Origin of the sequence: Mesorhizobium sp. M4B.F.Ca.ET.214.01.1.1 (assembly GCF_004791545.1) — a bacterium.
GTDB classification, from domain to species: Bacteria; Pseudomonadota; Alphaproteobacteria; order Rhizobiales; family Rhizobiaceae; genus Mesorhizobium; species Mesorhizobium abyssinicae.
This window is the reverse complement of record NZ_SRUX01000025.1, coordinates 1-47,215: the sequence shown is the minus strand read 5'-3', so window position 1 is coordinate 47,215 and position 47,215 is coordinate 1. Positions and strand designations below refer to the sequence as shown.

General features: G+C 58.9%; 38 protein-coding genes and 1 pseudogene. 24 read left to right on the top strand and 15 right to left on the bottom strand.

The annotated features are described in order from the left end of the window. From EN857_RS31885 to EN857_RS31875, 3 genes and pseudogenes are all read left to right on the top strand, one after another. Window positions 1-230: pseudogene (locus EN857_RS31885) on the top strand (cobalamin-binding protein); the annotation flags it as partial. 89 nt (window positions 231-319) lie between these two features. Then, entirely contained in the window at window positions 320-1,354 is a 1,035-nt protein-coding gene (locus tag EN857_RS31880; RefSeq protein WP_135859609.1) for a GlxA family transcriptional regulator, read from the top strand. A gap of 61 nt (window positions 1,355-1,415) precedes the next feature. Next, window positions 1,416-2,843, top strand: coding sequence for an aldehyde dehydrogenase family protein (locus EN857_RS31875; protein WP_135859608.1), 1,428 nt, complete (start codon window positions 1,416-1,418; stop codon window positions 2,841-2,843). Window positions 2,844-3,558: 715 nt separating this feature from the next. Here EN857_RS31875 and EN857_RS31865 read toward each other — a convergent pair. The 5 genes from EN857_RS31865 to EN857_RS31845 form a co-directional block, all read right to left on the bottom strand. Next, entirely contained in the window at window positions 3,559-4,668 is a 1,110-nt protein-coding gene (locus tag EN857_RS31865) for a mandelate racemase/muconate lactonizing enzyme family protein (protein WP_135859607.1), read from the bottom strand. Continuing rightward, window positions 4,665-4,787 (bottom strand): hypothetical protein, encoded by a 123-nt coding sequence (locus tag EN857_RS36235; protein ID WP_281035934.1) that lies wholly within the window; start codon window positions 4,785-4,787, stop codon window positions 4,665-4,667. Before EN857_RS36235 ends, EN857_RS31865 begins: the two co-directional genes overlap by 4 nt. Window positions 4,788-5,239: 452 nt before the next feature. Next, the gene (locus EN857_RS31855) at window positions 5,240-5,800 is read right to left on the bottom strand and encodes a hypothetical protein (protein ID WP_245511366.1); all 561 of its coding nucleotides are present in this window, start codon (window positions 5,798-5,800) and stop codon (window positions 5,240-5,242) included. A 345-nt stretch (window positions 5,801-6,145) separates the two neighbouring features. Next, window positions 6,146-7,198 carry a hypothetical protein gene (locus tag EN857_RS31850; RefSeq protein ID WP_135859605.1) on the bottom strand — a complete coding sequence of 351 codons (1,053 nt, stop codon included), beginning with the start codon at window positions 7,196-7,198 and terminating at the stop codon, window positions 6,146-6,148. Continuing rightward, window positions 7,195-9,213, bottom strand: a complete 2,019-nt coding sequence (locus tag EN857_RS31845) for an AAA family ATPase (protein ID WP_135859604.1) — start codon at window positions 9,211-9,213, stop codon at window positions 7,195-7,197. The genes EN857_RS31850 and EN857_RS31845 overlap by 4 nt, the downstream gene beginning before the upstream one ends. A 426-nt stretch (window positions 9,214-9,639) precedes the next feature. Here EN857_RS31845 and EN857_RS31840 point away from each other — a divergent pair, with 426 nt between their 5' ends. Together EN857_RS31840 and EN857_RS31835 are read left to right on the top strand one after the other, a co-directional pair. Beyond that, window positions 9,640-11,151, top strand: a complete 1,512-nt coding sequence (locus EN857_RS31840; protein ID WP_210235152.1) for an AAA family ATPase — start codon at window positions 9,640-9,642, stop codon at window positions 11,149-11,151. Between the two features lie 92 nt (window positions 11,152-11,243). Next, entirely contained in the window at window positions 11,244-11,999 is a 756-nt protein-coding gene (locus EN857_RS31835) for an HNH endonuclease signature motif containing protein (RefSeq protein WP_135859602.1), read from the top strand. 372 nt (window positions 12,000-12,371) lie between these two features. Here the strand turns inward: EN857_RS31835 and EN857_RS31825 are convergent, their stop codons facing one another. Further along, window positions 12,372-14,210 carry a hypothetical protein gene (locus EN857_RS31825; protein ID WP_135859601.1) on the bottom strand — a complete coding sequence of 613 codons (1,839 nt, stop codon included), beginning with the start codon at window positions 14,208-14,210 and terminating at the stop codon, window positions 12,372-12,374. A 145-nt stretch (window positions 14,211-14,355) separates the two neighbouring features. On the opposite strand from EN857_RS31825, the gene EN857_RS31820 reads away from it, so the two are divergent. Then, complete coding sequence (locus EN857_RS31820) at window positions 14,356-14,592, top strand: hypothetical protein (protein ID WP_135859600.1); 237 nt, start codon at window positions 14,356-14,358, stop codon at window positions 14,590-14,592. A gap of 373 nt (window positions 14,593-14,965) precedes the next feature. Here the strand turns inward: EN857_RS31820 and EN857_RS31815 are convergent, their stop codons facing one another. From EN857_RS31815 to EN857_RS31780, 8 genes are all read right to left on the bottom strand, one after another. Next, window positions 14,966-15,760 (bottom strand): hypothetical protein, encoded by a 795-nt coding sequence (locus EN857_RS31815; protein ID WP_135859599.1) that lies wholly within the window; start codon window positions 15,758-15,760, stop codon window positions 14,966-14,968. Between the two features lie 2 nt (window positions 15,761-15,762). Further along, on the bottom strand, window positions 15,763-16,683 hold the full coding sequence (locus EN857_RS31810) for a beta-ketoacyl synthase N-terminal-like domain-containing protein (RefSeq protein WP_189521674.1): 921 nt from the start codon (window positions 16,681-16,683) through the stop codon (window positions 15,763-15,765). A 203-nt stretch (window positions 16,684-16,886) separates the two neighbouring features. Continuing rightward, entirely contained in the window at window positions 16,887-17,345 is a 459-nt protein-coding gene (locus EN857_RS31805) for a hypothetical protein (RefSeq protein ID WP_135859597.1), read from the bottom strand. Further along, entirely contained in the window at window positions 17,317-17,592 is a 276-nt protein-coding gene (locus EN857_RS31800; protein WP_135859596.1) for a phosphopantetheine-binding protein, read from the bottom strand. Before EN857_RS31800 ends, EN857_RS31805 begins: the two co-directional genes overlap by 29 nt. Then, the gene (locus EN857_RS31795) at window positions 17,592-22,151 is read right to left on the bottom strand and encodes a hypothetical protein (protein ID WP_135859595.1); all 4,560 of its coding nucleotides are present in this window, start codon (window positions 22,149-22,151) and stop codon (window positions 17,592-17,594) included. The genes EN857_RS31800 and EN857_RS31795 overlap by 1 nt, the downstream gene beginning before the upstream one ends. Before the next feature lie 12 nt (window positions 22,152-22,163). Beyond that, window positions 22,164-26,621: a hypothetical protein gene (locus EN857_RS31790; RefSeq protein ID WP_135859594.1), complete on the bottom strand. Its 4,458-nt coding sequence runs from the start codon at window positions 26,619-26,621 to the stop codon at window positions 22,164-22,166. 11 nt (window positions 26,622-26,632) lie between these two features. After that, entirely contained in the window at window positions 26,633-27,880 is a 1,248-nt protein-coding gene (locus EN857_RS31785) for a hypothetical protein (RefSeq protein ID WP_135859593.1), read from the bottom strand. Window positions 27,881-28,369: 489 nt separating this feature from the next. Then, a complete protein-coding gene (locus EN857_RS31780; RefSeq protein ID WP_135859592.1) occupies window positions 28,370-29,149 on the bottom strand; it encodes a hypothetical protein in 780 nt (259 codons plus the stop codon). Window positions 29,150-29,621: 472 nt separating this feature from the next. Here EN857_RS31780 and EN857_RS31775 point away from each other — a divergent pair, with 472 nt between their 5' ends. The 4 genes from EN857_RS31775 to EN857_RS31760 all read left to right on the top strand — a co-directional run bounded on the left by EN857_RS31775 (window position 29,622) and on the right by EN857_RS31760 (window position 32,584). After that, the gene (locus EN857_RS31775; RefSeq protein WP_135859591.1) at window positions 29,622-30,209 is read left to right on the top strand and encodes a TetR/AcrR family transcriptional regulator; all 588 of its coding nucleotides are present in this window, start codon (window positions 29,622-29,624) and stop codon (window positions 30,207-30,209) included. A gap of 103 nt (window positions 30,210-30,312) precedes the next feature. After that, the gene (locus tag EN857_RS31770) at window positions 30,313-31,371 is read left to right on the top strand and encodes a sugar ABC transporter substrate-binding protein (protein WP_245511365.1); all 1,059 of its coding nucleotides are present in this window, start codon (window positions 30,313-30,315) and stop codon (window positions 31,369-31,371) included. A gap of 128 nt (window positions 31,372-31,499) precedes the next feature. Then, complete coding sequence (locus EN857_RS31765; protein ID WP_135859590.1) at window positions 31,500-31,919, top strand: nuclear transport factor 2 family protein; 420 nt, start codon at window positions 31,500-31,502, stop codon at window positions 31,917-31,919. Window positions 31,920-31,993: 74 nt separating this feature from the next. Then, window positions 31,994-32,584, top strand: coding sequence for a CGNR zinc finger domain-containing protein (locus EN857_RS31760; RefSeq protein ID WP_189521673.1), 591 nt, complete (start codon window positions 31,994-31,996; stop codon window positions 32,582-32,584). A gap of 14 nt (window positions 32,585-32,598) precedes the next feature. Here the strand turns inward: EN857_RS31760 and EN857_RS31755 are convergent, their stop codons facing one another. Next, on the bottom strand, window positions 32,599-33,285 hold the full coding sequence (locus EN857_RS31755) for a GntR family transcriptional regulator (RefSeq protein ID WP_135859588.1): 687 nt from the start codon (window positions 33,283-33,285) through the stop codon (window positions 32,599-32,601). Window positions 33,286-33,381: 96 nt separating this feature from the next. On the opposite strand from EN857_RS31755, the gene EN857_RS31750 reads away from it, so the two are divergent. The 14 genes from EN857_RS31750 to EN857_RS31685 all read left to right on the top strand — a co-directional run bounded on the left by EN857_RS31750 (window position 33,382) and on the right by EN857_RS31685 (window position 47,172). Then, window positions 33,382-34,263 carry a fumarylacetoacetate hydrolase family protein gene (locus tag EN857_RS31750; RefSeq protein WP_135859587.1) on the top strand — a complete coding sequence of 294 codons (882 nt, stop codon included), beginning with the start codon at window positions 33,382-33,384 and terminating at the stop codon, window positions 34,261-34,263. A 29-nt stretch (window positions 34,264-34,292) separates the two neighbouring features. Continuing rightward, the gene (locus EN857_RS31745) at window positions 34,293-35,255 is read left to right on the top strand and encodes a VOC family protein (protein ID WP_135859586.1); all 963 of its coding nucleotides are present in this window, start codon (window positions 34,293-34,295) and stop codon (window positions 35,253-35,255) included. Window positions 35,256-35,257: 2 nt separating this feature from the next. Further along, window positions 35,258-36,019, top strand: a complete 762-nt coding sequence (locus EN857_RS31740; RefSeq protein ID WP_135859585.1) for an SDR family NAD(P)-dependent oxidoreductase — start codon at window positions 35,258-35,260, stop codon at window positions 36,017-36,019. Window positions 36,020-36,075: 56 nt separating this feature from the next. Further along, on the top strand, window positions 36,076-37,113 hold the full coding sequence (locus tag EN857_RS31735; protein ID WP_135859584.1) for a sugar ABC transporter substrate-binding protein: 1,038 nt from the start codon (window positions 36,076-36,078) through the stop codon (window positions 37,111-37,113). A 33-nt stretch (window positions 37,114-37,146) separates the two neighbouring features. After that, a complete protein-coding gene (locus EN857_RS31730; protein ID WP_135859583.1) occupies window positions 37,147-37,596 on the top strand; it encodes a nuclear transport factor 2 family protein in 450 nt (149 codons plus the stop codon). Then, on the top strand, window positions 37,586-38,383 hold the full coding sequence (locus tag EN857_RS31725) for an SDR family oxidoreductase (protein WP_135859582.1): 798 nt from the start codon (window positions 37,586-37,588) through the stop codon (window positions 38,381-38,383). The genes EN857_RS31730 and EN857_RS31725 overlap by 11 nt, the downstream gene beginning before the upstream one ends. Beyond that, window positions 38,380-39,141 carry an SDR family oxidoreductase gene (locus EN857_RS31720; RefSeq protein WP_135859581.1) on the top strand — a complete coding sequence of 254 codons (762 nt, stop codon included), beginning with the start codon at window positions 38,380-38,382 and terminating at the stop codon, window positions 39,139-39,141. Before EN857_RS31725 ends, EN857_RS31720 begins: the two co-directional genes overlap by 4 nt. A gap of 21 nt (window positions 39,142-39,162) precedes the next feature. Then, window positions 39,163-40,224 (top strand): sugar ABC transporter substrate-binding protein, encoded by a 1,062-nt coding sequence (locus EN857_RS31715; protein WP_245511364.1) that lies wholly within the window; start codon window positions 39,163-39,165, stop codon window positions 40,222-40,224. Between the two features lie 40 nt (window positions 40,225-40,264). Beyond that, complete coding sequence (locus EN857_RS31710; RefSeq protein WP_135859580.1) at window positions 40,265-41,302, top strand: sugar ABC transporter substrate-binding protein; 1,038 nt, start codon at window positions 40,265-40,267, stop codon at window positions 41,300-41,302. A 59-nt stretch (window positions 41,303-41,361) separates the two neighbouring features. Further along, window positions 41,362-42,888, top strand: a complete 1,527-nt coding sequence (locus tag EN857_RS31705; RefSeq protein ID WP_245511363.1) for a sugar ABC transporter ATP-binding protein — start codon at window positions 41,362-41,364, stop codon at window positions 42,886-42,888. Beyond that, window positions 42,875-43,879, top strand: a complete 1,005-nt coding sequence (locus EN857_RS31700) for an ABC transporter permease (protein ID WP_135859578.1) — start codon at window positions 42,875-42,877, stop codon at window positions 43,877-43,879. The genes EN857_RS31705 and EN857_RS31700 overlap by 14 nt, the downstream gene beginning before the upstream one ends. A 12-nt stretch (window positions 43,880-43,891) precedes the next feature. Next, entirely contained in the window at window positions 43,892-44,284 is a 393-nt protein-coding gene (locus tag EN857_RS31695) for a VOC family protein (protein ID WP_135859577.1), read from the top strand. A gap of 101 nt (window positions 44,285-44,385) precedes the next feature. Next, window positions 44,386-45,693, top strand: coding sequence for a histidinol dehydrogenase (gene hisD, locus EN857_RS31690; RefSeq protein WP_135859576.1), 1,308 nt, complete (start codon window positions 44,386-44,388; stop codon window positions 45,691-45,693). A gap of 198 nt (window positions 45,694-45,891) precedes the next feature. Next, window positions 45,892-47,172, top strand: coding sequence for a Re/Si-specific NAD(P)(+) transhydrogenase subunit alpha (locus EN857_RS31685; protein ID WP_135859575.1), 1,281 nt, complete (start codon window positions 45,892-45,894; stop codon window positions 47,170-47,172). Window positions 47,173-47,215: the final 43 nt, after the last annotated feature.

Genomic DNA, 47,215 nt, shown 5'->3' with positions numbered 1-47,215 from the left:
TCATCGGCATGTCGGCGCTGCTCACCACCACCATGCCCTACATGAAGGTCGTCATCGACACGATGAAGGAAAAGGGCATCCGCGACGACTATGTCGTGCTGGTCGGCGGCGCGCCGCTCAACGAGGAATTCGGCAAGGCCGTCGGCGCCGATGCCTATTGCCGCGACGCCGCCGTGGCGGTCGAGACCGCCAAGGATTACATGAAGCGCAAGCACAACGTTCGCGGCTGAGGACACGTCTTCGCCGGGATGCCCGACACAAAAGCCCCTCAGCGAAACGCCGCAGACGGCCCGACAAAGGCACTAAAAAGGATCGACGTATGAACGCGCCATTTTCAGCGGAGGATCGCTCCCGGGCCGTAGCCTGGGATCCAAAAAGGCAGGCCATCGAACCAGGTCAAGACGTATGCCGGTTCGTCATTCTGGCACTTCCCGGTTTTTCGCAGCTCAGCCTCTCTGCCTTTGTCGATCCTCTGCGCTACGCGAACTTGGTTTGCGGTAGGTCCTTTTTTCAATGGACGATTATGAGCGAGGACGGGAAGCTCGTCGAGTGCGCCAGCGGTTTCACTTTGTCGGCAAGCGGCGACTTCGCGAGTGCCGGAAGGCGCGTCATAGCCAGCAATCGGCCAGACATGGTTGTCGTCTGCGCCGGCGAGAGGGTCGAGAAGCGCTCCTCGGCCTCGCTCATCAATATTCTTCGTCTATGCCGGAGGCATGGGGTACCCATCGCTGCGTTGGGCACCGCAACGTGGCTGCTGGCAGAGAGCGGAATCCTTGATGATACAAGATGCACAATCCATTGGGATAAGCGGGCAGCTCTCTCTGAAATGTTCGGCCGACTCCGAGTGACCGACCAACTATTCGTTCGCGAGTCCAGTTTCGTTACGTGTGCCGGAGAGTTTGCGTCCTTTGACCTGGTCATGGATTTGATCACCGAACACCTTGGACGGGAGGCCGCGCTTGCCGTCTGCAGGCATACGACCGCCGGCCATTGGCGCGCCGCATCGGAGACGCAATGCACGGCGGACGGCAATGAGGGTGGCATTTGTAAGCCGCTCGCCGAAGTCATCCGCATCATGGAAGAGCACATAGAGGACCCGTTGCCGCTGCGCGACATAGCCAAATGCGTTGGCCGCTCCCAACGCCAGATCGAGAGGCTTTTTAGGCGTTCCGCTTCGTCCTCACCGATGCGCTACTATTTGGATTTGCGGCTCGGCCGCGCCAGACGTCTTATTGAACAGACGGAATTGCCAGTGGTGGAGATCGCGATCGCCTGCGGTTTCGCATCCGCCTCGCATTTTTCGAAGTGCTTTCGTCAAGCTTTCGGCATCAATCCACGGGCCTACCGGGGCTGATCTCGTTCCGGACGCTCTGCCTTCAGACCCCTTCATTGGACTAACTCGGAGTGAAAATTTAGTGAGCAATCATCTGAAGTTTTTCATCGACGGCAAATGGGTCGATCCGGTCGCGCCGGCGACGCTGGACGTCATCGACCCATCGACCGAGGAGGCCTATACCAAGATCTCGGTCGGCTCGAAGGCGGATGTCGACAAGGCCGTCACCGCAGCCAAGGCCGCCTTTCCGTCCTTCTCGCAGACGACCAAGGCCGAACGCCTGAAGCTTTTGAAGCGCATCCTCGAAGTCTACAACGAGCGCTATGAGGACATCGCCCAGGCCGTCAGCCAGGAAAATGGTTCTCCGATCACTTGGGCGCGAGAGGCGCAGGCCTGGGCCGGGCGCGCGCATATGGAAGCAACCATCAAGGCGCTTGAAGACTATGAGTTCTCCGAGCAACGCGGCTCGACCATGGTGGTCAAGGAGCCGATCGGCGTCTGCGCGCTGATCACGCCGTGGAACTGGCCGCTCAACCAGATCGTCTGCAAGGTTGCCCCCGCGATCGCCGCGGGCTGCACAGTCGTTCTGAAACCGTCCGAGATCGCGCCGATCAGCGGCATCGTCTTCTCCGAAGTGATGCAAGCGGCCGGCACGCCCAAGGGCGTCTACAACATGGTCAACGGCAACGGCCCGGATGTCGGTCAGGTCATGGCCGGTCATCCGGACGTCGACATGGTTTCCTTCACCGGTTCAACCCGCGCCGGCATCATCGTCGCGCAGACCGCGGCGCAGACGGTCAAGCGCGTGGCGCAGGAGCTCGGCGGCAAGTCGGCTAACATCGTGCTTGCCGACGCCGATTTCGAAACTGCCGTGCGCAAGGGCGTCGAAGGCTGCTTCGGCAACAGCGGACAGTCCTGCGATGCGCCGACGCGCATGCTGGTGCCGGCCTCGCGCCATGACGAGGCGCTGGCCATCGCCAAGAAGGCGGCCGAGGCGCACAGGATCGGCGATCCGCGCTCGGAAGTCACCAAGCTCGGCCCTGTCGTCTCCAACATCCAGTACGACAAGATCCAGCGGCTAATCGAGGCCGGTATCAAGGAAGGCGCGACACTTGTCACCGGCGGCCCGGGCCGTCCTGAACATCTCAACCGCGGCTATTATGTGCGGCCAACCGTGTTCGGCCATGTGAAGCCCGGCATGACCATCGACAAGGAGGAGATCTTCGGGCCGGTGCTCTCGGTCATCTCATACGATGACGACGACGACGCGGTGAAGATCGCCAACGATACCGTCTATGGCCTCGCCGCCTACGTGCAGTCGAAGGATCTCGAGCGCGCACGCAAGGTGGCCGCGCAGCTTCGCGCCGGCCAGGTCTCGATCAACTATCCGGAATGGGACACGTTCGCGCCCTTCGGCGGCTACAAGCAGTCCGGCAACGGTCGAGAGTATGCCGACTGGGCGATCCACGACTTCCTCGAGATCAAGGGCATCATCGGCTACGGTACCTAAGCGGAATTAACCGCAACCACATGCAGATAACCGACCTTCCTCTTCGGCCCGAAGCGGTCGCTCAGTTGTTAGAGGGCTCAGGTCGGACGTCTTTCGGCCCCCTCGACGGTCCGGCACTTCGATATTCGACCGACACGGCGAGGTAATTGCTGGACTGGCAGTAGATCGCACAAGATGCGACGGTCGATCGATGAGCTGAAACGCGCATTTCTGTCGGCATTTCTCGACGCTGCAAGACTGCCTCAGCATAAGCGGTGTTTCCGGGCCACTTTTCGGGAGTGATCGCGATCTGTGAGGTTGCCGATCCCCTGGAGCCGAACGCAATGATTTCCGAAGTCGCTCGGCGTTACGGTCTCAGGCCGCAGCCGGTGTTCGCCTGGCGGCGCGAAGCGTGCCAACACGCCGCTTCGGTGCATCAGGAATCCCCGGCCCTTCGTGCCGGCTGTGGTGACGCCTCGGAACCCGCGCCGACGCGTCCAGCGCAGCCGCGGAAGCGCAAGGCGACTCGCGACGGGTGCAATGGCCTAAACTCTCATCTTCGACGTTATGGTCGTGTCGTCCTTGATCACGGCATCATGCCTGCGAGAGCCGGCGACTCGCGCGGCCTCCAGCCCGCCGGGGCCGGCCCCGGCGATGGCGACCTTCTTCCTTTTCCGCCGCTTTCTCGCCATGCGGCATCGTCTCCTCGCGGCCGGTCGCAGTGTCAGAGATCATATCAGCCAAAAGACGCAACGGGTTTTCCAAAAAGGCTCTCATCCGGGATCACCCCGAGGCCTGGTCCGGTGGGCAGCTTGATGTGGCCGCCCTCTATCTTGACCCCGTTCTCCGGATCGTAGTTGCCTTCCACATAGGGCTGGGCGATCCATACACCCTCAAGGAGCCTGGGCTGTACCGTCGCGCCAATATGGGTGCAGGCCGCGGCGATGATGTCGCCGCCCCACGCATCGTCGCAGGTATGCGGCATTGAACGGGTCTCGCAAATGTCGCGGAACGTTGCCATCGCGTGCAGGCCGCCGATACGGGTGACCTTCATGCCGAAGCCATCGCAGATGCCATCGCCGACAGCGCGGAGCACGGTGTTCAGATCCTCGCAGTTCTCGTCGAGGTAAAGACCGTGGTGCAGCTGACTGCGGATCGACTTAAGTTCCTCGATCGTGTTGCAGGGCTGTTCGATAATGAAAGGAATGTCCAGGCACTCCCGGCTGAGACACAGCGTGTCCCGCGTTGTCAACGACCGGTTGCCGTCGACGGCAAGCCGCATGCGGGTGCCTACGCGCTCCCATACCTTCCTGACCACCGCGATATTGGCTTCGATCGGACGACCGCCACCGACCTTTATCTGCATGCGCCGATAGCCTTCGTTCGCGCGTTCTTCGGCGATGTGGGCGACCTCGTCCGGCTCCCCGAGACCGGATGCGTAGAAGGACGGAACGCGTTCGGTCATCACGCCGCCTAGCAGGTCGGCGACGCGCATGTTCACCTGTTTCCCTAGAATGTCGTACGCGGCGATATCCAACGCTGCCTTGGCGTAGCGGTGGCCGTTGAGAAGGCCGTCCATCCTGCGACGAAATACCAGCGGCTGAAGCGGATCGACACCGATGAGTCCCGGAGCCATTTCCTCCAACGCGGCGACGGCACCTTTCGCGTGCTGGGGCTGGTAGGTCGTGCCGATGGGACAGGTTTCGCCCCAGCCGAAGAGACCGTTGTCGGCGACGATTTTCACCAGGGTCGTCTCGAGCGACTGGACGGTACTGCTTGCAATCCTGTAGGGGCCGTTCTTGACGGGCAGACTGTGCGAATAAATATGGATTTCCTTGATCTTCACTGCGGTACCTCCAAAAAAAAGCAATCGACGCCCAGAAGCAATTCATCCAGATTGCCTTTGACGTCGTCCACGAAATCGCGCTTGCGCGGATTGTGGGCTAGGTCGATGGCAAAGCCCATGCAACGTCCGGCGGCGTTGTTCCGATACGGCCCGCGTCAACGAGAACCATCGCAGCATCAGGATTTAACTCCGCATAGCGGCGAACGGCGTGAAGTCCCATCCAGCCACCGCCTACCACCAGGCAATCGCAATCGACGTTGCCCTTCAGCGGCACTAGCGGGAGTTCCGGACCGGCTGTCAGGTAACAACCTGACGGTGTTGAGGGGGTGGAACAGCAATATGTCGGCTGGAAAAGCGGAGAAGCGAAATCCATGAATGTTTTCTCATTGAGGCTGGACGTCAGGCAGCCTCAACGACCATCTTTGTCCTCGCCCGAGCCTAGAAGTCATTCCGGCAAAGCTGTAGACGAAAAAAATGAGCGCCTGATATTAATGTAACCTATGTCTAACCTGCGCTACTTGCTGCCCTCAAGCCCAGTCGCTTTTCGTTTTCCGAACCGACGTTCGATCTCCTAGAAAGCGGACGTTGCCATGAGATCTCTGGCTTCGATCACCGAATGTCCCCTTGCGACGAGAGCCTGGAATTCGTCCCGCATACGGATATGACGGCCTGGGTCCTTGCGAAGGGCTTTCGGTACTTCATTCCCATGACGGAATGCTCTCCGGGTGGCGCCGCCATCTGCATTGCGCCACTCAAGATGAGGGTCAGGAATGAACTCAAACCTGTTCAGCGCAGGCACTAACTGCGGCGTCAGACAGATCCATTGGTTTCCAATAAGGGCGACCGAGTGGAGGATCAGGTCTTCACCATGAGGCAACCATCCAGTGACCTGTCTGCTTTTGCCATCCGGGTCATTGGCAGCTTGCTCACTGCAATTGCGGTGACAGTCATAATGCACGAAGCCAGTCGCCAAAAGCTCTTCCGCGGGCGGCCGAAAAGCAACTACACGCGGCAGCGCGCTCACCTCCTCATAGGTGGCCGCCTCTATTTCCGATGGCGGGAAGGCCATTGACTCCACGTTTCGTCGGATCAGATCCGCAAGTTCGATGTTCGCGGCGGTTCCCGCTGCCACAGTAGTTGCCTCCTGTTTCATAAAGGGGACCCAATTCGGCTTCGGGCGACAGACTTGACCGTTCGACTGCTACTTCAAGAATGGTATCAGATGTTGATGTCCGGAGTTCAAAGCAGTCGTCACACAGTCGCAAAAAGGCACCTCAGGCAATGTCTCCGCACAGTTCGCCAGACGATACCAGTGGCTGGGTTTGTGTGCGCGCTGCTTTCGCTTCTTTCCGGTCATTCTGAAACCGGCGGCGAGTCCCTAGAAGCTGCCGGTCCGCTGCATGCATTTCTGCGATCATGGTCTGGGACGGATAACGTTGACTTTGAATAAATTAGCTTTTCGGAGTGCAGGATGATCCTATTCGTCGAGCTGGATCAGCTCCAACAAACGGCGTTCAATAAACCGCCACGGTTGCGCGAGGTTAATCGTCGCAATGCGGATCGAGTGACCGTGTATGCGGTAGCACGCATCCGGTCGACTTCGCGCTTCCGGGTATAGTAGCATCCCGTCGTACCGGTCGGCAGCATTGATGCCTTGGGCGTTTCGGAGATAGGCGAAGAGCTGGTACAGATGGCCCGAGTGATATGTTTGTGCGCCACGATAGGTCTGCAGCGCATCCGCGTAGTATTTGGTATCTACGATAATTCGCCGCTCATGTGATCGCAGGAAGACATCGACTCGCATCGCTGGAAGGCGGCCTTCGCCCCCGTCCGATAACTGCTCAGCGTTCCAGTTCAGAAGCAACGGCTCTACCGCAAAGGTGCTCTGCTCGCGTCGATAGAAGTTGCGGATGAATGCTTCAAAAACTGCGGCCATCTTCCGTTCGTCGCGGAGCACATCGTGAAACTTGAAACGCTTCCCATCTTCGGTGGGCAAAAGAGAGTGGAATGCGAGTTCGGCCACGCGCATCAGCAGGCCGTACCCCGAGATGTTTCGATGTAAGTGGACCCTCGAAAAAACTCCTGCTTCTAGGCGGATATCGGAGACACTAGAGAACTGTTGCTCCGCCTGCCTCAGCTCGCGCGCTATCGAAGGCTCGATCCCGGGCGCTCTTGCAAGCCTTTGGAGTGAAGCTTTTAGAATCTGATTGTGGAGAACGTCATAGCTCAGTTCATCGAAACGGCAATGTAGACGACGCGTCTGTCGAGATCGCAAGCGAAGCGTCTGGCCTAAGTCTATCTGGCCACGCAAGGTGGCAAGGTCTTCGTCATGCAAACGATACCCACGATCGACCCCACGTCGAAGTAGGGTATGTGTTCCGTTCAGGAGGACCTTCGCGAGAAGAGTAGGAAGATCAGGGCTTGAGCTGCCCCCCACTTGGACAGATAGAGCTTCCTCAAACCTGTCCCAGGCATAGCAGAATAAGTAGTAGATGTTTTCTATCGGGATATGGGCGACAGCATCGGTCATAGCGGCGCCAACAATTCAGTTTCCCAGTGCGCGACCTTCGTTGGCGCGTCAAACCAGTACTCGCGCAAAAGATGTAAGATCTCCGTTCGAATGATCCGCTCATACCATGACCAACCGTCCTCTTGCTCGGATGGCCGCGCGCAAAAGTAGCTGTGGCCAATCTCAAACCCTGGGCCAAGGTTAGACGTGTCAGTGACAATCTCACTATTCAGCGCTTCGATCCTCTGAATGAGCATGGACGTCACGGTGTTTGAGACTCCCGCCGCGGCTAGCTGCGTTCGAAGTTTTGGCGAAGAGAACTTCGGGGTGAGGGTAATGAAAGCGAAGCGGCGGCGCAGTGCGTAGTCGACAACCGCCAGCGATCGATCGGCTGTATTCATCAAACCTAGCAGGTATACGTTCTTGGGGACGTGGAACGGTACTTTGCCAGACGCTAGGGCTATAGCCCAATCAGTGGATCGCTTATCGACCTCGATGAGGAGCATTAGCTCGCCAAGAATTTTGCTCAGGTTGCCGCGGTTAATCTCGTCGATCACAAACACATAGCTATGGTCAGGGTCTGATTCTGCGCGACGGCAGAACTCAACAAACTTACCTGGACGTAGCTCAAAGCCATCGGCTGTAGGCCGGTACCCCTCAACAAAATCCTCGTATGAGAATGATTGATGGAATTGAACGAAGCCCAGCCGGTCGCGATCCTTTGAGCCCATCAAAGCGAAGGCCAGTCGTTGGGCTGCAAAGGACTTCCCAACGCCCGGAGGTCCTTGGAGGACGATGTTCTTCTTGGCTCTCCAGACAAGCATGATTTCCTCTGCCTCGAATTGATCGAGGAAGAGCTCTGCAAGCGCCTCGTCTAGCGAGTAAGCGCTGTCAATGCTCACCCGAGCAACGTCCAAGCGCGCACCTTCGTCGATTTCAGCGTACGGGAGAGCCTTGCCGGCAAATGACTCATAGGCACGGTTCAGGATTGAAAGCAGGGTGGGGGTCGCCTCTGTGAGGTAAGCCCCCTGGTTCAGCTCCAACTTTCGATTGTAAAATAATCGACCAGCGCCGCCACTAACCAACTCCGACAACTCCGTTGCGAAGGGTTCGGTGGCGAGAAACGCTTGCCTTTCAAGCGGTGGATCAAGGTCCTCAAACTCTCTCAATGAGATCCTGTATGCATCACCTTCCCATTCCGTTCCGGCGATCCCCTGAAACGTGTCGTCGACGGCGGCCTCTACTACCGAAACGCCCACAAAGGCCTTGTTGTTGGTAAGGTGGAAAACGACATCACCGGGCTGCACCTCACGCATCGAAGAATAGATGTCCCCACCGTTTTTTGAGCGCTGTGGTGACCATAGTGAGCGACCAAGTCGGTTGTCGCCTTCCTCTCGATCTGGCCGCCCACTCACGATCGTCTTCTCGATCCAAAAGCGGCGCGTGGGCTCTTCCGGCTTTGTTGGGTCGGCCTGGATCTCGTACCCGAGTTCTTGCAGGTGGCGCCTGGCATCTGAGCCACTGAACTGCTCACTATCAAGAGGCGTTCCGCCTGGCATATATTGGTGCGCCACGCCGACAATAGCCTTGGATGGATAGGGATTGCCGCTCCTCAGTACCCAATTGGTTATTGAAGTACCGAAGTTATACGCCGACATAAACTCATCGAAGCCTAGTGCATCGTATTCGTCCATTGCGCTCTCAATTGCTTCGCGAGTGGGTAGTGGCAGCTTCGGGCGGCGCGACGTGCCATCGCGATAGTTGCGATAGTAGCTTACGGTTGTCCTGAAATTGCTCAGATCACGGTAAAAGTTCGTCGATTTCAGAGCTAGTCTGGACGGGTTTGCCCGACCTTTGGCTCGATCCTCTGAAGAGTACACCAGCGTTCTCAGGATCTCGTCTAGGCGATCCGTGTCGAACGCTAGATCGAGATCGCCGTAGGCCGCCGCTAGTTTTCTAGCCTCAGAGAGCTTCGTGCTTACGGTGTTGCGCCGGTAGTTCGCCGCTAACCAACCTCGAAAGCCTTCTTCATTCATTTCCCACCTGTCGGATTTTTCTTAAGTTGACTAGTTTTCACACTGCGAGCAGGGCTGCAAGGTCGAGCGGGCTTGCGGCGACCTCGATAAAAATGCCGCGCTGTTCATTCCGATGGTGGCACCGGGCGAGGCTATTATCGTCGGGCCCGATCTTCATGACTCTGGCGAATTTGCAGTACGAGGCTGCGCAGTCCACGGTCGTCCACCTGGATCGCCCGACCGAGCTGGGAATGTCTGTCGATGAAATCTATGTCCACTACGAGCATTTCGACCTATCCACGATATTCGAGTCATTAATGAGTCGACCAGAAGGCTGATCCGCGATAGTGCTTCGATTGTCGAAGGTTCCTATATTTGGAAACGCTAATTATAAAAATGACGTTTGTAGTCCGCCCTAATAGCGCCAATCATGCCCCGGATAGCGGAGTGGCAACCGGCTACCTTTGGACAGACAATTGGGATGATTGGTTCACATATAACACCCTCTACTACCTAACCTATTTCGACCGAGCGGGCCAGAAACACGAAATCGGACAAGTAAAAATAGGCGAGTTTGGTTGGCCAGAAAAACAGCGGCGTCCCGCGTTGCCTCTAGAATTCGAGAGACTGCCAGAGGAGTTCTTTTCACTTGGCCAGGATGTCGACTATTACAAAGCCTTGATGGAAATCGACGAAGAGGAGCGCTTCGAGATACTCGCTGCTCTGCGTGACGTTGCGGCCGATCAAATACTTTACGCGCGGGCTCTAGAAGAGGATGTAATGAAGACATCTCTCATGCGCTCATCCAGTGCACGCAATGTCGAAATTCAGTATCGACGAGTACTGGACGAGGGCGTCGAACTTACACCATACGAGTTCTCATACCGGGCTGCAAAAACGGTCGGCTCTCTGACTGATCCTGTCGAACTGGAATTCAAGGTGAAACCGGGAGCATTCCCACCGACTAATATTCATGTGCTTGTAGGTCGCAATGGGGTTGGCAAGACACGCCTTCTAAATGGTATGACGCGTGCGTTGGTTGACGCTTCAACCACGAAGCGAAGGGACGGTTCGTTCTCTTTTGAAGCATTGGAAGTCGATTTGATCGGCGATGCGGATGAGACGTTCGCGAACCTCGTTAGTGTGACCTTCAGTGCCTTTGACGAGTTCCTGACCGTTCAGCAAACCGCTGCGAAGGAAGAGGCCAAAATCGGCTACGAAAATGTTGGCCTTCGTAAACTCATCAAACGCGAAGGAAAAACAGCCGTCATTACTCAAAACATCGACCGACTAGCTAGCGACTTTGCGAAGAGTGTCCGTGTCTGCGCTAAAGGTGTTCGTCGGAAGCGTTGGCGAGCCGCGTTGCAAACGTTGGAGACCGACAATCTCTTTGCCGAAATCGGCGTTGCCGAACTTACAGAAATCGACGACGAAGAAGCATTCGTTGAGGAGGCTAAGGCCCTCTACGGCAGACTCAGCTCCGGCCACAAGATCGTCCTGCTCACCACCACTAGATTAGTTGAATTGGTTGAGGAGCGGACACTCGTCCTCATGGATGAACCTGAGGCACATCTTCACCCGCCGTTGCTAGCGGCTTTTGTGCGCGCACTCTCGGACCTCCTAACCAATCGGAACGGCGTAGCCATTATTGCAACCCATTCCCCGGTCGTCGTTCAGGAGGTTCCAGCATCGTGCGTTTGGAAGATCGCCAGACACGGCCTCGCTTCTGCAGCTAGCCGACCAGAAATTGAAACATTTGCAGAGGCGGTCAACGTGTTGACCCGCGAAGTTTTCGGCTTGGAGGTCGACCGCTCTGGCTTTCATCGAATAATCGGCGAGATTGTTGCAGGAGAACAGACTTTTGAGGGCGTGATGGCTCGCTTCGACGATGAGATTGGTGGGCAGGGACAAGCCTTGATCCGGGCGCTCCTGGCCCAGCGTGGCCGCCGGGACGGTTAGTGATGTGGTCCGTCAAGTCGCCTTCGTTCGAATCAGGCGCGACATTCGATTTGTGCGCGGACCGTATTAACTCGGCCGTTCTACGAGCCAAAATGAAGGGAATCAGGCAAGAAATTGTAGATCTTTCCACCGAGTACGATGCTTATGCAAAACTCGGGAAACTGTATCTCGTTGAAACTCATAAAAAGGGCATCGGTGCAGTTGGAGGAGCTGACCTAATCAAGAACTACACGGGTCGTATGGTGGGCAAGAAGATGCCCGCCCGCGCTATCTACGATGCGCTGAAAATCCTACCAAGGAACGATCGATGTCCTTTCTGCCGATATGGCACAATCGAGACGCTTGATCATGTTTTGCCAAAGGAGTCCTATCCAGGTCTCTCAGTCGCACCAAAGAATTTGGTAGGGAGTTGCAATCGTTGCAACAAAGGCAAACATGCTGCAGCCCCGACTGGGCCTAAGGACTGCGCGGTTCACCCGTATTTCGACGAAATTGATGACCAACGGTGGCTTATTGCCGAAATCGTTGAGACGACGCCGGCTGCGGCGCTGTTCTCTGTAGGAATTACTCCTGGCTTCCACGCCAATCTTCGAGCGCGCGTGTTGCATCAATTCGATGCACTCGATCTGGCGCACCTCTATTCAAACGTCGCTACTGAGGAGATTGCAGGGATAGCAGAGGAACTCGAAGAGGTCTTCCAAGCTGGCGGTTTCGCCGACGTGGCGGCTCATCTCGACCGCAAATGCCGTTCTCGACATAAGTCGGGCTGCAACTCATGGCAGGCGGCCCTATACGAGGCAATGGCGTCATCAAGTTGGTATTGCAAAGGCGGATTCCGTACATCTTGATGCGTTTCGAGCAAGAAGGAAATGGAGAGCGAATCCTTTAGTCGGGCACAAGTCCGGTGAGATGGGTTTTGCCCGCCATGTTATCTTCATGGATGCCGGTCAGGTCGTCGAGATGAACAACCCGAACAAATCCTTCAGCAAAGGCATGACGCCGATCCAGAGGTCCCGCCTCCCGAAATCGAGTTTGTTGATCGAACCTGCTGCAACGCGCTGCCTACGCCGGTACGCTATCACTCCCGTGAGGAGGCATTAACGAGAGCCGGCATGGCCCATACGTAGCGATGCGGCAAGCGCTCAGCGAACTCATGGCGTAAATCCAATCGCGTTCCCGCACGTCAGGGGCGATGTTGGTTTGACGACCTACCAGAGCGATCACGGAAATTTCACCGGTGGAGACACTGGTGGACGCGGGATGCGATCGAACACGCCCCAGTTGGAGAGATCGCTCCCAGGCAGGTTGTCTGTGACTTGTTGCCGTAGTTTCTCCACCTCCTTTGACAACTCCTCGGCGCGCTGCCTTTGGCCCTCAACTATTTTCCTGAACCGCTCCCAATCTACGCTCGAAGGATTCTTGAGACCCTCCCGAAGTTGCGTAATAAGGGCTTCAGCTAATTCCTTCACCGCCTCAAATGACTTGACGGTTTGGTCGAAGACTAGCCTTGCAGCCTTCTCTTGCTCATTTGTGTCGGCGACCTGTGGGTCCATTACATCGCCGTTTTGCCACAACTTTCCAATGAAGATGCAGTCCCAATACATCGATTGCGAAAAAGCTGGGGTGTCGTCGGCTGCTCGCTCCCACATCCACTCTCTGCGCGGGTGAGTGTCATTGGGCAACACAGGCGGGCATTTGCGCAACGCCAGTTCGATCATCCGATCGGATGCTCTATGTGCTACATACTCAAAGAACGGGTTGTCACCTTCCATCGCTCCTCCCTCGGAAATCGCAAGTACTCTAGCTGCCGCTTCGTTTAGCTCCTGGCTGCCAAAGCCCCAATCCTCCAGAAGCATAACCTCCACCATCGTGTTGTGGCGAGAAAATCCCTTTCTGTTTGCAGTTGAGTTGATGTTAGTAACGATATTTGCCATCCGAGACTTGGCGACCAGAAACTGGTCGATCTTGCTGCGGAGTTGCTCGATGCTCGACGCTATCGCCCTCGTTTTTTCCATGGTTCGGTCGAGCAACCCTTTGAGCTCTTTTGCTTGGGGTGGCACAATCGGAAGTTCTGAGGTTACCGTTTCGTAACTCTCGTTCAATTGCTTCATTAGAAGATCGATGGGTGGCCCAAAAGGAACAAAGGTTCCGCAAAACGGAACTGGCTCATTTAATTGCGCGCCGAGAAGTTCGAGAAGTGGACAGTCATTGAGTTTGAGTGTACAGTTGTCATTTTCGCAATACCTGGCAGTGAGAGATGGGCTTATGCCACAAAATGTCCGGCACCTGTCGTTAGAATTTATCCATTGAATCCATAGATTAAAAGCATTTCGATCTTGAGTTATGCTCAAATATAGCATCACGCCCAGTGCGTGGTCGTTACTGAAGGTCGTTTCACCCTTTTCAAGAAGAAGAGGCTCGCCAGGTTGTAAAATGGCTTTCCTTGGTGATCGCCACCAGCGACCATTCGCACTCTGAGATGTTTTGACAGTTTCACACCCCCTCTGATCGCCTACGTAGCACAGCAGGGCGTTCTCGATTATTGCGTCACCGTCATCGCAGAACTCGCGGGCACGATTCTCTGGTTCCTTCGACGGAAAATGTACTGCAGGTACTCGCGGGTCATCACAATAAAAGACCTTTCCCTCCCAATATTTAAGCAGGTCCGTTAGTTCGGGATGCGCGGGTCGCCTAACCCAAACCGATCCATTGCTCCAAGTGATGGCGTTCCCACTAGAGGAGATTTGTCCAACGATTTTCCAGCCTAATGCTTGAATTCGACCGTTGGGCAGAGTTTGTGCGCCTGAAACCTGTCCGCACTCATTCACCAATGCCAGATCAGGAACCGGGCCTACTGTAATTACTTGGATAGCGTTTAGAATCATAACAGGCGGAGCTTTTCTTATAATTGTGGACTTGCTCGGCGAGGAGGGGGTGCACCCACATCCCCGCTCGCACCTCCATGCTCCTTCAGGACTAGGCGGCGACGCACCGCCAGCCGCTTCACCGAAGACAGTAAACAAGCTCAAGAGCAAGATAGTCATGGCAATCCGCAACATGCAAATTCTCCTCAGTTCTGAGCTATAGGCGAAATGTTGGCGACGCACGGCGTCAAGCGGCAGCGGCCTGGTATTTTGCCGATGGCTTTGTAGCTGAATTTCACACCTTCGACCATTCTTGGCAACAAGTTATTAGGTCGAACTGTTGTATGGGTTTGCCCCGAATGTGGTGCAGTTCGAGCGTCGTATGCCGAAATCGCAGGTGACTTTGCGCAAAGGCTTTGCGCCTCATGGCAGTTATTGGTACGGTCCTGTTGATTCATCAAAAGCCGCAGGCCACTTGGGCCATAAGCGTACGTCCGAATACGTCGCCCATTTTTCCTCTGTCGAACAGGTCGTGGCGATGATCTATCCGCCAAGCCATCTCAAGCTTGCAAACTGACGTCGTTACGCGGCCACAACCACACTCGCTGCCGAGCTTGTGGCTTCTTGATGGAGATCGCGGAGACGAGCCGTGGTCAGTTGACCGGCCCGCTACGAACACGTCGAACTGAAGCCCTCCCCGAGAGTTGGAGGACACTATTGGGGGCGCTGGCCGGTGCGATTAGGAACGGAACGGTGATTGCAACGTGCCCTGTCTGGAACCCCTACGGTTTCAGGTACTTCGACGGCCTGACGCGTCATCTTACGGGAGCGGAGGCGGTAGGATCCTCAGACTTAACTTGCTCAAACTCGACTGACGTGCATTTCGTACGCAAGGTTGACCCGAGCAGGCCAATCAAATGCGCCAAGCCCGAGCTTAAGCGGATCGGAAGTCATCGTGGACGGATCAAAAGCGAAGCTTTTAGGCCGCCATCCGACAAACGGACGGATGTGGCAGCCCCTGACATGGCGATCTCGCTCATCAAAACGGCCACCGATGCGGTCAGCGCCTCGTGGCGCGTCAAAAGGCTGCCATGACCGGAGACCTCTTGTAATTGCCAATCCAAGATGATGTCGGGCGCAAGGCCGGGAGCGTCAAGCTCGACGACCTCGACCAGTCGGCCAGTGCCTGCAACAGGACCGACGCGAGCAGCAAGCGATATGTCCAGAACTGACCTTTCAAGACAGGTTCCGGCTGTGATCGGCCCGAGTCCGGCCCCGCTCATTGCAGCCACCACGACGACCAGTTCTGCCAGACCGAGCCTCCTATAGAGATCGGCAACCTTGATTGCTTCGAGGAATGCCAGCCTGTTCCACCCGACCGTCAGCGCGAACTGATGTGCGCCTATCAATGCCGCAAGCTGGGTGGGGACATCGCTGATGAGTGTCGGTGGGAACCCGATCGGGTTGACGAATCGCGGACCGCGATCGAGGGCCTGCTGCGCAAATGCCAGAGATGGCGCAACGGCAACCGGGCCACCGATGCATATGATGCCGATGCGTTGGTCTTCAGGCAGAAGCGCGCGTTTGGTCGCGAGATTGGCGAGCGCAGTCGAGAAGTCTCGGTGACGGGCGTGGCGGACTTCGGCGGTCCTGACGAGGACGGATCGGACGTCTGCTGCGAGCAGCGAAACACCAGCCGGGAAGCCATCCTCCTGGTCCAAACCTGAAAACAACTCGATTTCCACCGTTAGGCCTGCCTGTTCGAAACGACGATAGCCGTATTGTTGCCGCCAAATCCGCTGGCGAGCGCCAAGAGAGCGCCCCCGCCGGGTATCGGTCTCGGTGCTCCGCGTACCAGGTCGATCTGCGCAATGGTCGCGCCGTCCGCGACCGCCGGTGGCATAACACCGTCCTTGAGCGCCTGTATCGCGACAATCACGTTGAGCAGCCCGGCCACCCCCATTGTATGGCCGACGCCCCTTTTGACACTGGTGACAGGAGGTGGCCCGCCAGGCCATAGTTTCAGAAACGCTGCAGCTTCCGCCACATCGTTTTTCATGGTTGCCGTTCCATGCGCGATGATGCCCGACACGCCTGCGGCCGACAGGCCTGCCTGCGCTAATGCCTCTTCAATGGCTGAGGCCAGGAAGGTCCCCTGCGGGTCGGGATCAGTCGGATGGCTTGCATCGCAGCTAACGCCAATCCCGACAATCGCAGGCCAGTGGGTCGGGTGCACGGCCAGCCAAAGGGCGGCGGCGCCCTCGCCAACGACAAGTCCGGCACGGTCCTCCAGGAAGGGCCGCGCCGGTTCTGACGTCGTTGCCCCTACGCGGGCAAACCCCACCACGCCAATTGCGCTCAACGCGTCCACGGCGATCACCGCGCTCGGGCCGCCGGTGTCAATGCTGGCGGCGCAGGCCAGGATCAACGCATGCGAGCCCGATGTGCATGCCGATGAGAGCCAGATGCCACTGCCGTCATCGAGCACGGCTTCCGGAACCGGATCAACCAGCAGGGACCGCCACAGGCTTGGCGGGGCAGGGCGTGCCTCCGCGATCCTTTGCGCCAAGTCCACCAAGGCATCGGTCTCGCCATGATTGGACGCACCATAGAGCGGGAGCGCCGACGCGCCGGCTGCTCGCAGGCGCCGGCGCATTTCGATGAGCATCCGCGCGGCAGGGCCCCTGCCGTTGAGATCGACGGACCGATCAAGGTCCGGTAAGGCAGCGACCGCGGCAGCAGCCTCGAATGCCGCAGATGGTGCCGTCCAGGGCGACGTCGCGATCCTCCCGGCAAGCAGCGCTGCCCAGCTTGTGGCCCAGTCAGCCCCAAGAGCCGTACGTGCGTCCATCCATCGCGGCCAGACCGGTTTCAACGCCAGGCTCCATGGGCTCGCTTGGCAACGACGCCCTTGATGCTTGCAACGGCTGTGTCGGCGATACGACAGACCGTGCGAAAACCAAAGCTGGACTGCATGCGCGCCAGCTGCGTCTCCGCGATCACCTCGCAGGGACACAAAGCAGGGGCATGGAATTGCCCTTCTGCCTTTGCCAGCCAATAGGCGGCGGCGCTATCGTCGGGGTTGAGCGCCAAGGCGGCGATCAAAGCCGATTGCGCCGCCTGTTCTATGAGGAAAACGCCCGGGACGACAATGTGTCCGCCGACGCGGTGCGCGGCGATCGCAGGCTCCGACAGGCTATAGCGCTTGGCGGTGACCACCGACTCCTGCGAAAGGCGCATGACCGCGTCGGCAAATCGGAAGCCCTCCCCATAAGGCAAGAGATCAAGCAGACCATTCAGGTCAAGCGATTGTGCGGACGGCGGTGACATAGGCAAGCAGCTTACGCGGCGTGTTGACGGCGGCAAAGTCGAAGTCCTGGGGCGGTTCGGGAGCGCTTAGCTCGAAGGCCATATCGATGAAGATCGCCATCGCGCCGAGCGAGTCGACGCCGAGCTCGAGATAAATATCGGTGTCTGGCGTGACCACGGAAGCATCGCAATCGGCCGCGTCGGCGACAAAGCGGATGATCAAGCCTAGGGCAGCCTCATCTGCGGCCAGCATGTCGACATTGTCCATCAGATGACCTTCACCTCCACGACATAAGGCTGTTCAGCGGCCAGTTCGTCCTTCAGACCTGCGATTGCCACATTGATTTCATCATGTCCGTCTTGCGCGAAGCGTATGTCAAAACTGCGGACCAGTACTTCCTTGCTATCGGTATCGTCTCTCCTGAAGGCCTGGACCTGGATGCGGTAATTCGGGTTGAGTTTCTGCGCTGCCCATTCCCTTTGGAGTTCGTCGTCGGTTATTTCTGCGGCGATCCCGTTCCATTCGATGACGGCGGTCTGGCCGACATCGATCCATTGCGCCCGCGCGCTTGGCTTTCCTGGGCTGGCGCTTGGCATGGGCACCTCGACATAGCGGCGCAGAAGCGCCCGGAAGAACCACGGGGAGGTCCTCTCCGTGATCTTTTCGGGGGTTTGCAGGCGGAAGGTGACGCGCGGGGCAAACAAGGAATAATCCGCTGGCTGTGCAGCGCCCATCTGCGCCACAACCTGGATGGGCGGCCGCTCCGGGATTGCGAAATTCGTCCAGGCGGTAGGCCTTGAATAAAGATAATGCGGGCCGTCGCTGCCTGTCCCCAGATCGCGGAAGGCGCGCAGGCGATAACGAAACTCATAATTGCCGTTCATCACGACCATATCGTCCCCGTTTCGTCCGAAATAGTCGATGAATGTCGGGCGTTTTGCGGATCCGGCAGGCTGGGTTGGATCGGTAAGCTGGACAATGCCTGCTGTCGCGGGGATTTTTGCCCTGAGCCCGATGCGCCGGAACGTTGTTGGTGCCGACGGTTCAGCCTCGACCGGCATGCCGCGCAGCCACCCCGTGCGTATCGCGCCAAGCCAGGCCTTCTCGATGGCCGCGCCGTCCTTCAGGCCCTCGATGGCCTTCAACGCCTCCCAGGCCTTCATGTCGAGCATGGCCATGATCCGCGCGTCCTGTTTTTTGATCTCCTGCTCGTCCCGTTCGATCATCAGGAAGACATCCGACGACTGGTCACCTGCCGTCCAATTGATCACGAGGCGCGGAAGGCTTGCCGCGTCGCTGTCGTCCACGACGCCAGCTGGCAGGAAGGCACGATATTTCGCCACATCCTCCAGGCGGTGCTCGTCCGCCCTGGTTGGCTGGGTTGCCTGATACTGCAGCGGCGGCGGCGGTTGGATCGAACCGGTGAGCGTTTGGCAACAGGCCGGGCAGTCCTGCGTCCTGGCCTCAAGCCCGGCATAGGACAAGGGTGCGATCCACCAGACGAACGTCTCCTGCGGTCCGCCCCCGAGCGGCACGAAGAGCTTGCCATTGAGCTGGGGTGTCTTGGGGTTCTGCTCGACGATCCACAGCCCGTGGCCAAGATGCAGCGTCGCGGTAGTGACCGCGCCTTTGGTGGGGAGCGGCTGTCCATCAATCGATTTCAGCTGTGCGGCCGTGGCTGCACGCGCGCCCTTGGCGCTTCGGATCACATAGGCGATGCAAAGACCGTTCGCCTGTGGGATCAGCACGACGGCTGGAACCCCCAACTCGATCGAGGCCAGCGCGGCGTTGGCGGCATCGCTAGTTCCAGACAGCCTAACTGCGCCCTTGCCGTCCACGGCGGTAAGCGTGACCTCGCCATTGGCCGCAGCTTTCGCTAGGCTTGCTTCCAATGGGCACCTTGCTTGATAGATTTTGAACGCCGCGGTTTCGGACAGAGCTGGCCGCTGCGCCGCAGGAATGGTCGCCATAGGCGCGTAGCGCCAGGACAATTGCGCCAGACCGCGAAAACCGATCGTAGGGCTTTGCTGCGGCTTGCCCGTATCGGTTCTGGTGCCAAGCGCAAGGATAGTGCGGCTTGGTCGCAAATCCGCCGCGCTGGCAGGATCACCACTCCAGGTAAGGCGTTCCAGTGCACTCTCGCACATCGCTATCTGACCCAGCGTCAGCGTGGTGGCATCGTCGGACCATGCGACGGGATCGATCTTGACGCCCTTGTCGGCAAAGTCGCAAGTCGCCAGCCTTTGCAGCACGAGGTCGCGGTCAAGCCCCGGAGGAGGCAAGATCGGCAGCGCCGGCACCAAAAGCGCTGCGGGCTCAGTCGGCATGTTCGGCGGCCGCGCGTCGCTGACCAGGAGCTCCGGCGTCTTGGCGAGGGGACTGCTGCCTATGACCTCGGGCGAGGGTTCGGGCGAGAATGTCATCTTGCCGTCCTCGCCCTTGCTCAGCAACTGCGCCGTGCGGGCAGCCACATTGGGCGCCCAGAACTGGACGTAGCCACCTTTCAGCTTGAAGCCGGCGACGCCCATGTAGAGATAGCCCGCACCAACGTCATCGGTCTCGTAATACAGCTCCCAGATACCCTGGGCGTTTGGTGCGGCGACCTCCTGGACGCTGACCTGTTCCCAGCCATCGGCCACGAGCTCATCGATCTCGCTCTGCCAGGGTTCCGCGGCGGGCATAGCAAGAATGGCCTTGTCTCGTTCGAGAGGGAGGATCGGTGGCTTAGGCCGTTTGCGCAGAATGGTTGCCCATGCCGTCAAGGTGGCGGGATCCGCCAGCGGTATCTTGCCTTTGCTGTCTTGCTGATGTGCGGCGTAGCTGGCGTAGGGCGTGCTGAATTGCATTTTCAGCTGCAATGGAAACGCTGCTTGCGCCGAAACAAGCCGCAACGACAAGGGCGAGGCGGAGTCGTTGCCCGGTGGGGGCATGAGGCGAGAGCGCTGCCGCAGGGAAAATATCGTCCCCGCTACTTCGCCAGCTTCAAGATCGGCCGCCGCAACCGCGATCGGATCGCTTTCCTGATCGAGCGGATCAACGGCGGTGACAAAGAAGCGATAGCGCTGCGGCACCGCAGGCATCGCCGACGCCGACGAGTCGGGGCGCCATTTGCGCGCTGACCAGGTCGGATCGGGTGGCACGGCTATGTCCCAGTCCGGCAGGTCGGCCGGCGGCTTCATCGGCGCGGCCAGGAAACCTTTGCGCAGATCGAAGGCAAATCGTGCAGAACCCTTGTCCCCCTTCGATGGCAACGGCTTGTCGTCGAGGCCCGACCGCTCGTCGGTCCTGTCGTCATTTGTGGTGGGGACAGGCAGGACGGGTTGCCAAGCCGGCTGCCTTAAGGCGGCCTCCAAGGCCGCGACAAGCGGATCCCCTTTGGGGTCGACAAGTGCTGGGCCGAGATCGCGCGCAAAGGAATAGCGCCTCGTCATGAGCCATGGGGCAAGGTCGGCAAGCGTGGGCATCTTGGCCGGATTGTCGAAGAAGGGTTGCGAGGCCTTATGACCCTCCCACATGCCATAAACATTCCAGGCCGCAGCCGGGCTGCCGGCTGGCAGCGGGTCGATGGCGATCTCGATACGTCCATCTCCTGTGCGAAACCCAAGCGCACGCCCGTTCATCTGGACGGCGGCGTCGGCTGCCTGGGGTACCTCAACCAGGTCATAATTGATGCTGGCGCCGGTCGGCGCCACGGGCGGGTGCGAAGATCCCCCTTTGAGCGCGTATTTGAGCTCGATCTCTCTGCGCAGGAGCGATGTCCCCGGATCGAAAGGCGGCTGCTTGGTCGTACCGACCTTGGTCTGCGTCACGGTGACGACGATCCCATTTCCTACCGCGGTAATGCCTTCGATGTCTGTGCGATCAAGGCTGAAGCTGCGGCCAAGGCCAAGGATCTCTGACCCGTAGAATTGTCGGCCACGATCTGCTTCCGACCCCGTGCCGCCGCTGTCCGGATCGCTCCAATAGTCGAGCAGTTTTCCGCCATGCAGGGTACGCAACCGGATATGGCCGCGCACCTGCTCGGCCTGATCAGCAAGATCGCGCACATCATCGAACGTGCTGCCTGTCCCCAGTGCTGCAGAAATCAGGGCCAATTCTTGCAGGCGGATATGCGGGACGACGGATGCGTCCGGCGCCCAAAGGTCGATATGCGGCATGTCCACTAGGGCTCGCGACAGCGCTGCCTCGGTTCCTGACAGGCGCGCGGCGCTGCGTCGGATGATATGCGGCACATGCGCCGGGCGCGCGCCGCTGGTAACAAGCCAATCGGCAAATCGACCGGCAAGATCCGCAAGAGCTCTTGTGTCCTGGGTATAGGCAAGGTTTGGTCGTGCTCGCATCGCGGTCGGAAAGGCCTGCAGTACCCGCTGCGCGACGCGGTTGGCGACGCGGTCCCGATCGGATTCATGCAGCAGGTTGACCACCCCAAACGGCACTTTCGAAAGATCGGTCTGATCGAGGGGAACGTCCTTCACTGGCCCATCGGGTCGCTTTGTCTGCAACCAATGGCCCGCAACTGCAAACGGCCAATCGACCGAGTCGCGAGGCGTGTCCAGCATGAAGTACTGCCGCGGCGAGACGGCCTGCTTGAGGATCTGCCGGATCGGCGTGATCTTAAAATCCTTGACGTCTAGCGGACGCCCGGCGCGCCTTGGGGCTCCGGTGCTCTCGATCTTGGCCTCGATCGCTTCCACGGTGAATTCGGCATCATAGGCGGGCAATGCGTCGCTGCCGCCATCGCCAAGCACCCAGCGCACAACCAGGGTGAATGTGTCTTTCGATCCTTCCTGGAGACGAAGGCCGGCAATCGTTTTGAGATCAGCCATTGTGTCCTCGACCTAGTTGGAAAGCTCGGGCAGAGCCAGCAGGTCGGCGAATGCCAGCCTTGACCTGCCGCCCTCGAGCATCGGGCAGTCACCATCATGAAGCGTGACTTCAAGCTGCGCCTGCGTGCTATAGGTGACGCACAAGATTGTGACGCTGACGCTGAAGCCGGCCTTGCCCCTGATCCGGCCAATGCCCTTATGGAGGCTGCCGCAGACCTCGAAGCGGATATAGGCGGCAACGTGGATGCCAACCAGCGTGACGCCCATAAAGCGCACTGAAGCGTTTCCCCACAGGTCGCCGTAAAGCTGCGCCACGATCTGGACGTCGGGAAGGCCGAGCGAGGAGAGCGCGAAGTCGATTTCTTGCAACGCCTCCTGCATCTGCATCAGGATTGCCGGAGGTTCCTCGGCCAGCGCCTTGGCAGTCAGAGGCTGCCAGGCCAGTTGCAGTGGTCTCGAGGCTGGCAGGGCTCTTTCTTCGTCGAAGACGAAAGACATGATGAAGACGCCGCCAATCATGATGCCTGCGTCGACGGAGGCCTCCGCGATGCCGCCACCCACAGCAGGCGGTGCAAATGTCCATCCGGCGCGCACTGCAACGCCCATGGTGATGGCCTTCTTGTCCAGGGAGATCAGTAGGCCGCCTTGGAATGTGTTGATGGGGAACATGCCGTTGACGACGACCTTCGTTGCCTTGTCCCAGTCGCGGTCGAAGTCATCGCTGCCCTTTCTCTCGGGCCAGCCGATGCTGAGCTTCACATGTGGGTTGCCGCGCAGGCCAAGCTCCAGGAAGATCGCGCCGGCTTGTACGGAATAGGTCGGGGCGCCCTGCGGCAAGTCGATTGTCGGCAGTTGCAGGCCGATCGAATAGAGCTGATTCTTCCAGTCGACGACAATCCCGAAGTCGACGGGATACTGCGAGATGAGAAAGGCAAAGCCGTCAACGCGGAATATGCCAGTGTCATTATAGAGGATCGACGTCAAATGCTCATCCGCATCGTCGCCCTCGTCTGTGGACAACACCGCTGAGCCGACCTGCAACATGCCGCCGCCGCCAATGGTTGTGCCGATCGTTTTCGACGGTTTCCAGGACGCCAGCCATTTGTCGGCGTCCATCTTCGGTTGCAGCGCCTTCAAGATCGACTTGGTCGGGTTCTCAAGAAGCTTTTGCAGGCTGGTATTTGCGTCCAGCTGCAGATCGGCATTATGCGCAAAAAGCAGGAACGGCTTGCGTAGCGTCGCGACGCTGCCCAGGGAAAACTTTGCGTCGGACTGCAGCGCGCCAACCCAGTAGGACGTGCCGCCCTGGCTGCCGATGCGCAGCCTGAGATCGAGCTCGCCGATGAGCCCGGGATCTTTCAGCGTGAGGCTGCCCCAGATCTCGCGCTCCTTCATCTTGGCGGCGCCGTTATGCGGGACGCCGTCCACCGGCTTGCCTTGGGAGTCGGCCCACATGGCCGAGGCCTCGATCGTCAAGCCGCCGAAATTGAGCGCGCCATGGATGGCATCGATCCTGAGGTTGATCTCCTTGGCGGAAACTACCACTGTAGCTCCGATCGACTGCAGGCCGGGCAGGCCGGTCTCTATGCGACCGTTGACGTACAGCATTCCGGCCGCAACGTCGAAGGTGATCGACCGCAGGGTAAAGGGCCATTTTCCAAACAATGTCGAACGCTGCTCGGCAGGTAAGATGAGCGAGATGACAGCGTCCGGTTTGTCGCCAAGCGAAAACAGGATGCGTGCCTTGAGCGGATTGGCGGCATCGCTGGACAAAGCTGGCAGCGCGGCCGCGAGGTCGGCGGTGGCGACCATGTCGACCGAAATCTGGACAACATCCTTGAAATCGGTCGAGACCTGCCTGAGCGCGATTTTGTCGAAGCCGGGGACGCTTTCTGACGAGAACCACGCGTCCGCGTCTCGCGCGCGGATGTCGATGAGCGTCTGGCCGGTCTCGCCGCTCGAGTAGCTGAAGTCGCCTTCGAATGCCAAGGACTTCGTCGGATCGTTCTTGTCGGTGATCTGGGGCAGTTCGAAACGTAGCCCGATCGCTTGCGTGACTGTCTTTCCGGCCGAGCCTTCGACGGTCGCATCGAGAACGAAGAGGCGCAGCACGCTCTTCCATTCGTTATAAAATGGCAGGCCGGTGACTTCGATTTTGCCATTTGGCGCTTGGTAGCCGCCGACCCAGCTGGCGCCATTTTCGTCTAGCCAACCATAGTCAAGATTGAGACCACGATTGACGGTATCAAGGATCGCTTTCAACCATTTGAAGTCGGTCTCAACCACTTTGGGCGCAAGAAATGCGAGCGGCATCCCCTTGAGGAAGAGGCCGCGCCAGCCATCTTGCGAGGGATCGAGCTGCGCCCGCTTGCCGTTTTGGGCGCGCGGCCAGACCGCAGGATGCGCCTTGGCTTCTGTGGCCCAAAGATTAGCGTCGGTCCAGCCCAAGTCGAGGGGATCGAGCGATGCCTTCGTGTCGAAATCATAGGCCACTGCTTGATCGTCGCTGAGCGGGCGGCCTCCCTTATCCGGCGCAAGGTCGTCGAGCTCATAAACATACTTGCCGTTCTGGTAGAGAATGACCGAAAGCCCCATGGCAAATGGCATGTGGAACAGTTCCGGGGGCTTGCCGTCCTTGAGCGGCATGTTCTGATCGATAAAGTCCTTGAAGGCGAGCGAACCATCGCCGGTAGGACGTGTGACGAACACGACCCGCAGGCCGGAAAGGGAGTTGCTCTTGACGAACTTCTGGAAGGCCTTGTCGTCGAGCTTAGGAAAGTTGACGGTGAAGTTATCGGCGCTGAAGGCCTCACCGATGGAGGGCGCGTTCGCCGCCTTGACAGCTGCCCAGCCCAACGCGATGCAGAAGGCGGAATAGGCGGCGGCCTCCTTCGCCGAACCGATGCCCTTGACTGTCAATTTGGTCTTGTTGGGCGCCGCTGTCTTGACGCGCGCATAGGCCATCTTCTGGCCGATCAATGTCGTGCTGTCGATCGTAAGTGTCGTGCCAGGATGTTCGACGCTGTGATAGTTTTGCGGCGTTCCCCGCGTGGTGAAATCGTCGAGCCAGCTTTCTTTGAGTGTCGGTAAGAGGCCATTGGCATTCAACTCGAAGTCGCGCGCAGGGGTGAACTTGTCGTCGAGCTCCCAGGCTTCCAGCTTGGTCGAGGTAAAGCCCGCTGGCCGGCTGCGCAGAAAAGGTTTTGCAATTGTCAGTGCGGCCGCTTTCGATGTGTCGAGCGAAAGAGGGGAGAGGCCTGACCCGTCATCCTCGCAGCGCAGGGCGAGATCGGCATAGGGAATGTCGAGCGTGGCGATGCCCGATCCGTCTGCAGGTGGCTTCGGCCCCAACCGGCTTCCGGTCGTGATGTCGCCGACCGGCAGGTAGGTGACGCCGGCCAGATATTCGAAGCGCTTGCCGCTTCCAGTGTCGCGCAGGTCGATTGCGGCGATGTTGGCATCGAGCACTGGGCGCACGCCACTTCGCGATCCAAAACCCTTGATGCGGAGGCCGTAATTGCGGTTCTGCCTCGGGCTGATGTCGGGTCTACGATAATGGAACCTGGCGGCAGGCTTCCCGGCCAGGGCTGCGGCAAGGTTCAGCTCGAAAGACATATCCTCGCCGCGTGCCCGCAAGATTGTCGCCGCCGCCGGCGTATCCTCGACATCGATCACCCTTGCTAGCAGCAGTTCCTGCTCGGGCGCGAAATCCGTGGCCGTAACCCAGCCGCCAGCCATGTGCAATTCGCTGGCCCGCAACAGGATCGGCGTCCATTTGTCGGCATCAGCTTTGAGCGCGCGCATCAGGCCGCTCGCTGGAGCTGCCTGGACGATGGCGGACTTGATGACCAAGCGGTGGCCGCCTGCGGCAGCTGACGCTGTGGCTGCCGCGGCGCCCGTAGCGACATGCAGGGCCACCTTACTGACGGCGGCTTGCAAGGTGAATGGCGCTTCCGGGACACTGTCGACCTTCAGCGTCGAAAACAGCGCGCCAAGATCCATCACGAGGCCGGGGCCATCCTGTGTGATGAAGAACCTTTGATTGGGCTGGAGGGTGCTCTCCTGAGCCTTTGAAGTGCCCCTTATAATGTTTGCGGATGTCGGCAGTCCGGCACTGTCCACCAGCGCTGCCCGCACCGAGTTCAACCAGCAGATCGGGCCGCCGTCCGCCTGCTTATATGCCGACAAGGCTCCGAAGCCCACGATCGGCCCTCCCGCGCCAGTGTCCAACTGGACGATTTGCTGGAAGTCGAATGAGCCATCCATGAGGCTCACGAGTTTTAACCCTTTATCGACGCGCAGGTTTCCGCTCGCCGCGACAAACTTCTTCGCTGTCGATTTGGTGCCCAGGAACTCCAGGCTCACATCGCCGCCGATCCAAACGCTGTCAGCCTTGGCAAGGCTCGTTGGGCTCGAGACGATTAGACGAATGGCGTTGGCAAAGACGTCAATCAACAGAGGACCAGGCATGAAAGCCTCCGCTAGCGGCTAGGTGGCTGATAACTCACATGGACGCTGTCCCCGGGCAGGAGGGCCAGCCGATCAAGGGTCGATGGCTTGTCAAAGTCTGCCACGCCCGAGAGCGGGACACGCTCGGCAGCACAGCGCGAGGCGCTCGGCACGATTGTCACGAAGACTTTGTGATGGGCCTTCTTTCGCAAGAGGTCCCGACCGTAGAGAGCCCGATATGCCAGGCTGACCGCGCTGTTGACGGAGACAGGACCGTCAAAGGGTTGGATATGGGCGATCTGGTCGTCGCCCACCAGCGTCCAGCTTTGGACAGCGCGGAGCTGATAGCTGGCGTTCGACCAATCTTTGTTTGCCTGCCCCGCATTCCTTTGGACGCTGTCGATGCCCATCTGACTCGCGCAAAGCCTGGCCCGCTGCGGCGACTCTTCCTCTGTCCAGGACGCCGCCAGACAGGCGGCCGCGTCGCTGAGGGCAGGCTGGTCGGCGCTGCATCTTCCTGGGCGCCAGAGCCGAACACCGAGATTGGCATTGGATCCCAGTGCATAGGCCAGTCGGGTCTGGGCGCTTGTCGGGTCCGGCAGCGAGGCAAGCGCTCCCGGCGCGTCGATCTCGATGCCCCCGCTTTCGTCGAGCACGCTTGAAGCGTGCGCGCTTTGCAGCGGCTGTGCTCCAATGATTTCGCCCGGCCCGATCCGGAAACGTAGGTCGGCATCGACACGGTCGCCGGGCAACACTTTCTGGCTGGCAAGCCTGACGATCTCAACACGCAGCGGAAGCTTGCTTCGCGAGATACGCTGCCGCAATTCGTCCCCGCTGATCCATTTCTCGTTAGAGAACGCAATACAGGTTGAGCCCTCACCAGATTTTGCCTCAAGATGAACCGATCCTGTCTTGGTGACGCCGGACGCAGAGGTCAGCTCGAGGTCGGCCCATTGCATGCAAGACAGTGTGGAAACGGGGATCCGAACGGCACGCCCCTGTGCAACCGGACCAATTGGAAGCCATTTGCTGCCGGCAGGACACGTGGGCACGCCGGCACCGCAACTTGCCGAAACCAGGATTGTCCCATTGACCGGTGTCAGCGTGATCAGATCGGTGGCGCGCAGCCGTGCGGAATCGTCGGTACTTGGCAGCCGCCGGTAAGTCGGCACAACCTCGTCAACCACCTCGATGTCTGACAGGGCGATTAGATGCTGACATCCGGAGAATAGCACCAGCGCGCCAAGGATGTTGACTAGCCTGGGCATGCCCCGGGGCATGCCGATCTTCCAACGCGAGACAATTCGCCTTGCAAACAACGCCGCTACCCCCGAGAGAATAACAACTCTCTCTCCACGTGACGTACAACCGGCCAGGGCTAAAGGGCTCCTTGCAGCCAGTGCCAATTTGAACTACGTTACTACGCGGCCGCGATCGACAAATCGCGGTGTTCTTTCAAACACGGGATGAAACAAAGTTCCATCGTTGCGACGGAGCGATGTTGCTGAATCCGGATGTTATTGCATGTGCGGAAGTTACTCCTGCCAACAGTATCGTGGCTTTAGCAACCACGCAAGTACCTTCGTTAAGGGTATTCACGAAGTTTGCAGGTGGCCTCCGTGGCGATATCTTACGCCACGTTGGTCGATATCCGGCTTCTGGATTGCAACGCCTCGTCTCGGTTTGCCTTTGGGAGCCTTGGGGCGCGATCTGCGACCCGGTTTCCCTTATTTAGAGCAAGGCGGTGAAATACGCTGCCTGCAATCTTGTCACGTTTTACGCCCACCAGGTTCGGCTTCTGACGATGTCGGAGGCAATTCCGCCCAAAAACGTTTTCTTCCGCCAGCTTCCTCGAGGGAAATATAGAAAGGGCTAAAATCAGAGTCGCGGTTGCCTTGCCCATCACGTCCTGAAGCTGCGCCTTTTAGAAAATTCATTATCCTTTCGAGATCATGGTTGGCCCATTGGTCAGCGCGTTCGCCATAGTTGTCCTTGGGGTCCCAAAACTGGTAACTTGTACAAATCCGATCGATGGACCTCATCACTTCGGAGGTTGTCAGCCACATCTTGCAGTATATGAAACGAATGTTGCCGCGGCTCTGTTTGCCAAGAAATTCGAATATATCACGAACGTTCTGTACGTGGGTAAGGCGGTCCAACATAAGTGAATATGCCGAAAAAACATCGTTCACCTCAAAGCGCGCTCTTATCGTTGCATATTTGCGTCTGAATTCGGGATGAAGCTCCCGGATGAGGTGGTCAGAATATTCTGACCCGCCTCCCTCCTGAAAGATCAAAAGACGCTCGGTAATTTCGTGAACAAGAAGGCCGAGATCATCGCAAGCAGAGGTAACCTGCTTCACTCGTTCCATAATTATGGCGTTCTCTGTCTTCTGCTGGTCAAGAGACACAGCAAAGTTATGCTTTATGGATTCTGCAATATGCTTCTCCAGGCTAACCCTTATTAAACTCCACGCTGCTGCGAGTACTGCACCCGCACTGAGCGTGGCTAGGCCCACGGATGAGGCGATTTCTGCCCATTTCATCATTGCGCGCCTACCTATCGTAACCGCTCAAGAGCATGACTATGAGGCCGTACAGAAAAAAAGCCGGCGTCACCGTAAACAACGATCGAAACGACTCTCCTAGCTTAATCGTAGGTTCCTTCCGCCGACCAATTAACCATCGACTTATGCACTAGTCGAGAGGGGGCGTTTAGATTTCGAATACCTACGGCAGTAGCACGGGTGCCATAAAGCTGAGATATTATCACGACGGTCGTTGCTTATGGGCCAAGACAACACCGAGTTCGAAGGCCATCTCCCGCCTTCTTGCGTTTGTGCCGCGCCGGCCGGGGCGGGCTCACCCCTGCAGCCGAGGTGCTCCGCGCTGCGGCTGCGGACAAGCAGAACATAAGTTCGACCAGAGAGCAGCCGCAACGTTCGTGATTTTTTGGCGCGCGACTTTCGAGTCACAATCAAGGACTTGACTGGACCGATCAGTCCAATATACGATCCTATCATGACTGATGCCGAAACAACCCGCGAGCGGATCCTTCAGGCGACACTGGACCTTGTCTGGGCGCGCAGCGTGGGGAACGTTTCGACGGACATGGTCTGCAAGCGTGCGAAGGTCAGCAAAAGCAGCCTCTACCACTTCTTTCCGTCCAAGTCCGAGTTGGTGGTTGCAGCCTATGAGTTCCACTGGAAGCGCGTGGCGGCGGATTATGCTCGAGTATTTGACGCGTCGATGACGGGCGAGGAGCAGTTGCAAGCCTATGTGGCGATCACGATTGACGATCTCAGCCGCCAGAAAGAAGAGACCGGCAAGATTCTGGGGTGTCCCTATGTCCTGGGGGCTGCGGAGATGAGCACGCTCGACGAGAAGGTCCGCGCTGTGATCGAAAGCGTCTTCGATCGTATCATCGGCTTCCTTGAGAAGGCTGTCGCTGCCAGCGGTGCGGGGAGCTTCGAGGCCGACAATGCTCGGGTCGTCGCTCAGGATCTCTACATGATGATGACGGGCGCTGTCCTGCAATCAAAGGTGCGCAACTCGCCCGACTTCCTTAGGCATGTCTGGCCGATGATGCGGGCGAGGCTGGCCGGCTAAATTTTTTTGTCCGTTAGTGGACTGATCGGTCCACTAACCCGAGCTTGGCAACGCTGCGGCCGATCGGACGATCCAACATGAGCAGCAACCGTGGGAGGAAATTGTGACAACAGCTAAATTCAAATCGATGGCGGCGGGAGCGTTGCTCCTGCTGGCTGGCCTTCAACCGAGCTTGGCCGAGGAGACGAACATCGATGTGGGCTTGGACAAACCGATAACTGTCAAGAAGGGTGGATTAAAGAAGATCGCGCTCTTCATAGAAATCGGCACCAATTCGGCGGTCCAGTCCACCGTAACCGGCGCCAAGGAAGAAGCTGCCAAGCACGGCATCGAGATTGACGTGTTCGATGCGCGCTTCGATGTAGCCCGCCAGGTGAACCAAATGCAGAATGCTCTGCTTGGCGGCTATGACGCCTGGATCGTCGCCGCGATCGAGGGCAACCAGGTCTGCAATATGGCTGCCAAGGAGGCTCCTGAAGCAGGGATACCTGTGGCGATAGTGACCATGTCGATCTGCGGCCGTTCGGTTAACGAAGGCGAGCAGCTTTGGTCGCCCGGGACGCTGACCTATGTTGGCGGTAATGAGACGCCGTCTGCCTTCAAGAGGGTGATCATGCAGGCGGTGAAAGACAAGCCGGGGCCGCAGAAGATTGCACTTCTTACGGGACAGGAGATCCACCCGATCACGCAAGCTTTCGACAAGGCAGTCGCCGAGGTATCCAAGGAGCACCCGGAAGTGAACGTGGTGGCCGAGTACAGGACCGACTACTCGCCGGAGATGAACCAGCAAAAGACTCAGGTCCTGCTCCAGGCCCATCCTGATGTCGACGCTATCGTCGGCGTGTACACCAACATGTCAAAAGGTGCCGCGGCGGCACTGGATGCAGCCGGGCGGGCCGGCCAGGTTCGCTTGTACGAGGCTGGTGGCACCAAATGGTCGGTCGATGCAATCAAGTCCGGCACGATCTCGGCGACGACCGGCTACTATCGGGCGACCGCAGCAGCTACAGCTGTCAGGTTGCTCGTGGACGCCTTCGACGGCAAGGCAGTGCCACATGTGGTGTTGAACGACGGGCATGTTCTGCTGCCGGGCCAAGCCGAGGGCGAGGTCGCGATCATAACCAAGGCGAACATCGACACTTACACGCCTCAGTCGCCATGATGAGATTGTCGGCTCGGCCTGGGCCGTGTCTGTGCCGAGCTGGCTAATCCTGCAGAGTCAGGTCCGTATCTCGATCGAGCGGCCAACGATCGTTCCCCCGCATTCGCTTTCCATGAAAGGCAAGATACATGAGCAGTCCAATTGATGTCCTCAACGCGTTCTATGACGCCGAGCGCCGCTATATGTTGGCAGGCGGAGCGGCAGCAGGCGCATCATTTGACGAGATGGCTGCGACGCTCCACCCAGAAGTCGAACTGCACCAGTCGCCTGACCTGCCCTGGGGTGGTGAGTATCGGGGCCACGCCGGGTTCCGCGACTGGTCGCTGAAGATGAGCGATGCCTTCGATCAACTTTCTGTGGAGGATGCGCAATTTCTTGTCTCGGAAGAAAGCGTGGTCATTCTGTGTCGGCTCATCACACGCGCCAGGCGTGGCGGCAAGATCCTGAATGCCCCGATGGCGCAGGTCGTGACCGTCCGAGATGGCCGCATTACCGAGTTTCGGCCGTTCTATTGGCACGTCCCGGACTATGTCGCGGCCGCGCGGTAAACCTGATGTTGGTGCGGCATCAATGGACATTTGTCGATATCGCAGCTAAAAGGAACCAGCTAAGCAGGTTACTCATGGCACGCAAGATTTCCGCAGGCGATCTAGAATTCCGCTTCCGCTCGAACCGGCTTGTGCTCGATTTCATCGCGACTGTGGGAGAGAGGGGACATCGCGACATTGAGCGGCTGGACACCCTCGATGATCTGGATAGGTGGATTGAGGCGGCAGGCTTTGCGGTAACAGAGATCGTTCTGAAGGACGAGGACCTAGCAGACGCAAAGGCCCTCCGCTACGTTATGGTCCACGTACTTTCCGATGTTGTCGCTGGACGCACACCCGAAGGCGCGGATGTCTACACGCTCAACCAGGCCGCCAAACGGCCGCCCTTACGTCCTGAATTGGGGGAAGGGGGGACCAGCCTGACCTGGCATGCGGACGTCCTTGTGCCGTCCATACTCTCGACGCTTGCTCGAGACTTTCTGCAACTGCTTGGCGAAAGAACCGATCTCGACCGAGTGAAGCGGTGCGCAGATCCGACCTGCAACATGTATTTTCTCGACCTGAGTCGCGCGAATAACAGGATCTGGTGCGCGACCGACGGCAGGGGGTGCGGTAACAAGGCCAAGAAGCGGGCTTTCGTTGCGCGCCATCGCCACACAAGTTGACCAGATGCCATCTGTCAGCCGGCGACGATGCGGTATGTTGCCTGAAGGTGCTGGCGCAAGAGTTCAACCGCGTGGTCGGTATCGCGAGCCAATGCCGCCGCGACGATCGAGCGGTGCTCCTCATCGACGTTGCGGGTGCTGCGCTCCATGGGCACAGAAAGGCGCCGGAACCGTTCGCTCTGGCGAAACAGCGCTCTCCTAGTATCGGCAAGCCACCTGTTTTCCATGCCGGACGCCAACTCCTCATGAAGGCGAGCATGCAGGTCACTCCAAGACTCGTTCATCTGTGGAGGCAATTCATCCGTATATCTCTGCGTTGCGAGCAACTGCCGCAAAGCCTCTTCCACCCGTCCCTCCCAGGCTCCGTCTCCGGATGCGATGGATAGGCGCAGGCAGATCGTTTCAATCTCGATGCGGGCTTGGGTCAACTCCGCGAAATCCTGGGAGGAAAATTGGCTGACCTCGAACCCCTTCTTCGCCTTCAGTTCCACCAGCCCTTCACCTTGCAGGGCTGACAAGGCTTCTCGAACAGCGGGCAGGGTCACCTCGAGGCGCCCGCACAATTCGCTGATATTGAGCTTTTGACCTGGCAGAAGCCTGCCATGGAGGATTTCTAAGCGCAGTCGCTCCCTGACGAGGGACGCCTTGTTGGCCGGCTCCTGCTGCATCCGCGACTCCATTCCAAGCTTGAACGCGACCATATCCAACCTTTTATGCCAAAGATAATATATTATTGTTGACTCAATGTTTCGTTCCAACTAGGTTCGCTTCAAGAGGATTTTCCAAAGGAAATTAATATGCGTTTCAGGTCATTGCGGCGCTCTGGCGCTTTGGGCGTAGGTGTCCTAGTGGGCAAAGATTGGCGAGGGGCGTTCGAGAACGAAACAGGTTATGTAGGTTCTCTGGACCAATTGGTTGCGCGGGGGCGCGAAGGCCTCCTCGAAGCCTTCCGGTCGCTTCGTGAAGCGCCGGTTCTGGATGAGGCCGCTGTAGAGGTGCTGCCTCCACTGCGCACGCCCCCGAAGATCGTTTGCGTTGGACTCAACTATTCCGACCACACCGCCGAAAGCGGATACAAGCAGCCGGAATACCCCACCTTCTTTCCCCGCTTCGCGTCGAGCCTGATTGGCCACGATGTTGCCATGGTGCGCCCGCGTGTCTCGGACACGCTCGATTTTGAGGGCGAGTTGGCCGTCGTTATTGGCGTCGGCGGACGACACATAGCAAAAGCGGACGCGCTCTCTCACGTGCTCGGATATTCAGTCTTCAACGACGGCTCAGTTCGAGAATATCAGTTCAAGACGCCTCAATGGACGATCGGAAAGAACTTCGATTCGACGGGCTCCTTTGGTCCGGATCTCGTCACGACCGACGAGTTGCCAGAAGGTGCGGCGGGGCTGCAAATCGAAACTCGCCTCAACGGTGAGGTCGTGCAATCGGCATCGATCGATCAACTGATTTTCGACGTTGCAACATTGATTGCCACGCTATCGGAGGCGGTGACACTTGAGGTTGGCGACGTGATTGTGACGGGCACGCCATCCGGTATCGGACACGCGCGCAACCCAAAACTTTACATGAAGCCCGGGGACATTTGCGAGGTCGAGATAGAGCGTGTCGGGTTGCTCCGGAACAGGATTCTCGATGAAGGCGAGGCTTCGGGTCTGCGCGCGGCGTAGAGACTTGGCAGGTCACTCGGGAGGACGACATGACAGCGTTAAGGGGATACATAGCAAGTGACGCTGAGGGTGGTGTTCTCGGTGTTCACTCCCTCGACAGCTTCACATTCTCCGTTCCGGATCTCAACCAGGCGGAAACGTTTCATGCGTCTTTCGGCCTCGATGTGCGGCAGGATGGGAACGGCCTTGCTCTTTGCACGTTCGGACACAGCCATACTTGGTGTCGGATTACTGAAGGCGCCTGCAAGTCGCTGGGTTACCTTTCCTTCGGGATTTTCGAACAAGACCTAGCTCGGTTTGCGCGACGGTTGGACGAACTGAGCGTTCATCGTCTCGATCCGCCGCCGGGACTGGAATCCAACGGCATCTGGTTTCGCGATCCGGACGGCACATTGGTCGAACTCAAGGTCGCGGCAAAGTCTTCGCCGGATACCAAGGGCCATGGGCAGTTTCAGTCTTCTCCACCAGGCGTTGCTGGTGCTCCTGTGCGAAGGAACGCGCCCGCCACACGGCCTAACCGCATGTCGCATGTGCTGCTTTTCACGGCCGATGTCGATCGTGCAGTGAAGTTCTACGAAAGCGCTCTCGGTCTCGCGCTTTCTGACCGCACCGGCAATGAGATCGCCTTCCTGCATGGTCGTCATGGGAGCGACCACCATCTGGTGGCGTTCGTACGATCTACCGGACCGGGCATCCATCATACGAGTTGGGAGGTCGATAGCCTGAATGCGATTGGCCTTGGCGCGATGCAGATGGCCGACAAAGGCTTTTCCCGTGGATGGGGCCTCGGTCGACATGTCCTTGGATCCAACTACTTCCACTATGTGCGTGATCCGTGGGGCAGCTATGCCGAGTACTCCTGCGACATGGATTTCATTCCCAAGAACATGGAATGGCGCGCGGGGGATCACGACGCCGAGGATGCCTTTTTTATCTGGGGACCGACACCGCCGGACGATTTCGCCGTGAACCATGAGTTAAAGGGGCGTTGACGGTGTCGAGACGGCCCCATCATTCGTCACTCGGCGGCAAGACCGTACTTGTGGCCGGTGCATCCAGCGGCATTGGTAAAGCTACCGCGATGCGTGTGGCTGAGGCAGGCGCCGAGGTCGTGTTGGTTGGCAGGCGATTATCGGAGTTGCAGGCGATCGAAACGGCAATCGCGGCTGCCGGCGGCCAGGCGGTATCGGTGCAGCTCGACGTGACCGATACCGCAGCCCTTGGTGCTGCAGTCGCATCGTTGCCGCGCCTAGACGTGTTGATCAACAGCGCCGGAATGAACATCCCGGAACCGATCGCTGTCGTGACGGAGCAGCATTACGACAGGCTGTTTGGGCTTAATCTGAAGGCAGCTTTTTTCCTCTCGCAGGCTGCGGCAGCCAAGATTGCCGCACATGGCGAGGGCGGCGCCATGATCCACATCACTTCGCAGATGGGGCACGTGGGCGCGGCGAACCGCACGGCCTACTGCGCATCGAAGCATGGGGTGGAAGGGCTTGTGAAGGCGCTCGCCATTGAACTGGCGCCGATAAACATCCGGGTTAACGCCATCGCGCCGACTTTCATTGAGACAGCGATGACCGCGCCGATGTTCGAAGATGGCGGCTTCCGCGCAGAGGTCATGTCGAAAATACCCCTGGGGAGGGTTGGAGTACCGGAAGACGTGGCGGAAGCCGCTGCATTTCTGGCGAGCGATGGTGCCGTGCTCATCACGGGGACAAGCCTAAAAGTAGACGGCGGCTGGACCGCCCAGTGAAGCTGTTGTGGCCAGGTGCAGGCAAGATCCAGGCATCTGTGTTGAGGGAGAATACGATGAAGCTGATTGCCTATGCCTTGGCGTTTGGGATCTTTGGGCTCCAACCGTTGCACGCCGGGGAGACGGTCGACGTCGACGTCGGCGGCGGTATGGTTGTCAAGCTTGCCAAAGATCGGCCGCTTAAGATCGCCTTCTTTTCCGAAGGCACCAACAATTCGGCGATGACCGCAAGCATCGAGGGTGCCAAGGAAGCCGCGGCCAAGCATGGCTGGACAATCGATGTTTTTGACGGGAGCTTCGACGCCGTCAAACAAAGCAACCAAATCGCGAACGCTCTGAATCGCGACTACGACGCTTTTATTGTCAAACCACTCGAAGGCAACACCATGTGTGAGCCTGCGTCGGTTACCGCGCCGCAGCGCAATATCCTTGTCGTCAATGCAGTGCTTCCGATCTGCGGACGCTCCGGAAAGGAGGGAGAGGCGCAGTGGTCCCCAGGAACACTCGCCTATGTCGGTGGCACGCAAACTCCGGACGCATTCCTGGAGGTGCTCCACAAAGTCCGCGAGCTCGCGCCGGGGCCACAGAAGGTGGGCATCCTCACCGGCAACGACCTCAATCCCATTACGCTGAACTTCGAGGCTGCACTGCAGCGGTTTCTCGCAGAAACTCCGGACTGGTCAGTGGTGGCCAAGGCGCGGACGGATTGGTCAACACCGGTAGCCTTCGAGAAGGCGCAGCCGATCGTGTCGGCTCATCCCGAGATTACACTATATTTCTCGCATTACTCCAACATGACGCGCGGCATCGTTCAGGCACTAGAAGCGGCGGGCAAGCTGGGAACGGTGAAGGTGTTCGACGCTGGCGGCACGGCGTGGGCAAAACAAGCGGTCAAGGCCGGTACCATCGATTTCACGACCGCTCTCTATCTTCGTTCCAATGCCGCCGCTTCGATCGAGGCTATCGCCGCGGCGCAACGCGGGGAACCTGTCCCGCGAGTTATCCAAAACGAAGGCAAGCCGATCACCAAAGGTGCGCTGGTCCAGTTCATCGATTCCTCAAACGTCGATGCCTACCAGCCAGAGGCCGACTGACCAAATGCTGTCCGACAGGGAAGCGGCACGCCAATGAGCAATACAACGAACGCGGCTTTTGAAACGTTGATGCGTTTCTACGAGGCAGAAACGATCTACCTTTCCCCCAGCGGTGGCGATTTCGGCATTATCGCTGAAACCCTGGACCCGGAATGCGTGCTGCACCAGCCAGGCTCGTTGCCTTACGGCGGTGAATGGCGCGGGCCGGACGGCTTCAAGGGGTGGATGGAGGCTTTCGGTCGCCAGTGGTCATCCCTGGAAGTGAAAAATCCGCAATTCTATCCGTCAGGTGAAGACGTCATCTTCAGCCGCTCGCATGTCTATGCGGTGTCGCGTCCGACGGGCCGGGAGGTCGACTGGCCACTGCTCCAGTTCTTCCGTGTACGAAACAACCGGATCCTGGAACTGCGGCCGTTCCATTGGGACACGGCGGCCATGTTGCCTGCGATGCGCGCAACCAGGGAGGACACGCATGCCCAATGAAATCGCAATCATCACTGGCGCGAGTTCAGGAATAGGCCGGGCGACAGCAGTACATCTGGCCAGTCTCGGATATGACATCGGCATAACTTACGCAGGCAATGTCGACGGGGCGGAAGAGACCGCGCGCCGTGTGCGAGCCAGCGGCCGCAAAGCTGCAGTCCGACAGATGGAACAGACGGATCCCGCCTCGATCCGGACGGCGTTGGATGCGCTTGTGGCTGAGTTGAACGGCGTACATGTGTTCGTCAACAACGCCGGCACCCTCGCGTTTGATGACTTCTTGGAACTTAAATTGGACGATTGGAACCGGGTGCTCGCATGCAATCTCACCGGCGCTTTCGTTGCCGGCCAGATCATAGCCAATCACATGGTAGCCGCCGGCACGGCCGGTCGTATCGTCAATCTGTCGTCAGTGCATGAAGCCGTGCCCCTCAAGGGCGGAGCCGCGTACTGTGCGTCCAAATCCGGCGTCGGTATGCTCACAAAGTGCATGGCACTTGATCTGGCGCCGCACGGTATCCGCGTGGCCGCCATCGGGCCGGGAGAAACGGCGACGCCGATGAGCGGCGCCAAGGAAGGTGAGGACGTAAGCGCACGCAAGCGTCCCGAACTTCCCGTTGGCCGGCCCGGCAAGCCCGAGGAAATGGCTGAAGCCATCGCCTATCTCGCCTCGCCGAACGCCAACTACACCACCGGAATAACGCTTTTCGTCGATGGCGGGCTCCTGCTCATGGCTGCAATCGGCAATCAGCGCACGATCATGGAATCGCTTGGAGCCCAAGGATGAAACGTCTGGCAGGTAGGATAGCAATCGTCACCGGTGGTGCGGGTGGGGTCGGTAGCGCGATCACCGCGCTCTTCGTGTCGGAGGGCGCCAAAGTCGCGATATTCGACAGCAAGGATACGGCCCCGGACGCGCTGGCGGCTCTCGGAGAAGCTGCTGTTCGCTACTACAAGGTCGACATCACCGATGAAGGCGTCATCTCGGCAGCGATCTCCAACATTGCCGCTGAATGGGGCGTGCCGGATGTACTGATAAATGCCGCCGCCATCGCGGGTTCGGGAAAGCCTACCCATGAGGCAACAGTCGCAGACTTCGACGCGGTTTTCTCTGTCAACGTGAAGGGCACATTCCTTTGCACCAAGCACGTGATCGCCGGCCTTCTGGCGGTGGGCCAGCCAGGGAGCATCGTCAATATCTCGTCGACCTACGGGGTCATCGGCAATGCCGACATCCCCCTCTACCACGGCACCAAGGCGGCTGTGCGGCTGCTTTCGAAGTGTGACGCCGTTACCTACGCGGGCAACGGCATTCGCTCGAACTCTGTCGTCCTTGGCTCGACGCGCACCGAGATGACGCAACGTGCAATGGAGGAAAGTGCGGAAGGGGCTGCCTATGTCCGTAACCTCATCGATGCTCACCCAATGAAGCGGCAAGCCGATCCAATCGAAATCGCACGCGTCGCGCTGTTTCTGGCCAGCGATGAATCAAGTTTCGTCACCGGAGCCGATATCGCAGCCGACGGCGGCTACACGGCTCAATGAACAAACCAAGGGAGGAAGGGAATGACTGTACAAAAGATAAGGACGGCAGGTCTGGCTTTGGCACTTGCGGCAGCAATGGCCACAAACTCGAGCCTGGCGCAGCCTGCAGCCGTGGATGTCGGCCAAGGTAAATCCGTTCAACTCGCCAACGACAGGCCGCTGAAGATCGCCTTCTTTTCGGAAGGCGCGAACAATAGTGCCATGCAGGCAAGCATTGACGGCGCAACGGAAGCGGCCAAGAAACTCGGATGGCAGATCGACGTCTTTGACGGCAAGTTCGATCCGGTGACCCAGCTCAATCAGTTGCAGAACGCCCTTGCGCGCGACTACGACGCCTGGGTGCTTAAGGCGGTCGAAGGCAACATCATGTGCGATGTCGCCACGAAGGATGCGCCGGCAAAGAACATCCTTGTCGTCACGGCCGTCCTGTCCATCTGTGGCCGCGGCGCGAACGAAGGTGCCGCGCTTTGGTCACCTGGAACCCTTGCCTATGTCGGCGGCGCAGAAACGCCACTCGCCTTCTTTCAGGTATTGGACCGGATGGGCAAGGAAAATCCAGGGCCCCAGAAACTTGGTGTGATCACCGGGCCTGAGCTCAATCCGATTACGAAAAACCATGAAGCCGCACTTGCGATGTTCAAGAAGAAGTATCCCGAAGTGAAGGTCGTGGCGATCGCCCGCACGGACTATTCGACGCCAAGCGCTCTGGAGAAGGCAGGGCCAATGGTCCAGGCAAACCCTGACATGACGCTCTACTATACCGCCTTCTCGAACCTCTCGAAGGGTCTTGTACCAGTCCTGGAGGAGGCGGGAAAACTGGATAAAGTCAAGATCTACGACAACGGTGCGACTACCTGGGCGGTCGAAGCCCTGAAAGACGGCAAGATCGCGGTCTCCAGCGCCAACCGTCTAAAGTCGAATGCGTACAACGCGGTGATGGCAATCGCGAAGGCCCAGAACGGTGAGGCAGTAGCACGCGCGATCGGCGACCTCGGCGAGCCGCTGGTCGAAGGACAGCCTCCAACCAACCCGTATCTCATCGATAAAGGAAATGTCGACGCCTTCAAGCCGGAGGTGGAGTGATGTGGGCGCTCAACAGGTACTGGCAGCAATGAGGTCGACAATGAGGGTTCTGCTCATTGCAGGCATCGCCTCGACACCGGGAATGGCCTTCGCGAAAGAGGTGCAGGTTGACGTCGGACTGCCTAAACCGGTCGTCGTCAACACCGACCAGCCGTTGAAGCTTGCGCTTTTCATTGAGATCGGCACCAACAGCGCCGTCCAGTCTACGGTGACGGGGGTGCGCAACATGGCCAAGAAGTATGGCTTCGAGTTCGACGTGTTCGACGCTCGCTTCGACGTCGCCACCCAAGTCAACCAGATGCAGAATGCGCTGCTCAACGGCTACAACGCGTGGATCGTCGTGCCGGTGGAGGGCAGTCAGGTTTGCGAGTCTGTCACTAAGCTGGCGCCGGAGGCCAATGTCTTGGTGGCACAGGCTACAGGCACGGCTTGCGGACGCTCATCCAAGGAAGGCGACGAGCTTTGGTCGCCGGGAACCCTTGTCTACGTAGGCGGCAACGAGACGCCAAATGCCTTCAAGGCAGTGATGGAGAAGGCCGCGGCTGATAATCCCGGACCACAAAAAGTTGGCATCCTGACCGGACCAAACCTGCATCCCATTACCGTCGCCTTCGATAAGGCACTCGAAGAGGTGAAAGCCAAGTATCCTGATTTCAAGGTCGTGGCTGTGCACCGGACGGACTACTCACCTCCCGATAATCAGATCAAGACGCAGACTATGCTGCAGGCAAATCCCGATCTTTCGATCATCGTCGGGGCCTATACCAACATGTCGAAAGGTGCCGTTCCCGCGCTCGAAGCGGCCGGCAAGCTTGGCACGGTCAAGGTCTACGAGGCTGGCGGCACGGCATGGTCGGTGGATGCGCTGAAGAAGGGTTGGATCAAGGCTACCACCGGGTTTTATCGGCAGACTGCGGCTGAGACAGCAGTCCAAGCGATTATCGAGGCTCGTGCCGGAAAGCCCGTGCCTCATGTGATCTTGAACGACGGTCATGCACCCATACCGGGTCAGAAGAGCGGCGAGGTTGGGATCGTAACGCTCGACAACGTCGGCGCGTATGAACCGCAATCACCCTGAATCGTTCCGCCGCGCGGCAGCGATGTCGCTCGGCCGAACACGCGATGGAGTTTAACCAGATGTCCATACCGGCTATTTCCCTTCTGGATGTGTCGAAGTCCTTTGGCCCTGTCGTGGCGTTGCAGCCGGTCAGTTTGGATATCGCCGCTGGGACGATCCACGCCTTCGTTGGCCAGAACGGCGCCGGCAAATCCACAACTCTCGGGGTGCTAGCCGGCCGCATCGAGCCGAGCTCGGGTCGCGTCCTGCTATTCGGCGAGGAAGCAAATCTAGGCAATCCTCGCGCCGCTCGCGCACAGGGCGTCTCTGCGATCTACCAGGAACTGACTATCGTTCCTGCGTTGAGCGCGGCAGCCAACGTCTTTCTCGGCCAGACTCTGGCCCACGGAGGTTTTCTCGACGAGCGTGCCATGCATAGGCGCTTTTCTGATCTTTGTGCGCGCTTGGGGGTAAGTATCGATCCCGCGAGAGAGGCGCGCCGGCTGTCAGTTGCCGACCAGCAGATGCTCGAGATCATGCGTGCGCTACAGGCTGATTCCAAGATCATCCTGTTCGACGAACCGACGACCGCACTCGCGCCTCCAGAGCGCGACGCGTTGTTCAACGTGATGCGCGAACTGCGCGATCAAGGCCACACCCTGATCTATGTATCGCACAATCTCGATGAAGTGCTTGGTATCAGCGAAAAAATTTCTGTCTTTCGCAATGGCCGTTTGGTGCAGACGCAACCGAGAGCATCATGGACTAAGCAAGGCTTGGTCGCGTCAATGCTTGGCGAGGCGATGGGCGACATCTATCACCGACGAAATCGCACGCTCGCCAGTGTCGGCAGCCCGGTGCTCAAAGTTCGTGGGTTGACGGTTCCGGGAGCGGTTACGGATCTTGCGCTAAGTGTATCAGCCGGTGAAATCCTTGGCATCGGCGGCCTGGTCGGGGCAGGTCGAACAACGTTCTTACGCGCCATTGCTGGGATGGAGCCCCGCGCACGCGGCAAGTTCGAGATCGCCGGACGCGAAGTCGCGTGGCCCACCGATCCGAGGACTGCACGTGATTACGGTATCGCCTTGGTTCCGGAGGACCGGAAGACTCAAGGCCTCGTCCTTGGAATGAGCTCAATGGATAATGTGGCAATGGCCAACTACGGCCGCGTCCGCAAGAGTGGGTTCGTGGACGCAGCGAGACTTAGAAGTCTCAGTCGAAAATCGACCGACCGCTTCGGTCTTGACCCGCGCCGGCTGGGCGACCCTGTCGGCAATTTGTCAGGCGGGAATCAGCAGAAGGTGCTGCTTTCCCGATGGGACTACGAACAGCCCAAGGTGCTGATGGTCGACGAGCCGACGCGGGGTATCGATGTCGGCGCTAAATCAGAAATACTAGACGCGCTGCGCGATTTCGCCGAGCGCGGCATCGCAGTGATTATCGTGTCCTCTGAGCTTGAAGAAATCGTCGCGGTCGCCGACCGTGTCGTCGTCCTTTCAGAGGGCAGGCTCGTCGACGAACTCGACCACGCCCGCTCCCCGCTCTCCGTCCATGCCATCCTAAATAGCGCCTTCGGCGTAGAAGGAAGCCGTCATGCTCAGCACTAATTCAGCAACCAGCGCCAAGCCCATCTTGGGTGGCGACACCGAAATCCGCAGGTCCCGTTTCTCATGGGCCGAACTCGCAATGAAGTACGGCCTATTGGCTGTTTTGGCCCTTCTGGTTCTCGTATCGCAGGTTCTCTATCCTCGCTTCCTCGATCCGTTGAACATCCGCAATATTCTTAGCCAGAATGCGCCACTCGGCATCATCGCGGTGGGGATGACACTTGTTATGATCACCAGAGGCTTCGACCTGTCGGTAGGGTCGATGTACGCTGCCGGGGCAACCATCTTCGCTAGTCTCGCGGTCGCAGGTTGGTCCCTGCCGCTGGCGGCAGGATTGGTCATATTGGTCGGCTTGGTCGGGGGGTTGATCAACGGGTTGACGATAACGCGGCTCAACGTCAATCCGTTCGTTGCGACGCTCGGCACGACTTCGATCTTTTCCGGTCTGGCGCTGCTCTATTCGAACTCCTCTCCTTTTGTCGTGACCGAGCAGGCTTTTACCTGGCTTGGACGTGGTGCCGTGCTCGGGATTCCAGTCAGTGTTTGGCTCATGGTGCTCGTCTTCGGTATTGGTGAGATCGTACTCTCGAGAACCACCTATGGGCGTTCCCTTTACGCCATAGGCGGGAACGATGAAGCAGCACGGCTCGCCGGTTTGCGCACCGTGCTGATCCGGGCCTCCTCCTATGTCATCTGCAGCGGATGCGCCGCTGTTGCGGGTATGATCATAGCCTCGCGCCTCTCGATCGGTCAGGCGGACATCGGCTCGACGATGGCGTTAGACGCGATCGCCGTCGTAGTGATTGGGGGCACGTCCCTAATGGGCGGGGAAGGGGCCGTCTGGCGCAGCGCTATCGGATTGCTGATTGTCGCGGTGCTGACGAACCTGCTCGACTCGCTGGCCGTCGATTCCAACTACCAACTGGTGATCAAGGGCACGATCGTGGTCGCCGCCGTTGCTCTGGACGCCTACGCGCGCACCCGGCGATGAGGCGAAGCAACCGTGCACCATGTGGCCATCAGCGTACGCGATCTTGCCGCCAGCCTGGCTTTCTATGCAGGTTTCGGCTTCGAGAAGGACGCCCAGTGCCAGCTTTGGGATGGAGAACTCACGCTGACGGTGCTCGCCGGGCCGCATGGGCGACTGGAGTTGTTCAGTTCCATTCGGCCGGTGATGGCGTCGGATCAAATGGCTTCGCTTCGAACGGATCTACATCAAATCGGCGGGAAGCATTTCGCGTTGGAGGTTTCGAATCTTGCGTCCGAAATCCAAAGACTTCGCTCGCTAGGGGTGACCGTAGAGGGCGATGTTGCATTCTCCGCGTTGGGCTTCGACTACGTTTTTGTTCGCGATCCGAGCGGAAACTGGATCGAGCTGCTGGAAGTGCAAAAATAATATATTATTCTTTGACTTTGCTGCGCCGCCCGTTATAGACGCTGTTGCCAGAACAAAGTGCAGCACTCTCCGCACTAGGCGAAAACGAAAGAGGCTTGGAAATGGTACGCTACCTTAAATCAGCTCGGCCCGAAGCGGAGCGCAAGCAAGACGACGCCAAGGTGCGCGGCGCCGTTGAGGCCATTCTCGAAGACATCGAAATGCGTGGCGACACCGCGGTGCGAGAACTGTCGGCCAAATTCGACAACTATGCCCCCACTTCCTTCCGTCTTTCTGAGAGCGAGATTGAGCTCTTGATGTCGCAAGTGTCCTCACGGGACATGGAAGACATCAAGTTCGCACAGCAGCAGGTACGCAACTTTGCGCAGGTGCAGCGGGATTCCATGAAAGATGTGGAAGTCGAAACGATGCCGGGCGTCATCTTGGGCCACCGCAATATCCCGGTTCAGTCGGTCGGCTGCTATGTGCCGGGTGGCAAATTCCCGATGGTTGCATCGGCTCACATGTCGGTTGCCACGGCGAGCGTCGCCGGCGTGCCACGTATCGTGGCCGCGACTCCGCCCTTCAAGGGTAAGCCAAATCCAGCTGTCATTGCTGCGATGAAGCTTGGCGGTGCTCACGAGATCTATGTTCTAGGCGGCATTCAGGCCGTTGGCGCTATGGCGATTGGCACGGAGACCATGCAGCCGGTCCACATGATTGTCGGTCCCGGCAACGCGTATGTCGCCGAGGCCAAGCGCCAGCTCTTTGGCCGAGTCGGCATCGACCTTTTCGCCGGCCCGACGGAGACGATGGTGATCGCCGACGAGACGGTAGATGCTGAACTCTGCGCGACGGATCTCCTCGGCCAGGCTGAACATGGCTACAATTCACCTGCGGTGTTAGTGACCAACTCCGAGCGGCTGGCACGCGATACACTTACCGAAATCGAACGGCTGTTGGCGATTCTGCCGACGCAGGAGACAGCGCGCAGGAGCTGGGATGACTATGGTGAGATCATCATCTGCGACAGCTATGAAGAGATGTTGTCCGTAGCCGATGAGATTGCCTCCGAACATGTTCAGGTCATGACCGATAGGGACGACTGGTTCCTCGACAACATGCGCTGCTACGGGGCGCTGTTCTTAGGGCCGCGGACGAATGTCGCCAATGGCGACAAGGTAATCGGGACGAACCATACTCTGCCGACAAAAAAGGCTGGACGCTATACGGGCGGTCTCTGGGTCGGTAAGTTCCTGAAGACCCATTCCTATCAGAAAGTAGTGACTGACGAAGCTGCGACGCTCATCGGCGAGTACTGCTCGCGGCTTTGCATGCTTGAGGGATTTGTGGGGCATGCTGAGCAGGCCAACATCCGCGTGCGGCGTTATGGCCGGCGAAATATTCCATACGGTGTAGCTGCTGAATAAGCGTCGCGATCAGCCGCCGCGACCTCGCAACGATCCGCCCATCCATCGGTGAGCCGGTGGTGCCTCCCAAGGCGAGAAGGCGGCTGTCGCCGGTCTGCTCGGCGGCAGCCGCACAGCGCGGCAAGAAATCGAAATCGCCAATCTGTTGGCCACCTGCAAGGTTGGCCTAAGATCCAATCACGAAATCTGGGACGTACGGTGGCTCAAGCTATTTTTATACCGAGAGAATTGGATGCGAACGAGCAGCGCGTTGCTGCCTCGCCGGACACGGTGAAGCGACTGGCCGGCCTCGGCTTCGAGGTGGTGGTCGAAAAAGGCGCGGGCACCGGCTCGCGCATCCCCGACGAGGAATTCGCCAAGGCGGGCGCCGCGATCGGCGGGGCCGCCGATGCCTCGAAGGCCGATGTGGTGCTCAAGGTGCGCCGGCCGAACGACACCGAGCTCAAGGGCTACAAGCAGGGCGCCGCCGTCATCGCCATCATGGATCCCTACGGCAACGACGCTGCCGTCGCCGCCATGGCCAAGGCCGGCATCACCGCTTTCTCGATGGAGTTCATGCCGCGCATTACCCGCGCGCAGGTGATGGATGTGCTGTCCTCGCAGGCCAATCTCGCCGGCTACCAGGCGGTGATCGACGCGGCCGCCGAATATGACCGGGCGCTGCCGATGATGATGACGGCGGCCGGAACCGTGCCGGCGGCCAAGGCCTTCATCATGGGCGTCGGCGTCGCCGGCCTGCAGGCGATCGCCACCGCGCGCCGGCTTGGCGCCGTCGTCACCGCCACCGACGTGCGTCCGGCGGTGAAGGAGCAGGTGCAGTCGCTCGGCGCGAAATTCCTGGCGGTCGAGGACGAAGAGTTCAAGGCGGCCGAGACGGCCGGCGGCTACGCCAAGGAAATGTCGAAGGAATACCAGGCCAAGCAGGCGGCGCTGACCGCCGAGCACATCGCCAAGCAGGACATCGTCATCACCACGGCGCTGATCCCCGGCCGGCCAGCGCCGAAGCTGGTCTCGGCGGCGATGGTCGCTTCGATGAAGCCGGGCTCGGTGATCGTCGACCTCGCCGTCGAGCGCGGCGGCAATGTCGAGGGCGCGCAAGCCGGCAAGGTCGTGACCACGGCGAACGGCGTCAAGATCGTCGGCCATCTCAACGTGCCGGGCCGCGTCGCGGCGTCGGCCTCGCTGCTCTACGCCAAGAACCTGTTCGCCTTCCTCGAGACGCTGGTCGACAAGGAGAGCAAGACGCTTGCCATCAAGCGCGACGACGAACTGGTCAAGGCGACCATGCTGACCGACGCAGGCCAGGTGGTGCACCCCAATTTCGCCAAGGCCGACCTGCAGCCGCGCATTGAACCGGCTTCTGTGCCCGCCACGACCCTGGTCGCCGAGGCTTCTGAGAAGAAAACGGCGCCCAAAAAGACCGCAGACAAGAAAACCGCTACGAGCAAGTCCGCTGCCAAGCCGAAGGGGATCGCGTGATGGACGCCTTGCAGAAAGCCCTCGACCAGCTCGACCAGGCAAC

Coding starts and splice junctions, on each gene's coding strand:
- hisD (WP_135859576.1), top strand. CDS start 44,386: ATGGTACGCTACCTTAAATCAGCTCGGCCCGAAGCGGAGCGCAAGCAA.
- EN857_RS31735 (WP_135859584.1), top strand. CDS start 36,076: ATGAAGCTGATTGCCTATGCCTTGGCGTTTGGGATCTTTGGGCTCCAA.
- EN857_RS31810 (WP_189521674.1), bottom strand. CDS start 16,683: ATGCTCATCGAAATGCGCCGGCGCCTGCGAGCAGCCGGCGCGTCGGCG.
- EN857_RS31775 (WP_135859591.1), top strand. CDS start 29,622: ATGACTGATGCCGAAACAACCCGCGAGCGGATCCTTCAGGCGACACTG.
- EN857_RS36235 (WP_281035934.1), bottom strand. CDS start 4,787: ATGGGCTTTGCCATCGACCTAGCCCACAATCCGCGCAAGCGCGATTTC.
- EN857_RS31800 (WP_135859596.1), bottom strand. CDS start 17,592: ATGGACAATGTCGACATGCTGGCCGCAGATGAGGCTGCCCTAGGCTTG.
- EN857_RS31720 (WP_135859581.1), top strand. CDS start 38,380: ATGAAACGTCTGGCAGGTAGGATAGCAATCGTCACCGGTGGTGCGGGT.
- EN857_RS31730 (WP_135859583.1), top strand. CDS start 37,147: ATGAGCAATACAACGAACGCGGCTTTTGAAACGTTGATGCGTTTCTAC.
- EN857_RS31705 (WP_245511363.1), top strand. CDS start 41,362: ATGTCCATACCGGCTATTTCCCTTCTGGATGTGTCGAAGTCCTTTGGC.
- EN857_RS31780 (WP_135859592.1), bottom strand. CDS start 29,149: ATGATGAAATGGGCAGAAATCGCCTCATCCGTGGGCCTAGCCACGCTC.
- EN857_RS31725 (WP_135859582.1), top strand. CDS start 37,586: ATGCCCAATGAAATCGCAATCATCACTGGCGCGAGTTCAGGAATAGGC.
- EN857_RS31845 (WP_135859604.1), bottom strand. CDS start 9,213: ATGAATGAAGAAGGCTTTCGAGGTTGGTTAGCGGCGAACTACCGGCGC.
- EN857_RS31835 (WP_135859602.1), top strand. CDS start 11,244: ATGAAGGGAATCAGGCAAGAAATTGTAGATCTTTCCACCGAGTACGAT.
- EN857_RS31700 (WP_135859578.1), top strand. CDS start 42,875: ATGCTCAGCACTAATTCAGCAACCAGCGCCAAGCCCATCTTGGGTGGC.
- EN857_RS31790 (WP_135859594.1), bottom strand. CDS start 26,621: ATGCCTGGTCCTCTGTTGATTGACGTCTTTGCCAACGCCATTCGTCTA.
- EN857_RS31765 (WP_135859590.1), top strand. CDS start 31,500: ATGAGCAGTCCAATTGATGTCCTCAACGCGTTCTATGACGCCGAGCGC.
- EN857_RS31750 (WP_135859587.1), top strand. CDS start 33,382: ATGCGTTTCAGGTCATTGCGGCGCTCTGGCGCTTTGGGCGTAGGTGTC.
- EN857_RS31825 (WP_135859601.1), bottom strand. CDS start 14,210: ATGTTGCGGATTGCCATGACTATCTTGCTCTTGAGCTTGTTTACTGTC.
- EN857_RS31755 (WP_135859588.1), bottom strand. CDS start 33,285: ATGGTCGCGTTCAAGCTTGGAATGGAGTCGCGGATGCAGCAGGAGCCG.
- EN857_RS31880 (WP_135859609.1), top strand. CDS start 320: ATGAACGCGCCATTTTCAGCGGAGGATCGCTCCCGGGCCGTAGCCTGG.
- EN857_RS31785 (WP_135859593.1), bottom strand. CDS start 27,880: ATGCCCCGGGGCATGCCCAGGCTAGTCAACATCCTTGGCGCGCTGGTG.
- EN857_RS31710 (WP_135859580.1), top strand. CDS start 40,265: ATGAGGGTTCTGCTCATTGCAGGCATCGCCTCGACACCGGGAATGGCC.
- EN857_RS31795 (WP_135859595.1), bottom strand. CDS start 22,151: ATGGCTGATCTCAAAACGATTGCCGGCCTTCGTCTCCAGGAAGGATCG.
- EN857_RS31745 (WP_135859586.1), top strand. CDS start 34,293: ATGACAGCGTTAAGGGGATACATAGCAAGTGACGCTGAGGGTGGTGTT.
- EN857_RS31805 (WP_135859597.1), bottom strand. CDS start 17,345: ATGTCACCGCCGTCCGCACAATCGCTTGACCTGAATGGTCTGCTTGAT.
- EN857_RS31715 (WP_245511364.1), top strand. CDS start 39,163: ATGACTGTACAAAAGATAAGGACGGCAGGTCTGGCTTTGGCACTTGCG.
- EN857_RS31760 (WP_189521673.1), top strand. CDS start 31,994: ATGGCACGCAAGATTTCCGCAGGCGATCTAGAATTCCGCTTCCGCTCG.
- EN857_RS31850 (WP_135859605.1), bottom strand. CDS start 7,198: ATGACCGATGCTGTCGCCCATATCCCGATAGAAAACATCTACTACTTA.